Raw genomic sequence first — 57,671 nt, forward strand, 5'->3', positions numbered from 1 at the left:
GGCAGTGCCGGGTAGCTATGTCCGGTTGGGATAATCGCTGAAGGCATCTAAGCGAGAAGCCTGCCTCAAGATGAGATCTCCCGGGCCGCAAGGCCCCTGAAGGCCACTCGTAGACGACGAGTTTGATAGGCTGGGTGTGGACGCGCCGTAAGGTGTGAAGCTAACCAGTACTAATCGGCCGTGCGGCTTAACTTGACATTGCTTCTGACAGACATGGTCTTCTTTGAAGAAGGGTAAGGTTAAGGCTGAGGTTCAGGGCTTTAAGCTCAACCTCAACCTAAGCCTCAACCTGCTTCACCAGATTCCCGGTGGCCATACCGGAGGGGTCACACCCGTTCCCATCCCGAACACGGAAGTTAAGCCCTCCAAGGCCGATGATACTGCTGCCGCGAGGCAGTGGGAAAGTAGGACGCTGCCGGGGTACTAAAGGCCCGCTGGAGAAATCCAGCGGGCTTTTTTATTTGTACCCCGGCAGCGTTGCCTACTTTCCGAAGATTACTGGTGGTATTGAATATCCGCCGCGATTGCTCAACGCGGCGGTACACGCCAAGCGAGGGATGGACCTCTGCCGAGATATTTACGGTTGACCTTAGAAAGCCCGCTCGGTCTGACGACCTGGCGGGCATTTTATTTTCACACCAAGAAAAAGCAAGACGCCCCGCTGACGATTGTCGAGCAGCTCCGGCTCCGCCATAATGCGTTGGCGTCTGATTGCTATTGCCGTCGTACCTGTTGGCCGCCTGCTCCTCTAAGGCGTGCAGATGCATGCCGTCGCAGCGCGGCGGCCTGTCTGGCTAGCCCACGTCTCTTTACCGCCATGGCGGCAACCTCCGTGGTCATCAATTCAATCCGAGGCGAGGGCTTCGGGAGCTAAGGAGAGAGTGTGACGCGCTGCAAATCGCTTTATGCATTGCAGCGCTTAGAGACCGTCACGGTATAAGTTTCAGGGGTATCCGTGCTAATCCCCGGCGTCTCAGGGCGGTGCATCGAATAGCGGCACTACTATTGACGCGCGTGCGTGAAGGACTGGGCCAATGGAGTTGTACTGATTCTTGGACATTAGAACGCTGGAGGTACGTATGTATGGATCCAGGGCACAGCCTCTAAGCTTAGAACTTCCACCGCTCATGGAAGCCAATCGAAAAATGTTTAAGGAAGCTGTTTTTGCAACGTTTGACGATCGATGTTTCAATCTTTTGGAAGCTCAGTACAAACTCGCCAGTCAGTTTGTAGGACTCCTAGCCGGGGTCGGCTTTCACGGTCATGGCGAAGTTGTCAGCGTCATCTTCAATGCATTCCATAGTAACCTCTTTCATTTCTGGTCTTCACTTGAACTAACACGGTGTGGTCTCTATGGGTCTGCGCGACCGCTCTTCAGACTTATTTATGAAGGACTCTGTTAATTTCAAAATGTTGTGCAATTCAGGACAGTACAGATCTGTATCGCCGATGGGACTCTGGAGATCCGAACTTGTCTGTCGGTCGAGATGTACTCAAGAAAATTGCATCGCCTAATGTCCCGGAGCTTAAAATCTTTTGGAGCGGTCTTTGTTCAGGCGCGCACTTCTCGGTATATGCGGGGCAACCAGGGCTTGAGCCTACCTTCACCGCCGAGGACATCGGTCACAACTACTCATTTCTTCTAATGCTTTTGGCAATGAATTCACATCTCCTAGCTAGCCAATTTGTCGATCGCAGCTTGGCTTATTACCTGGAATTGATTGACAAGGACTGGAGAAGACATAGAGATCACATGCGTGTTCTTACGAGGGAAGTGACCGCGACCTTTGCCAAGCCAGCCAAGCAAGTGGTCCGAGAGTATTCAAGGCGCTGGGTACTGCGCTAGGCCTTGAGCCTAAGAGTGGACCAGAGTTGGCAGATCGAAGAACCGGGGCAATTCGCGACGCTAGGTGCATCATTAAACGAGAGATCGGAGTGCTGTCGCCGCTTATCGGCCCCACCGCTCTGAGGATAGTTGTTAGATCATGGGGTACTCGTTCGACGCACGACAAGGTCAACCAGCTGTTGTCGCAGAAGAAGGAAATGAAGTTGCCTGCAGGAAGAATCTCAGGTCGCCCCGGCTTTTGATTCAGAAGACAGCGTTGAGGAGGCATAAGATACTCGTTCCATTGGAACCTGCGATTGAACGGAAACTGCGCTGCGCCAAGAACTACGTCGCTGCGGCAGCTATCGCTTCGGCACGAGAAGTCAAGGCAGAGCTAATGGGTAATATTTTTCTGACCTCAGCAACATGCTCGCGAAGTGTCTCAGTCGCTTCACCAGCCGGTAGGTTGTACGCTAGCCGATCAAGCTGATCGCTCGTCCAAGTGAACCATTCTTCCTCATTCTCAAAAGCTGCGCTGGTGAGCAATATGATTTGAAGGAGTGACATTGTCTCATTCCCAGTTGAAGCCAGAGATGCTCTTTTTAATGCGATTGCAGCGATTGAATTCGCCAAGTCCCTATTTCGGTGGGCCGCAGCAATAATTCCCATATGAAAGAGGCGAGTCGAAGATACTTCCCCTTCCACCAATTCATGGTCGAAGTTCGCTGTTGTACATGCTCGGCAAGCTTGCTCCAAGACCTTCTCTCCTAAGTTGAAGCATTGAGAAAAATATGCCAACTTCGACCAGATGGATCCAGAAGGATCTTCAGAAAGCTGTCGCAGAACCTGCTCCATGTCGGCATCTGACAGACTTCGGTTCGACCGCTCAGATGGCCGAATATGTCCATCAAGCGGACCTGGCATTGCCCAGCCAAGTGGCGATCCCTCTTTCGCAAGCTGGGCCATCGCTGCGTCGATTACATCTGAGTTTGGTACCAAGCGGCCAGCAGCCTGATGTCTAGCCCTCAGCACCACCAGTCTCCCTATGATTTCTTCCCGAAGAAATGAGCGCGAGAACTCTCCTGCTCGATACATTGGCTCGCGTCGGAGGTCAATCATTTGGGCATATGTTCCAGCCATGTGAAGGTTGTTGTGAACCCATCCTCGAAAAGCGCCGAGGTTGATCGATATATCCAAAGTGGATTGCAGCAGTAAACTGGCGTGCATCCATGCACAAAGGCGCTTCCAGAATGGAGCTCTGAGCGCACCGCCTTCCATCATGTTAATTCGGTCGAGAGTAAGTTGAGCAAATAGGGGGAGGATTTCATAACTATCCATACCATCCGGACGTAGCAACTGGTTGTTCCCAAGTTCAACCACCGTCTGGCTGGCCAAAGTCATGTACCGACTGTCGTGCTGGCGCGTAATCGCAATATCCAGCACACCAAGAGCAGCAAAGGGGTTAGCACGGGTATCAACTGCCTGAAGAGCTTGCCACATATCGTCATCGGAAACATGGCTAGTCCATGCAGCAGGCATGAGATCGTCTCGATGTGCACCAAGTAGGCAGATTTCTAGTCCCCTGAGAAGATTTCGTTGTAGCAACTGTTGCCTGTATGTGGGCAATACCACCGAAAGGTATTCTTCTGGAGGGAGCAAGCGCGGATCAGGCCCGCAATATAGCTCATAGTAACGAAGAAAATCGGGCACGATGTCATCGACCTCGACACGATCCGCCCTGTGCGCCATTTCAATTCTTACCTTGTAAGCGGCAAACCCGGTGCTGCGCTCCTCCAGCAGATCTACAACTTCTTCATCCGTAAGTTCGCGGTCTTCAGCGGCAGTCTCCAGAGCCGAAAAGTCCGGTGCTGCTGGACCAAAACTGTCGACCATGCGTTTAAGGGCTTGGACCCTCTGTTCGAGGCTTGGGGAAAGATCGCTAAGATCGGGAAGAGCTATTAGCTGTTCTTGGTCTTTCTGCCCTACCACTTTCAAAACCACGGTGCCATGGTCCAACATAACAGTGAGCTGACTGCCTGATATATCTTTTAGCTTCTGGTTGCCCTGGCCACCTAACAACCGACGAGCAGCTGCAACCAACTCGTGCTGATCTACGGAAACCCTTCCACCAATGGTCAAGGCTGTTCTAAAGAGTCGACCATACTGGGAGACGAAAGCATGGTCTCCAAGGACGCGAGCTTGGATCTGCTTAGGCAGAAGCTCGCACAAGTGTCTAGCGATCAGGAATGGGTGTATTCCCATCACTTATCCGTTTGGTGATTGCTAAATCTTGGGCCAAGGCCTCTTTTTCCTTAGGTGGAATAGCCAATCGGATACTCGAACAAGACCTTCAACAAGTGAGTCCCAAGCAACTCGAACAGATCATCCCGGCGATGATTGAACCGAAATTCCATTTCCTTCAGATAGAGCGGGAAGTGCAAGCGGCTGACGCCATGATACTTGCGCAAGCGTTCCTTGGCGTAGCTCCAGAACCCTTCAATGCCGTTGATGTGGCGAAGGTAATGACGCCCCCGCTGCACATAGGTCTGCCCATGGTCGACCGGCAGGTGTTTGCCGTAGCGCCGCAGGGATTTATAGCTGCTAAAGCGATCCGTGTAGAAGACGGCACCTTTGAGCGCTCGACGTTCGATTTCCCGCATCAGCGTCGCTTCATCGGCCTGGGGGACGACGACGGTGCTGACCCGGCCCTGCCTGTCAAGGGTCACCCAAATTTCCCCAGTTACGGTCATCGAAAATTCCCCACCCAGGTTTAGGTTGTCGGTGACGCTTCTTCGACCCGCACCAGGCCGGCTTTGAGTTTTTCCTTCAGCCGGTAGGAATGCCCGCGAATATTGATCGTGATCGCGTGGTGGAGCACCCGGTCCAGGATCGCGGTCGCCAGCACCCGGTCGCCAAACACCTCGCCCCAGGCGCCAAAACTCTGGTTGCTGGTCAGAATCATCGGCCCCTTCTCGTAGCGACGCGAGATGAGTTGGAAAAACAAGTTGGCCCCGGTCCGGTCAATCGGCAGATAGCCAATCTCATCAATGATCAGCAGCCGCGGAATCGTGTAGAGCTTCAGCTTGTCCTCCAGTCGATTCTCCGTCAGCGCCCGGGTGAGCGTGGCGATCATGGCGGCGGCCGTGGTGAACAACACCCGGTATCCTCGCTCGATGGCTTTGAGTCCGAGTCCGATCGCCAAGTGGCTCTTGCCCACGCCGGGTGGGCCCAAGATCACGAGATTCTCACCGTGTTCGATGAAGTGACAGGTCGCCGTCTGCTGGATTTGCTTCTTATCCAAGGAGGGCTGGTAGGCGAAGTCGAAGGTCTCCAGACTCTTCACGAACGGAAACCGGGCCAGGCTGGTACGCATGGTGATGTTCTTCTCGGCCTTCGCGGCGACTTCTTCGCCGAGGACCTGGTCGAGGAAGTCTGCGTACGAGAGATCCTTGGCCGCCGCTTCCTGTAAGAGGGCATCGAGGCGTTCCCGGCTTTTCAGGAGCCGCAGGCGCGTCAGCTGGTCGCGAAGACGTTCGAGCTGGGCGGGATTCATGGCTGCACCTCGACCACACTCGCGCGACCACACAGCGCCTCATAGCACGCCAGATCCCGGACTTCGACCTCGGGCAGTGGGGCCGATCGTGTGGCCGGCTCGCGGAGCGTCGAGCGGCGCTGGCGAGAGATCCGCGCAATGGCCCCGGGGCCGTGCTCGGGCAGAATGCGGAATTGGTGGCGGCCGGGGAGCACAGGATGGCTCGCGACCTCACGGTCGCGATGGAAGATGTGCACCGTGTCCCCTCGTCGCTGCACCTCGACCCGCTGGCCGATGAGGCCAAAGGGCACGGAGTAGCGGTTCGTGTCGAGGCTAACCAAATAGTCGTCGGCGACGATGCGCGACACCCGCGCCTCCTGCTGGAAGCTGCGCTGCCTGGCCAAGGGCACCAGCTGGCCCCGTTCCCGCTCGAACCGCACGATCGGCGGCTCATGCGTGGTGCCGTGCACGCGCTGGTCGGCGATCGTGGCGTTCCATTCATCGAGCTGGGCTTGGAAGTCCACGAGGTCGACAAACATCCGCCCCGGCAGGAAGTTCCGTTTCAGATACTTCACACCTGATTCGACTTTGCCCTTGGTCTGCGCCCGGTAGGGCCGACACACGCGAGGCTCAAAGCCCCAATAGTCGGCAAACGCTTTGAAGGTGGGATTCCAGAGGCGCCGCCCGGTCTCATCCGCATAGCACACGGTGCGTGGCCGGTCATAGAGATGTTCTCGGGTATGGCCGCCGAAATGCGCAAAGGCCCGTTCATGGGACTCGAGAAACTGCGCCAGCCGTTCATCGGCACAGGCGTGGTAGAACCCCCGGCGGCTGAACCCCAACGTGAGGACGAACACATGCACGACCGAGGGACCGGCGCGGAAGGGGACCAGGGCTTGGCCCCAGTCAATCTGACTTTGCTGCCCGGGCGGGGTCTCAAACCGGAAGAGCGCCCGATCCGCTTGCAGCTGGACTTCGCGGAGCGGCGCGACGAACCGCTTCACCGTCTCATAACTGCCGAGGTAGCCCCGGTTCGCTCGCAGCTCCTGATACAGAATCCGCGCCGAGTACCCGACCTGGGGCGCACGGCCCCGCACAAAGTCGGCATGGGCCGTCAGCAGCGTCTCCGCCACCGCCGCTCGGCGATAGGGCTGCCAGGTCGGCTGCCGGACACTGCGCCGGACGGTCTTGCGATCCAAGTCCAATCGCCGCCCGATCTCCGAAATGGACACCCGCTCCTCATAAAACAACCGTCGGATCTCCGCCCACCGCTCCTGATCCACCATGCACGCCTCCCCAGGTTGATCCTCCTGGGCGCGCATAATCGTCGACGCGCTCGTATCGTCAAGTCCCATCTCCCTCCTCCTCCCGCTAGAGGGTGGGGAAAATTCAATGACCACACCTGGGGATTATTGGATGACTGCTGACACCGTAGCGCTTCGCATCGACGACGACAAACTTCCCATGGCACTCGGCGCAGACCAGCAGACCGGAGAACAGATACTTGGGGCCGCGGCCAGTTCTGGCGTTCGCATGCAAAGCCTCGCGGATCGCGGCGCTGCTCTCCATGATCTCCTGCTGCTGAGCCTTGACGCGCGCCCACAACCTGTCATCGATGATCCGGAGATCGGGCACAAGCACCTTGATCCATTCACTCTCGTCCCGCATGACGCGTGTGTACCGCTTCGTGTCCGGATGCTTCTGCCACCGTGAGCGGCTCCAGACGTACTGCCCGATGTAGAGCGGGTTGTTCAGTAGCCCGGTGCCCTGCCGGACATCCCCGTGCAGAGTGCTAGCGCACCACGAGCGCGCGCGAGGCGAACGGCGCCGGAAAGCCGCGCCGGGAGACGGCACCTGCTTACGGTTCAGCTCCTCGACGATCTTCAGCGGTGACCAGCCCTCGGCGTACCGTTCGAAAATCCATCGGACCCAACGCGCTTGCTCGGGGTTGATCTCAAGCTTCGTGCCGATCCTGGCCGGTCAAGCCGCCTAGCTTCCTCTGGGTCTTCTGCCCGCGCGTCACTTCGGTGAGTTGATTCGCAGCCTTGGCCAACTCGAGGTCCAATTCGATGGCCTGCTCATAGGCGAGGGCCGCATCCGCCAGCCGTCCGAGCTCCTCGAATTTCTTTCCGACGCGGAAGTGCTCGAGCGCGCTCTGGCGACGACCGGCGTCGCGAAGCGCGGCCTGATATTCCGCCTGGCTAGGGGCCAGGCCAAGCGCCACCTTAAATTCTTCAATCGCCTCCGGATAGTGCTCACCGGCCACGAGTGTTCGTCCTGCCTGATAGTGTTCCTCTGCGGCCCTGGCCTGCACTTCGCCGAGACGGGTTTCTAGGTCTGCGTTAAACGGTGTTTGGCGCGCAGCCAGCCGATACGAGGCAACCGCCTCATCCCATCGACCTTCTGCAACAAATTGATCGGCGACCGAGGAGGTGCGTGGAGCACAGCCCAACGCCATGAGCCCGTGGAAGGCGGCCACCGCTGAGAATGACCAGAACCGACGTGTGAAGAAGGTTGGGGCGATCACGGCACCAAACCGCTTCGCGTGAAAAGGAGACGTCTCCTATCTCGCTTCACGAACGGCGAGCGGTAGTAAGCCTAGCAGAAATGACGTTGAGGCAATTGAACGTTCTCGCAGAAGCCGGGTTTGTTGGGCGTCGCTGAGGGCATCACATTCTGTCCCTTCATGGCTCAATCTCGCCACAAAATTTTGTGGCCCTAGCAATTAGGGGCGAATGGACCTACAGCAATTTGGCGTTAGGACATCACTCAGTAAAGTTTCGAGACCTTAGGCATCATGCCGCTCCGAAGTCCGCCATCGCTCGGTTCATCAACCCTAAGGGTTCCTTTCTTGACAGATGGTCGCCGGCTGCTACCGTGAAGCGGTGTTCACCTTTGGTCAGGACAGTATCGCACCCTGCGAGCCGTCAGGAGGCATCTTGCGAATCCATCTCATCAGAGCAATCCGCATCACGGGCTTCATCCTGGTCATGCTCCTCGGAATCTCTCAACGGCCAGGCCATAGCGCCGACATAAGTTACATCTACGATGCTCTGGGGCGCTTGGTAGGCGTGGTCGATCCAGCAAGCGAGACGGCGACCTATCAGTATGATGCGGTCGGCAATCTTTTGAGCATCACTCGGCACGCCTCGTCGACCGTCTCGGTCATTACATTTTCTCCTTCAAGCGGACCGACCGGGACGACAGTCACTATCTCCGGAGCCGGATTCAGTACAACCCCGAGCCAGAACAGCGTGCAGTTTAACGGTCTCGCTGCCAATGTGACGTCCGCCACTGCAACCGAACTTGTGACCCAAGTCCCGAGCGGAGCAACGACGGGGACGATTACGGTTACGACGCCGACGGGATCGGCGAGCAGCGGGAGCGCCTTTACTGTTGTCAGTGGGCAGTCTCCGGTTATCGCCACCTTTTTTCCAACGGTGGGGCCACTCGGAACAGTTGTCACAGTGACAGGCTCGAACTTCGAGACGACCGCCACGCGGAACCGGGTCATATTTGGTGGCCTCCTTGCTGTGGTCAACTCTTCGAGCAGCAGCAACATTGAAACGGTTGCGCCTGCATCAGGCAAGATCACCGTCGCGACGGTGTATGGCCAAGCCACCAGCACAGATGATTACTTTCTGACCCCTCAAGGGATCTTGCCGACGGACGTGAACTTTACCGGACGGATCACCGTGGGGGGCTCGAGTGTGACGGCAAGCATTAGCACGGCCGGTAAAGTGGCGCTCGTGCTTTTCGACGGCCTTGCAGGGCAGCGTGTCAGCCTGGCCATGACGGGCATCACCATTACCTCTTCGACAGTATCGGTCCGGAAGCCGGACGGGACAGAGTTGGCGACAAAGTACAGTGTCAATAACACGGGCGGAAGCCTAGACTCCCCGGCGCTTCCTGTCACCGGCACCTATATCATCATGATCAAGCCTGAGGGGTCCTATGCGGGCAATATGACCCTCACGCTCTCGGCCGACGTAACGGGTACGATTGCGATCAACGGAGGAGCGGTGCCGGTTGGCAAAGAACCGGCCAAAATGCCAGATACAGTTTCGCGGGCACAGCAGGTCAGCAGATCAGTCTCCTCCTGAGTGCTGCTTCAATTTCTTCCTTTGCCGTCTCGATCTCCAACCCGGACGGCACGACCTTAGCGCCGCCCACCTCGTATGGAACATCGGGCGGGCTCGTTGATTCACAAACCCTTCCAGTCACCGGTGTCTACTCGATTCTGGTAGATCCCTCCGGGACCTATACCGGCAATGTGACACTGACACTCTATGGCTTCTCCGATATTACAGGACCCATCGCCATTGATGGCACGGCGGTCTCCACCTCAATCACCACACCGGGTCAGAATGCTCGGTACACCTTCACCGGGACGGCGGGGCAGCGCGTGAACCTAGGGGTGACCGGGGTCACGGTGAACTCCACCACCATTTCCCTTCTGAAACCAGACGGGACGACGCACGCGTCTGCCTCGTTTGGCACCGGCGGCGGCTCGCTTGATCCGTCAGCACTTCCCGTGGCTGGCACGTATACGGTCTTTGTCAATCCGTCGGGCAGTGCTACCGGCAACATGAGTTTGACCCTGTCGTCGGAACTATCAGGTGCGGTGCCGGTCGATGGGACGTCCACAGCCTTTAGTACCACGCGACCTGGGCAGAATGGTCGGTTTACGTTCGACGGGACGGCCGGTCAGCGGGTGAGCATCGCCTTGACGAATTCGACGATCCCGATCGCCTATCTCTCGATCATCAAGCCCGATGGGACGACGCTCGTCGGACCGGCGACAGGGACATTGGACAGTCCGGCACTCCCAACAACCGGCACCTACGGGGTCTTTGTCGATCCGTACGGCACGTACACGGGAAGTGCGAACGTTTGGGCTTCTTCAGAGCTGTCAGGAACCATCACGGTAGATGGAGCAAGTGTCCCGGTTAGCGTCACACGAGCTGGACAGAATGCTCGGTATACGTTTACTGGGACCGCTGGGCAACAAGTGAATCTTGGAGTGACCGGTGTGACGTTCTCGACGGTCTATGTATCCGTGCTCAGACCGGATGGGACCATCCTGGCGGGCCCGGTAGCCATCGGCAGTAGCGGAGGCAGCGTTGATCCTTCGGTCTTGCCCAGCTCAGGCACCTATTCAATCCTCGTAGACCCCTATTCGACCTCGACGGGGAACCTTAATCTGACCTTGTCGAGCGAAGTGAACGGGACACTGAACATCGGAGATCCGGCCACGACCGTGACTATCTCACGTCCCGGCCAGAACGCCCGGTACACGCTCAATGGGACCGGCGGGCAGCAGGTGACGGTCCGGATCACGAGCAACACAATAGGCTGCGTGCTGGTGGCGCTGTTGAAGCCCGACAATACCACCTTGACCTCGACCAACAACTGCAGTGCAAGCTTTAACTTGACCACCCAAACCTTGCCGTCGACGGGGACCTATAGCATCACCGTGAACCCAAGCGGGACCAACACGGGTACGTTGGGGCTCGCCGTGACGAATCCGTGAAGAGGGAGCAACGAGATGCACACTCGAATGGGTGCGGTTGTCAGTGCGGTCATTGTGGCCCTATTCGTGCCACTTGGCGCAAGCGCGCAAAGTAGTGGGCAAGTTGGTGTCTTGAACGGCCTTGCCGTTCAAAAGAACTACGCTGTGCCCCCAGGGGATTCGACGTCCTACAGTATCGGTGGACGGTCAGGTCTCAACAATTTGACTCTTGCTCCGGATTATGGCTATGACGCGGTTGCCTTCTTTATGCGGACCCGTGATGGGGCCAGTACGATTCCCTTGGGATGGCAGGGCTTAGGCCTTGTGTACTACGCGTGTGCGAACGGCGATATTTGGTGGCAAGGGGGAGCGTACTATATCGTTCAGAGCGGCGGCACTTGGTACTGGAGCAACAATCCGCCACCGGGTACTGGTGGTGGCTCCACCTGTATCACACCCGCCGGCACCTACACCTGGTACCCAGCCTGGGATCAAGCAGCTCATCCGGTAGGAGGACAGAACCCACTCACCTGGCAGGATCCGGTTCCATCCGTCGCTCCGTCTAACGGGAACCCCAATCCATCAGACGGTGATCCGGTTGACTTGGCGACAGGCCTCTTTGTGCTGGACAAGACTGACCTCGTGGTCCCCGATATCCTTCCTATCACGCTCACGCGGACTTATCGCCCTGGCGACACTTTTCCTCGGCCCTTCGGGCTAGGCTCGACGCACCCCTATCACCTTTGGCTCTTAGAAGATGGCGTGTGCCAAACGATCTCTTTGATCTTACCCAACGGGGCTCGTATTCCGTATGTCCGGACCTCGGGTACGAACTGCAATGATGCTGTCCTCGAGCACACATCTTCTCCCACGCACTACTACAAATCGCGTCTGATTTATAACAACGTGACCCGTGGCTGGCAGATCATGTTCAAGGATGGGATGATCTATCGCTTTCAGCAATATGGGTTGACGGCGGGAGCCGCCGGCGCGCTGCTCATTGAGATTGAGGACCGCAATGGAAACAGGATGCTCTTGAGCCGGGACCAGAATGGGCGGTTGACAAAAGTCACATCACCCAACGGGCGCTACATCAATTTCACCTACGATACCTCGAACCGGGTCAGCCAGGTCACGGATATCGCCGGGCGGGTGGTGAGCTATACCTATGACGCCAGCGGCCGTCTGTGGAAAGTGACGGATCCGGAGAATGGAATCACGGAGTACGGCTATGACGGCGCGCACCGGATGACGACCATCAAGGATGCTAGGGGTATAACCTTCCTGACGAATATTTATGACACCAATGACCGGGTGATCACGCAAACGCAGGCGGATAACACGACCTATCAGTTTACGTATACCCTCGACGGTAATGGCAAAGTCACACAGACGGATGTCACCGACCCGCGGGGCTACGTTCGCCGAGTGACGTTCAACGCTGCCGGGTATACGGTTACCGACACGCGCGCGCTTGGCCAGCCGGAGCAACAGGGGACGACCTATGCTTGGCAGACAGGCACGAACCTGCTTCTCAGCGTGACCGATGCACTGAATCGCCAGACCGCGTACACCTACGATGCCGCGGGGAACGTTACGAGTGTGACGCGAATGGCGGGCACCTCTGAAGCGGCTACGGCGACCTATACCTACGAGCCTCTGTTCAACCAGCTCGGTAGCGTGACGGACCCACTGAGCCATACGACCGCGTTCACCTATGATCTCAAGGGAAATCTGATTACGATCACGGATCCTCTGAACAAACAGACGACGATCACTGTGAATACCGCTGGACAGCCGACGGCGATCACCAATCCTCTCAACCAGACGAGCACCTTGGCCTATGCCAGCGGGGACCTAGCCGGGGTTACTGACCCACTGAGTCGGAGCACCACAAGGCTGACGGACGCAGTCGGGCGCCTGTTAAGTCTGAAAACGGCTATGGGTAACTTGACCAGGTACAGTGTCGATAGCCTCAATCGCGTGACTCAGATCACCGACGCAATCAACGGGGCGACGAGCTTTACCTATGACGCCAACGGGAATCTACTTACTGTCACCGATGCTAAGAACCAAACAACCACGTACACGTATAACAACATGGATCGCCTGGCGACGCGGGAAGATCCGCTCACCAAGATCGAAAGCTATGGATACGACAACAACGGGAACCTCACGACGGTGACTGATCGCAAGAGCCAGGTGACGGCGTACACCTATGACGCGTTGAACCGGCGTAAGACGGCGACCTATCAGGACGGGTCGACCACAACGTACGCCTATGATGCTGGGAATCGGCTCACGCAGGTCGTGGACTCGCTCAGCGGCACGATCACGCGGACCTATGATAATTTCGATCGCTTGACGCAAGAGGTGACCCCGGAAGGCACGGTGAGCTATGCCTATGATGCCGCCGGCCGCCGAACGAGCATGACAGTAGCCGGGCAGACGGCGGTCAACTATACCTACGATAATGCCAACCGCCTGACGCAGGTGACGCAAGGGACTTCCACGGTGACGATCGCTTATGATGATGCGGGGCGCCGGACGAGTCTCACGCTACCGACCGGGACGAGCATTACGTACACGTATGACGTCGCTTCGCAGCTCACCGGCTTGACCTATCAACAGGGGCAAACGACCCTCGGCACGTTGACGTACACCTACGACAGTGATGGGAACCGGAAAATCGAGAGCGGCACGTGGGCGGCGACGGATATTCCCCAGGCGAGTGGCACGACGAGTTACAACGCCAACAACCAGATGCTGACGTTCGGGCCAAGCACGCTCACCTATGACTTGAACGGGAACATGACGACGGCCACGGATTCATTTGGTACGGCAACGTATACCTGGAACGCCCACAATCAGCTTGCGGCGGTCAGCGCACCCGGAGTGATTGCGAGCTTCGGGTATGACGGGCTCGGGCGTCGCCGAAACAAGACAATCAACAGCACCGTCACGCGTTTTCTGTACGACGGCTTGAATCCAGTGCAAGAACTCTCCGGAAGCGCTGTCACCGCGAACCTTCTCACTGGTTTGGGCATTGACGAGTTCTTCACTCGGACCGATAGCGCGGGGACCCGTGGCCTGGTAGGTGATGCCCTCGGCTCGACAAGGGCGCTGGTGGACAATGTGGGCACGGTGCAGACCAACTACGCCTACGAACCGTTTGGCAACACGACCACGGGCGGCACCGCCAGCACCAATTCGTTTCAATACACCGGACGAGAGAATGATGAGACGGGGTTATATTACTATCGAACTCGATATTACAGCCCGCGGTTGCAGCGCTTTGCCGGAGAAGATCCAATCGAATTTGAGGGTGGAAGCATAAACCTCTATGCATATGTTCTGAACAGCCCCACTAACTACAATGATCCCGAAGGCTTGATTGTTCCCCAGTTGCTTGGCTGCAGTCTTGGGGTTGGCGTCACATACGGCCTTGAAAAGTTATCCGGTCGAAAGCCAACTTTGCTTGATTTGGGACTTGGGTGCCTGGGAGGAGTTCTCGGTGGGTTCCCAATTGGGAAAGGCTTTAAGATCGAGATACACGACCCACATCATTATTTCCCTCTCTTTGGCAAGAACCTCCCACACATACAGATTACTTGGTGGCAAAAGGGAGTACCCGGAAGCGGCAGAAATATTCGCATTCCGATTCCTCAAATATTCATCAAAAGATAGAGGAAACATGAGAATACTTATAGACCGATGGAATCTCCTTGATCTTATTCACGATAGATGGTTTGACCTAAACCAAATAAAATACGCAAAGGAGACGAGGGAGTTCAACCTTGCTCTAGGTGAGAAGAGGAAGGGGCCATACAACGAGAAGCTACTCAAAATAACAGGTGTGTTGAATTGTGAAATTAAGGATCGAGCAGAAATTAAGATCTATGACTTATGCGATATTAAGATGGATGATGTAGCGTCCGTGATTCTTATAACATCTGCTTTCCCATTAGAGATAAAATTGACCGTGTCACAAGAGTGTGAGATTGCTCTGTTGAAGACTTGACTCGTGCCACCGCACCAGCGTCACGCTGCCAACCGGAACGAGGATTACGTACACGTACAACGCCGCCTCACAGCTCACCGGCTTGACCTATCAGCAGGGTCAAACTGTGCTAGGCACGTTGACCTATACCTACGACAACGAGGGGAACCGAAAAGTGCAAGGCGGGTCATGGGCCTCGACCGGGATTCCCAAGTCGAGTGGGTCGACGAATTACAATGCCAACAACCAGCTGCTTACCTTCGGCAGCACCACCGTGATCTATGAGTTTAATGGCAACATGACATCGGCGACGGACTCGTCGGGAACAGCGACGTATCTTTGGAATGCCAGGAAACCAGCTAGTAAAGCATCTCTGCGTCCGCCCTGAGCGCAAGCTTCGCCTACGATGCCCTCGGTCGTCGTCGCAGCAAGACCATCACCAGCACTGTCACTCGGTTTTTGTATGATGGGTTGAATCGAGTGCAGGAACTTTCAGCGAGCGCCGTGATGGCGACTCTCCTGACGGGTGTAGGGCTCGATGAATTCTTCACGCGCACCGACGGCAGCGGGACACGTGGTTTTCTCAGTGACGTGTTAGGCTCGACGCGCGGACTAGTCGATAACGCAGGGACAGCGTTGACTACTTACACCTATGAGCCATGTGGGAATACAACAACCCGGCGGTACAGCGAGCACCAGTGCGTTTCAGTATGCCGGGCGTGAGAACGATGGGACTGGGCTGTATTATTATCGGGCCCGATATTACAGCCCGCGGCTACAGCGGTTTATCAGTGAAGATCCGTTAGATTGTGGTAGCGGCAATGTAAACCTATACTCGTATATTCGGAATAGCCCAATGAGCCTCGTCCAAGGCCCGACTCCTCATGATTGTGAGCCGCCGCTTGACAAGCGAGAAAAGAGTTTTCAGCGATTGGGCCGTCAGTTGGTATGTGCGCTTAACTTATTGCCCGGAATGGGAGGCGTGAACATCGGGTTCAAAGGCGTGCCCGAGAGTATAAGAATCGCCGAAGAGGCTTTAAAGCATATCGCGGAACGACATTTCCTAGGTGGCATTAGAGCAGCCGGTAAGAGTCTATTCAATAACGGGGAAAGGTGATTACTAATTTCTGGGCCAGGCCTAAAATGGAGGCCTTGGCCCATGACACAGACGGCGCTGTCGGTTCGGCTCGTCGACGAACGATTGAGACGACATCAGTGTGTGCGGTGCGGGACACCGCATCGGCAGTATCGTCCGGGGGCGCGCACCCGCTGCCTCGCCTGCCGGTGGCGGTATCGACCCGATCGGGTCGCCCGTGAGCTGCAGATCTTGCAGCTCTTCTGCTTGGAGATCTCGGCGCTGCGGACGGCGCGAGAACTGCGCATGAGTCCCTTGCCGATCTGGCAGCGCTTTATGGCCTACCGCCGCTGGATGGCCACGATGGCCGAGACGGAAGCCCGGCCGCTGACCGGGGAACTGGAATGCGATGAGAGCTATTTCGGCGGCCGTCGCCGCGGAGGGCGGCGGGGGCGCGCCCGTGGCCCAAAAGTCATTGTCTTCGGCATCTTGGAACGGCAGGGCCGGGTCAGCACCGTCGTCGTCCCCCAGGCCGATGAAGCGACGCTGATGCGGGAAATCGAACGTCGAGCGCTCAAAGGTGCCGTCTTCTACACGGATCGCTTTAGCAGCTATAAATCCCTGCGGCGCTACGGCAAACACCTGCCGGTCGACCATGGGCAGACCTATGTGCAGCGGGGGCGTCATTACCTTCGCCACATCAACGGCATTGAAGGGTTCTGGAGCTACGCCAAGGAACGCTTGCGCAAGTATCATGGCGTCAGCCGCTTGCACTTCCCGCTCTATCTGAAGGAAATGGAATTTCGGTTCAATCATCGCCGGGATGATCTGTTCGAGTTGCTTGGGACTCACTTGTTGAAGGTCTTGTTCGAGTATCCGATTGGCTATTCCACCTAAGGAAAAAGAGGCCTTGGCCCAAGATTTAGCAATCACCCGGGGAAAATATAATAGACCTAAGGTGGATTCTGTTACACCGGTTCAACAAGCAAATGGAAACCTTGAAAGAATTGTGGATGCTGGTCGGATCATTGGAACTGATATTGTATTCAACCGACTTCTACCTACAAGGTAATACCTTCATGCAGAGGCGGCATCCCCGAGCCGACCGTTACAGAACTCCATAGTGAAAATGTAGGAGCTTGCTATGGGTTTCACGGTTAGATTACAGAAAGAGGGAGGTGAATTAGTCGATGCACTGCACGATCCTAAAGGTTTCATTGGCCGCTATCTGCCTCCTGTCCATGATACATCGTATTTGTGTTTGAGATTCATGGACAGATACGGTGATACATATTTTAACCAGCTACAAATGGATCCATTTCTAAAGGAATGGGAGAACATTTCAAGCTGTGTCAATGATGAGGAAGGAAGAAAGCCTTTTCTTACGTCTCGAAACCTTGGCTCATCAATGCCAGCAAGCTATCCATTTATATCTAAAGTTTGAAGGTTGAATCTGCCTGTCAACGAATTCAAATGGCTCTACAACGAGCATGAGGCCGGTAGCGGCCTCGCTCTGGCAGACTAAATATGGAATGGATTCGTCTTCTGTCATCAAAACGACTTGGCGTCCCTGAACCGAATCCTCCGGAGTTGGGACGATCAGTCTTTCAGCGTGATTACGATGCAATTGTCTTTGCATCCGCCTTCCGGCGGCTACAAGACAAAACCCAGGTCTTTCCTGTTGCTAAGAGTGACTATGTCCGTACGCGGTTGACTCATAGTCTGGAAGCGTCGTGCGTTGGAAGGTCGCTCGGGAAGTTGGTTGCAGATGCTCTCGAGAGTGACGGAGAACTTCCTGAGAATATGACTACAGTGGACGTCGGGACGATAGTCGCTTCCGCTTGCTTGGCTCATGACCTGGGAAATCCACCGTTCGGGCATACCGGGGAGAAAGCAATCCAAGAATGGTTTGCAAGCCGAAATGGACGTAAAGCAGTTAGTAGGCTTCGCAGGGAGCACAAGGCGGATTGTCTGCAGTTTGAGGGAAATGCACAAGGATTTCGGATTCTAACCAAGCTTCAGAACCCCGATAACCCAGGAGGCCTTCAGCTGACATATGCAACTCTAGCAGCTTTCACAAAATATCCGCGTCCTTCGTATGTGTCCTGCCGCGCCTCCGACGCCCACAGTGCTGGATTCAAGAAACATGGATACTTCTATGACGGACAGGAGTACTTTGACCAGGTAGCCCGAGAGGTGGGTTTGGCTAAGAGTCACAGCAAATGCGGAGGATGGAGCAGGCATCCTCTGTCATTTCTCGTCGAAGGAGCAGACGACATTTGCTATGGGATTAACGATGTTGAGGATGGTTACAGGTTAAACCATGTTAGCTTTGATGATGCCGTTGGACTTCTTCGTTCCATCCCGCGCAAGAAGGAATCAAGTCAGTTTGATAGCATACGCGAGAAGGAGGACAAGATTGCTTATTTGCGAGCAAAAGCCATTAGGGAGCTTATCTTTCAAGTTTCGGATTGTTTTAACAGGTACAGGCACAAAATCATGAGCGGAGCCTTTAAGGAGTCCTTGATAGACCGTATATCCTCCTCTGAGGATATGAAGCGCATTCAAAGTTTTTCTCGCGAAAACATTTATACCGTAAGAGACGTGCTCGAAGTGGAAGTCCCGGGTTTTGACGTGTTGGCCAGGTGAAGTCTTAAACTTGCTGGAAAAGTGAGAGGGATGCATCCTTACCGGTTTGAACGTCTGGCGGCGTTCGAATCACAACCAACAAGGAGCATCCCATGGCAAGAGTACCGAGTAGCGTCGACACGCGCAAGAGGCTCAGGGATATGTTGGCGGGCGACACCGGCGAGATTGAGACGAGTGCGTTGGTGCGCCAGGCGGTGCGCCTCATGATCGAAGAAGCGTTAGAAGCCGAAGTCAGTGAACGTCTCGGCCGTGGCTATTATGCACGGGGGAGCCAGACGGCGGAAGACGAGGCCCCCCGCGGGTATCGCAACGGAGTGCGGGTCGGCCGCTTGAAGAGCGCCGAAGGCGTCATTGAGTATGGCGTGCCGCAAGTGCGCGGCGTCGAGGGCTGGCAATCGGAGATCCGGGCGGCGCTGGGCGGCAAGAGCGAAGAACTGGAGCGCCTGGCCGTGGAGATGTACGCCCGTGGGCTCTCGATGCGCGACATTGAAGCCGCGTTCACGGCGACTGATGGCCGCTGCCTGTTGAGTCGCTCCGCCGCCAGCCGCGTGTGCGAGGCCTTGTGGGCGGACTACCAAGAGTTTGCCCGACGGGATCTCTCCGAGATCGACGTCGCTTACCTCTTCATCGATGGCGTCGCCGAGCGGCTCCACCTCGGGCAACCCCGTGAGGCGGTGCTCGCGGCGTGGGCGATTACCATCACCGGAACCAAAGTGCTCCTGGGACTGCAACCGGGGACCAAGGAAGACACGGCATGCTGCAGCGACTTCTTGCGAGACCTCAAAGCCCGCGGCCTCGCGGATCCCGTGCTCGTCGTCACGGATGGCGCGCCCGGGCCTCCCCCGTGCCCTGCGCCAACGCTGCCTGGCGCACAAGCCCAGAAACCTTGAAACGAAGGTGCCTGCCGAACGGTGGCGCGAGGTGAAGTCCATGGCGCTGGCCGCCTATCACGCCTCGAGCCCGAAGACCGCCGAGTTGGCCGCCGAAGAATTTCGCCACACTTACGCCAACGAGCTGCCCAGCGGCGTGACATGTTTCGATGATGATTTTGCCGAGTGCATCACCTATTTGCGCCTGCCCGTGGCGCACCGGCGGGCCACGCGGACCACCAATCTACTTGAACGGCTGTTTCTGGAAGAACGCCGCCGGAGCAACACGATCCCGCATGCGTTTGGCGAACGCGCCGTCTTGAAATTGATGTATGCGGCGCTTCAGCGAGCCAGCTGCACCTGGCAGCGGGTGGCGATCACCGACTTCGAGCGGAAACAATTACTCACGCTCTGTGAAGAACTGGACCGCGAGTTCGATGGTAAACATCGAGTGACTCAACCCGCATCCCGCTCACCAATTTCCAGCAAGCGGGGGACTTGACCTATTTTTGTATAGTATATTGCCAAAGCGCATTGGACCGGATTCTCATATTTGCTTTCCGCCAGCTTTCCGTGTTCTATCCACTACCATCGTCTCGAACCCGGTTTTCGGGCCACCATTGCAAGGCCATAACCCACCGAATTGAAACGGTAGACACCTATCGGGACTCATAGTCTCCACCCCATAGCGGAGCTTAAAATCCCTCGCGTTGGCAATAGTGCTTGGGAACGGCCAGTTAAGTGCATGGATCGGATTGAGTTTGTAGGGTGGATCTTGCCCCTATCTCCGTTCTAGGCGGCCAACGCGACCCCTTGGATTGTAAAGGAAAGAGCCTTTACCAACGATGGGCGTAACGGGTGCCCTCCACCAACCCTCGCTAGGCGTGAGCCGCCGTGCTCTTAATTTGGGCGGCGGATAAGCCCCTCAAGTAAGTTCCCCTCTCCACGACAGTCCGAATCTCTCCCCGGCATCGCTCCGTAGGTCTGTACAGCGGCTGACATCCCGTAAGCAACTGTCTGCGTAACCGTTCGATTTCTCTTCCGAGTTGCAGAGAAAAGCCTCCCAAGTATTGGGCACGCTCAGACATTGGAATCGAGATGATGGCATCGAGATGGCCTAGGTGGCCGGGTGAGGCCGAGCCCTTTCATCTTCAACAGAAGTATCGTGCTCTTCATTCCTAGCCCAGCTGCGGCACCCCTTGGTCCGCCGTTCCTGCTTGTGCAGAGAGTCCCATCTCGATCCGCGCCTGCCCATGCAGGCCAGCAGTTTTGTAGGAGCCCTGTCGGAAGATGGTGGAGCATTGAAGGCAAAACCCTGCGTCGCTCTCACGTGTCAATCTCGTTTGGACGACGGTGGGTACCAGGATCGACTACAGGAAGGGGCGATCCGACAGCACCGACCGAAAACGGGAGACGACGGGAGATGAATGAGGGCCCAGCGGAGGGAACCATGGCGTGATCTTGCTCTACAGGCTTGACAAGAGCCGGAGAGGGGGCGTAGAAAAAACGAGGCTTCGCTGGGACCGAAACAACGACGTTTCCGACTCCCGGCAAAATACAACAGCGGACGAAGCCGTCCGGAAGACTACGACGTCCTTTTGGTCACGAGTGGTGTGACTAGAAGGGCGTTTTTTTTTGGACCGCTCGACTCACCGCCGGGTGCGAGCCATAGGGGAGGGGTTAGACCATGGGGATGGAGAAAAAGGAAATTGTAGCCAAGCTGCTCGAAGCGAAGGAGAAGTCGGGAAAAACGTATGATGAGCTGGCCCATGCCCTCGGTGTGACGAACGTCTATGTGGCCCAGCTACTCCGTCGTCAGACCCAGCTCAAACCCGCAACGGCTGCGAAGCTCGCCCAGGTCTTGCCGGCCATCACTCCAGACCTCCTGAAAGAGATGCAGAAGCCGCCGGTGCGGTCCTACGACCCGGCCATCCTCCAGGAGCCGCACGTCTACCGGATGACCGAGGTCTGTGCCCATTACGGCGACGGGATCCTGGCCGTGCTCCACGAGCTGTTCGGCGACGGCATCATGTCGGCCATCGACTTCAAGCTGGACGTCAAGAAGGTCAAGGGCAGCCAGGGAGAGGACCGCGTGTTGATGGTCTGGAACGGCAAATTCCTTCCGCACATCGAGCAAACGGTTTGACCGCTTGCCCTTCGCCTGGTGTGCTGCGTGTGAGGGGCGACGACGCGATGGATTTGGCCCTGACCGGACAGGCGGCAGAGGAGACGGACCACCTTCGAGCGGACATGGAGAGGGGAGCATGGCAACCAGGCTGACACGCGAGGAGCACTTCGAGCGAACCGTCGAGCAGTCCGTGGTGGCGGCCGTGCTGAAGGCGGCCGCCCCGACCCGGCGACAACTCTTGGCCGGGCTGGGGGGCGCGGTCTTGGCCGCCGTCATCCGAGAGGTGTTTCCTCTCGCGGCGTGCACGATCTTCGCGGCCGAGCCTCCCGGCAAGCCTGAGAAGAAAGACGTGACGATCGGCTTTATTCCCATTACCTGTGGCACCCCGATCATCATGGCGGAGCCGCTCGGCTTCTACACGAAACACGGATTGAATGCCTCGGTCAAACGCGCCGCCGGATGGGCGATGATTCGCGATTGGGCGATCAACAAAGAAACCGATGCGGCGCACATGCTCACCCCGATGCCACTGGCGATCACACTGGGAGCCGGGTCGGTCCCGGTCCCGATGTACATGCCGGCCGTCGAGAACATCAATGGCCAAGCGATCACGCTGCACAACAAGCACAGAGGTGTGAAGACCGCTGCGGACATGAAAGGGTTTCGCTTCTGCGTGCCGTTTGACTTCTCGATGCACAACTACCTGCTGCGCTATTTCCTTGCTGAGGGCGGCGTGCATCCGGACAAGGAGGTCCAGATTCGAGTCGTGCCGCCGCCCGAGATGGTGGCCAATCTGAAGGCCGGCAACGTGGACGGCTATCTGGGGCCCGATCCCTTCAATCAGCGGGCGGTCTATGAGAACGCGGGCTTCATCTTCAAACTTTCGAAGACGATTTGGGATCGTCATCCCTGCTGCGCGTTTACGGTACCGAAAGAGTTTGCCGACCGCTATCCCAATACCTTTGCGGCCCTGTGGCGCGCCATCGTCGATGCCACGCACTATGCCTCAGACCCCGCACATCGGAAGGAGATTGCGGCCGCCATTGCCCCGCCCAACTACCTGAATCAACCGGTCACCGTGTTGGAGCAGGTGTTGACGGGCACGTATGCCGATGGGTTGGGAGGGATCCAGAAGGCCCCGGATCGGATCGACTTCGATCCCTATCCGTGGCACTCGATGGCGATCTGGATTCTTACCCAGATGAAACGGTGGGGGCATCTCAAGGGCGAGGTGAATTATAAGGCGGTGGCCGAGCAGGTCTATCTGGCTGCCGGCTGCGATCGCATCGCCAAAGAGCTGGGGTATCCCACCCACGGGGCGACCTCGATGAAGCACACGATTATGGGGAAGGTCTTCGACCCGGAGCAGCCAGCCGCCTACGTCAAGAGCTTCAAGATTCACAGCATGAGCTGATCGGCTGCTACGTCAACGCCGGCTGTGGGGAGAGACGGACATGGTGCAGAGAACAGGAAACCCATTGCTGATCTCGCTGTTCCTCCTCGTCGTGTTCTTGTTGACGTGGCATCTGTCAACCGTGCGCGGAGCCTTCGACCCAACCGGCCTGTCGGCCGATGAGCTTCAGCTCATGGAGTTCAACGGCGACATCATCAGAACGCCCGACGGAGGCTACGCGTGGAACCCGGACAAGGAGAAGGTCCGAGGTGTGCCGGGACCGCTGGCGGTGGTGGAAAAGGCCTGGGCTGAGTTGAGCGAAGCGTTCGTGAAAAAAGGTACCAACGATCATGGCATCGGCTACCTGGTCCTCTATACGGTCTCACGCTTCGCGGCCGGATTTGTGACGGCCTCCGTCGTGGCCATCTTGGTTGGCGTGCTGCTGGGGCTCAACCGGGTCCTGTTCCGGGCCGTGAATCCGTTTATCCAGGTCCTCAAGCCGATCTCCCCCTTGGCCTGGATGCCGCTCCTCCTCTATACCGTAAAGGATCCGAAATGGACCGCCGTGCTGGTCGTCTTTATGGCCGCCATCTGGCCGACGCTGGCCACGACGGCATTCGGCGTCGCCTCGCTTCGAAAAGACTATCTCCACGTCGCGGCGATCTTACAGCTGTCCTGGCCCAAGAAGCTGCTGAAGGTCATCCTACCCGGGGCCGCACCGACCATCGTGAACGGGCTTCGGATCTCGTTCGGGAGCGCGCTGGTCGCCGTCGTTCCCGCCGAGATGCTGCTCGGAGAATTGGGGGTCGGCTACCTGAGCTGGATCGAGTGGAACAACCTGGACATTAGCGGGGTCATCTTCGCCATTCTCGTGGTCGGGTTCGTTGGAGTCGTCCTGGATTCCGGATTCAACAAGCTGGCGGGGCTCGTCACGTACCAGGAGTGACGGGTGGTACGCGCAGGAAGAAGTTCCCAACCGCCGGTTCAGAGCAACCGCACGATCACCCAGAGGGCAGGGCACCATGGCATTTCTTGTCATTGATCATGTTTCGAAATATTTTCCCAGTTCGACCGGCCCTGGACGCGTGTGCATCTTCAAAGACGTGACGATCAAGATCGAGAAGGGGGAGTTCGTCACCGTGATCGGGCATTCGGGCTGTGGCAAGAGCACGTTGCTCAATATCGTGGCGGGCCTCGAGACGGCCTCGGAAGGGGGCATTCTGTTGAATGGCCGGGAGGTCGCAGGCCCCGGACTCGACCGCATGGTGGTGTTTCAGAATTTCTCACTCATGCCCTGGATGACGGTCTTCGAAAACATCCGGCTCGCGGTTCGCGCCGCGTACCCGGATTGGGATCGCGAGAAGATTGCTGCGCACGTGAAGAAATACATCGCGCTTGTGGGGTTGAAGGGAGCGGAAGAGAAACGCCCGGCCGCCCTCTCCGGAGGGATGAAGCAGCGGGTAGGGCTCGCACGTGCGTTTTCCATTGAACCCAAGGTTCTGCTTCTGGACGAGCCGTTCGCCCAGATCGACGCCCTCACGCGCGGTGTCATACAGGAAGAGCTGATCCAGATGTGGAACGCGACGAGGAATACGGTCTTCATGGTCACGCATGACGTGGACGAGGCGATTCTGCTTTCGGACCGCATCTTGTTGATGACGAACGGGCCCTGCGCCCGAATCGCCGAACTCGTGGACGTGGCCATTCCACGCCCACGGTCACGAGAGACGATTATCGAGCATCCGCATTATTACAAGATCCGGAATCACGTGATTCATTTTCTCGTGCGCCATGCCTCTCACGTCGTTCCGGACGCTGATGCCGACGCCGTGCACCAAACGCCACTCGTCGTTCAATTCTGACTTACGGGGCGAGCGGTCCCGAAGCAGACGGTATTTCTCCGACAGGAAACGTCGCAATCGTCCGATACCACTCGGCTCGGACATTTCCAAGACTATCATCTCGATCTCCTTTCTCTGTGAGTGACAGGGCATCGTTCTGCTTTCAGAACCCCGTCCGGCTTCGCGCTGCAACAAGGCCGCAACCTTTACTCAACTACTCAACGATCCGGCTCTCCGGTTCATCCTTAAGCCCCGACATCGGGATGCAAGGAGGCATTGATATGCTCAACACCTTGTGCATCGAGCGGCTTCCCCTGTGGGTCACCGACCACCACCTCCGTACCTTGTGCGAACAGTGGGGCGCGGTTGTTCATGTCCGGGTCGCCAAGGACGCCAATAGCATCTCGCTTGGCTATGCCTTTGTTGAGATGGCGAGTAGGCAGGACGCCGAGAACGTGCTCACCGGTCTCACGCATAACGGCGGATTCGAATGCCCTCTCTATGTGGCACGCACCTATCCGATTCGCTACAACGAATCCCGCGGTTCAATCCAGCCTCAGCAGTAAAGTCTGAAGTAGCTTCCTCCTCACCCCCCACCCTGACGCCTGCCGACCTGCAACATGGCTCGTCACAGCGAAATGCCAGGCGCTGTGCCGAACTCCGCACTCTAGCAGGGGCCGCACTAGAGCGGCATGAACAAAAACGTGACGGAAAGGTCGGCGAGTGACACGATGAACGACGATTTTCACGTCGGCCTTCTATGCCTGCCATCGATGTCGAGCTGGCAAGAAAGACGTGTGGGGCCAGGCAACAGAGGCCGAGATAGCGGTTTCAGAAGCGCTCGCTGCTCTCTATCGAGCAGGGGGCGGCTTCCATTGGGCGGCCGGCGCCAATCCCGTCTAAGCTAAGGCCCGTTGGTCGAAGGATCAGCGGGCCTTTTGCTTTTTTCCACCTCCCGCATCTCGACCGCACTCACAACAGAGTCCCTGGTTATCCGATGGGAATGTGGAGAGCAACGCTTTCGCCTTCTGACGACACAGATGTGGAATCGTTCACGCGAAAATCCTCGGTGGCTCGTGGCGTACGCCCGTGTCTTTCCAGATGAGCAGGGTCGGCCATTCCGGATGGTCGGCATCAACATGGATATCACAGAGCGTAAAGAGGTCGAACGTCTGACCGCATTACTCGCCGCAATCGTGACTTCTTCCAACGACGCGATCATCAGCACCGATTTGCAGGCATCATGACAAGCTGGAACAAGGAGGCCGAGCGACTCTATGGGTGTACCCCGGACGAAGCGCTGGGTAAGCCGGTCACCCTCCTGATCCCCGAGCCCATCCTGGAGAAGGAGCTGAAGATCTTGGACCGTGTCAAACATGGGGAGCGCATCGATCATTATGAAACGGTCCGCGTGGGGAAAGCCGGCCGAACGCTCCATGTCTCCCTGACGAGAGTTCACTCGCATGCTGAGTGTCGACAGTGGCGAGCACCCGAACATTTCTAAGAGCGCGCCGGAGGGCAAGCAGCTGCCGTTCAGGTCTTTGCGAACGGGCAAGAGTTGGCACCGGAGGATTTGCCGATGCAGCGCGCGTGCCGGGAACGGCGCGAGGTGGTTGACCAGCAGCCGAGACGTGACTAGCCTTGTCCACTGTCGCGAACCTCTGCTCGTGAAGGCTGTCGCGTGCCGCCATTGTGAGTTGCGGCTCGGAGCTAGCGCTCTTTCAGGGTACGATCGAGATTGAACACGGCGCTGATCAGGGCCACGTGCGTGAAGGCCTGGGGGAAGTTGCCGAGGGCTTCGCCGCTGGGTCCGATCTGTTCGGCGTACAGCCCGAGGTGGTTGGCGTACCCCAACATCCGCTCGACCAGCAGGCGTGCTTCGCGCAGGCGAGTGCGATCAAGACGGCCGGCTCGGGTCAGGGCTTCCACGAGCCAAAACGTGCACATGTTGAAAGTGCCCTCCCGTCCGTGCAAGCCGTCTTCACCCGTCTCGCTGTCGTACCGGTAGACCAGACCATCGGACACCAATCCCCCGTGCTTGGGCGACCGGCCGATGGCGTCGAGGGTGCGGAGCATCCGCGGATCGTTCGGCGCGAGGAAGAACACCAGCGGCATGATCAAGTTCGAGGCGTCCAACGATTCGCTGTCGTAGTGCTGCACGAACGCCTGTCGCTTCGCGCTCCATCCCTTCGCCATGATCTCCTCGTAGATCTGATCCCGAACGCGCAGCCAGCGAGCACGATCCGCGGGAAACGATCGTTTCTCGGCCAGCCGCACGCCACGATCGAGCGCGACCCAACACATCAGCCGGGAATAGACGAAGTGGCGGCGGCCGCCTCGTGTCTCCCAGATGCCTTCATCCGGCTGCTGCCAGTTGTCACAGAGCCAGTCGAGTCGGCGCCGGATCACCGCCCAGGCGTCGTAGCCGATCGGCGAGACGTACTTGTTGTACAGGTACAAGGAGTCGATCAGCTCACCATAGATATCCAGTTGTAATTGCCGGTATGCGCCGTTGCCGATCCGCACCGGCCTGGCTCCGCGATAGCCCTCTAGGTGATCGAGCGTCGATTCTTTCAGATCGGCCCGGCCATCGATGCCGTAGACGATCTGCAACGGCTCGCCGGCCGCGGCGTCCCGGACACGGGCCTCGAGCCACTCCATGAACTGATCCGCTTCCTCCCTGAACCCGATCCTGAGCAGCCCATAGAGCGTAAAGGATGCGTCCCGGATCCAGGTGTAGCGATAGTCCCAATTCCGGACCCCGCCCGGGCTCTCCGGTAGACTGCAGGTGGGCGCCGCGACAATGGCGCCGGTCGGCTCGAACGTCATCAGCTTCAAGCTGAGGGCGGACCGGTACACCATCTCCCGCCAGCGGCCGATGTAGGTGCAGGCGGACAGCCAGCGGTGCCAGTAGTTCACCGTGCGCTCGAAGAGCTCCTGCGCCTCGTCCCCTGAGGGGCAGCGACCGCACGTCTCACCGGATTCCAGCCGCCGCAGCACGAAGACCACGGATTGGTCTTCCTGCAGGACGAACTGCGCATGGACGCCCCGATCGTCCGCCGAGAGCGGGACGGTGCTCGCCAGTCCTAAGTTCAGCGCCGCCGAATAGAAGGCGGCTCCGTGCTCCGTGAGCACCGTACGGTGCGCGGCGCGGGCATAATCGAAGGCGGGGTGGCAGCGCATCTGGAAGGGCATTGAGCCCCGCGTCACCCTGACGCGACGCACCAGTTGATCGTGCCAAGGCGAGTGGCGCGGCAGGCCGACCGGCATGAAGTCTTCGATCTCCCCGACGCCGTCAGGGGAGAGGTAGCGGGTCACCAGCACATTGGTTTCCGGCCAGTAGAACTGCTTGGTTCTGATCCCCTCGTCCTGGGCGACGATGTCGAACCGTCCGCCCTTCGCGTCGTCGAGGATGGCGGCGAACACGCTCGGTGAGTCGAAGTGCGGAAAGCAGAACCAGTCGATCGATCCATTGATGCCCACGAGCGCCGCCGTGCGCATGTTCCCGATGATCCCGTAGTTCTCAATGGGCTGGTAGGCCATCTCGCGTCGTCTCCCGACGAACACCCTTCATCACGGTCCGTCGCCTGCCGTGTATCGGATTGTAAGCTCATTTTCAATGGGATGCTGAACTGAGTGGCATTCATTCGGCATTCAAAGGGGCCGGGAGGGACCTGCACAGGCATGCCAGACTTCAAGGCACCCTTGAGCCACTCTTGAGGGTGGATGGGACCGGAGGATCAAAAAGGCGACGAAAGACGCGGGTGCTTACAGGCGACTCGCGTACCCGGGCGTAGAGGAATACCCGAAAGCAGAAGGAGACGTGACGAGGAGCAAGGATCGACGGTCGGGACCACTGGCCTGCCCGACAGCAGTCTCCTTCTGGAAGGTGTACAAGCGGGCTGTGACGGTTCCTGAAAAGGCAGTACGATGGACCCCGACGAGCGCAAGGGTGCGTGGTGTGCCATCCCGACCACATCGCGATGTGAAAAACTGGCTGGGACGATCCTCACCAGTATCGGCGTCACCTACCTGCTGCCGTTGGGCAAGCGGGTGAGCCGCTGGAAGGATCGCGACAAACTGATCCAATGGCCGCTCTTTCCGGGCTATTGCTTCCTGCAACGCGAGCAGATGGAGCAGATCCGAACGTTGCCGAATCCGGATCTCATGGAGATCCTCATCTTCGCCGATGCGGCTCTCAAGGTACTCGACCAAGAAGAGGGGGCATTGTTAGAGCGTATCTCGCTCGCGCCGGATTACTGCACCCCGCACTGTTATAGCGAGGAGGGGACGCCGGTCGAAGTGGTCTCCGGACATTTTGCCGGGACGCGCGGACTGCTCATCGATCCCCAAAACTCGCTCCTCGTCCTTTCACTTCCGAGTATTCGGAGGAGCGTACTGCTCCGTGTTCGGGACGAGCTGCGGGAAAGACCGATCACCCGTTAAGCCAGCCAACCATTGGACAGAGCCGCTTCAGCTCTCGCCTGTTTGATTCCGTCACCTTCCCCGTCTTCCTCGAGAGCTGCCACGGTTGAATTGTTCTGCCATGCAGCACGTGGATCCTCGTTGCGGCACGGCTCAATCTCGTCTCATGGTCCTTCGCCTGTTTGGCGCTTCGGCCGCCTGCCACAGGCGATCTTGCTCATACGTCTTTCGGGTCAGGACCGCCACCATCACCGACCACATCACGACAATCGCCAGCGTTCGATTGCTAAAGGCCATCTGGGCGCACTCCGCGACGGGGGCGACGTAATACGCCCCGACGGTAAGGGCGGTCGCAGCGATCGCGGTGACCAAGGGTGACCACAGGTCGTGAGGTGGTGACCATACAGAGAGCCATGACACCGGGATCAGGTAAAGGATCGGGGTGCTCCGGCCGAGTGGTGTGACGGCATCTACAGCCGCAACGACCAAGCAGCCCACGAGGCCGAGAAGACCACGGGTCAATCCACACATCTGGGACGTCTCGTTGGTTCTTCTTGCGATTGTTCAAAATGCATAAGCATGCGGTGATCATATCGGCTGGCTTCCAGTGGATCAATTCGCTGTTCGACGTAACAGCACCTTCTACATGGCTGCATGCCTCCCTTGTTGAATCTGCCAACGGTGTTGGTAGGTGGCCTTAGGCCGCTAGGCCCGGGCTTCATTCAAACTGTCACTTGACTTAGTGTGAAGAACTTAGTAGCTTCGCCCTGTGACGCCTGCGCAGTTCAGACAGCGGCTGCATCAGTTATCGCTGACTTACGAAGGCTTTGCCCGTCTCATTGATGTCAGCCTGAGCACCGTGGCTCGGTGGGCGAGTGGGCAGTCGCGAATTCCCGGCGCTGTGGAGCTGTTGCTCAATTTCATGACCAAGGAAGAGACGTCTTCAGCTCAACGGCGGCCATCCAAACGCCGAACGAAGGTCCCCCGGAAACCCCGTTAACTGGTGCGGTCGTCAGTCCTTCCTCAGGGCTCCTACTAAGGCCAAATAACATGGCTTCCTCACTTGTGCTTCTGATTGCAAAATGCTATGTCACGATGGAGTCAGTCACAGAGTGGCACGGCCGTGAGCCGACCCCCCGGGGGTGAAACAAGCCCCGACGGCTCTCGGTGCTCTGGCTGCCGTTCGTATGATCAAAATCCTTCTTGCCGTTCGGCATCCGGAGCTCCGCTTGGCGCTGCGAGAATTTCTCGCAGAAGCCCCTGACCTCCATTGCATCACCGTCGCCTCCTCCCAGCACCTACGCCTCCTCCTGGATACAGCGAAATGGGAGGTCCTCGTCCTTGATCTGCAAGATCCCGACCTCACGAAACTGCAGACGGTCAAGGCGCTGCACAACCGCTATCCCGATCTGCCCATCCCGGTCTTGTCACTTCAAGCGGCCGATCTTCCCCTCGTTTGGATCGAAGCCGGAGCGAGAGGATACGTGTCGAAAGGGTCACTGTACGGGCAACTGCACGCCGCTATCCATACGCTCTCGCGAGGTCGCTACTATTTCAGCGGGATCGGGGAATTCGAGGGGACCTGTGCCGCCACATAGCGGTCAAAGGGAAGAGGCCCGTGCGTCGAGGGTGCTCATCATCGATGATGATTCTGCCTTGCTGGTTGCTCTTCCCCAGCTCTTGATGAACCATCTGCCGGACGTGATCGTCGACACCTGCGAGAGCCCTTCAGGAGTCCTTGAACGCTTACGACAACACGACTATCACTTGGTACTGTGTGATATCGCAATGCCCGGGGTCGATGGCTTTGCGGTACTCGATCGCATCAGAGGATCTTCACCCGACGTCCCCGTTCTGCTGCTCACGGGGCATGTGGATGATAGTTTGGAGGACAGGGCTCGGGTTCATGGCGCGAGCGGCTTGCTTCGCAAGCCCATGGACCGGGTTGTGCTCTTAGATGCGATCGCCGGCTTGCTTTCAAAGAAGGTCAGGTAAACGGGGCCCTTTTCTATCGAGAGCGCCAGCCGTCTTCCTGTCGCGGACGTCTACGCGCCATCGGTTACCTCGAGACGTTGGCCATCCCTTCAACATCACTCCTGGAACCCCTGCTTCTGCGCTCTCTAGCCACCCAGTATCAGACGTTGAAAAGGCGATTTCTGCAAGAAGAACTATCCACCCGTTGAAGCCACGCGCTGCATCACGGCCCTTCAAGCGGAAAGAAGAAGAAAGCGTCTCGTAAGGCCCGGCAAACGGCGGCTTCAGGCATACGTTCGGATCTCTGACCTACGTAAGCCTTCCAACGACAGCAAAGAAGGCCTTTACCTGGTTGCGAGCCTCGTTTAGTGGCATTAGGATACCTTACGGACCAAATGTGAGGCAGAGGCCGGTGATTGTTTCCGAAGAACCCCATGGATCCTGAGCCGTGCACGAGGCTGATCCCATGGATCGACCAAGTAGAAGCAGGGATGAAATTCGATGGGAAGAACGACGACGGATTGGTCGTGAGCTCCACGACGGCGTGGCTCAAGTTATTGCCCTTGCTAAGCTTCAAATTCTGCGCATACGGCAGGTCCATAACAAACCCGATCCAACGTCTCACGGGTGGATAGATGAGAAGTTGTCCTCTCTGGTCTTCGAATTGGAAACAGCACTGGGAGCGCTTCAGCGGATGATTCTTGATCTCGAGATGCCCGGGCAGGTGGATGTACCTCTCAGCGAGGTCTTAGAAGCGGAAAGCGAGCGGTTCCGGAAACTAACCGGCCTTGAGGTCGAGATGCACGTTCAATCGGTTCGGCTGAACGAGGCACACACGGAGAGCGTTCTCCGCATCTGGCGTGAAGCCTTCTGTAACGTCGCGCGTCACGCCCAGGCGACGAAGGTGCGCGCCAGCTTGGCGGAGAGCGAGGGAGGGGTCACGTTGACAATTTGGGACAACGGAATCGGTATTGACCCCGGTCGCATCACTGCGGCGGACTCCATTGGCATCAGAAGCATGCGAGAGCAAGCCCATGCATTGGGTGGCACGCTAGAGATCAGGGGGAGTCCGAGCGAATGCACGACAGTCACCGTCTCATTTCCCCTTGGCCCGCCTGCGCAAAGTACAGTCGACCCTGCCTGATCGTTTCGATCGCCGTGAGCAGTTCTTCATGCAGCCGCGCTTTTGAAATCCCTCTTCTTGCTCCAGCCCGAGCCCAGGTCTTTGAGCTCGTATCCATAGCGAGGGACACCACAAGGATCGGGACATCTTGAAATGCACGGTGAATTCGTTCCAGTGTCTCGATACGGACACGCCGGCATGGGATGCCGGATTCTTCCAAGTACTCGTGCAGCGCGGCTCCTAATGTTGGATGCTGAACGCAAGAAGAAGTGTGTGCACGGGTCGTCAGAGTGTGGAGACAGTTGGCTGTCGTTGCGATTAGGATATTCATGAAGTGTTGGTAAGGCTACACTGATGATCGGCGAAGTATTTTCAGCCCTCGCTCTCGTCGTACAGCCGGACCGGCTCTTGAGGAAAATCCGCTGGATGAGAAGGGCGATTCTTCCGTGTCTGCTCCTGATCTTTCTCGTGGACCTCGCGACTCCTCTTGGGGTTGTGGTCCCAATGGGGTACGTCATCCCCGTCTTCATTGCCGGATTAGTACTCCGGCTAGAATGGTCCGCCGGTCTTGCGGCTCTTGCCACGGTCCTGACCGTTGCCGGGTATCTCTATTCGGCGCCCGGTCCGGAGCCTACTTTTGCCGGGACGAATCGGACCATTGCGTGCCTTCTCATTTGGTTGGCGCTACTCCTCGCATGGGTGTTTGCCTATCTGCGGGATGAAATCCTTCGATTCGAAGGGAAGCAGAAGGGCCAAGGACCTGAGGAGTGACGTTCGGGTTGCTTCAGAGCCGCGGCGTCACGCCTGCTTCGAGCCTGCAATCGGTCCAGGAAGAGCGAGATAGAAGCGGCTGCCTTGACCGGCTCTGCTCTCCACCCAGATCCGTCCGTGATGAAGCTCCACGATCGTTTTGGCGATGGCTAGGCCCAAGCCGGTACCTGGTCTATCCGCCGGTGCTTTCAACCCACGATAGAAGCGCTCAAAAATCCGCGGCTGTTCCTCATCGGGAATGCCCGGTCCGTATCGCTCACGCAAATGACGACACCGTCAGGTCGTGTCTCGCCTACGATCGAGATTTCCCCTCGTTCAGGAGTGAACTTGATGGCGTTGTGAATCAGATTGGTCAGGACTTGGTGCAACTTATCCTTATCGCCCGGTACCGATCCCCTCAGCGCCGTGGTGTTGACCCGAAATGAAATGGCCTTTTCGAAGGCGAGTGGTTTCAGATCCGCGGAGTGCTGGACGTCGTCGTCGAGGAGAACACGGTCCACGAGAGGTTCCCGAGCACTGCGGGCAAGCGGCCAAAACACTACACCCGGTCCACGACGTCTCCGACAGACCATGCGAACGGGTTGTCCTATGGTTACCCCCGTGTCCGAGAGGAAGCCGCTCCTACTTCTGAACACGCGCCGCTTCTTAAGGAGGCTGTCATGTTGAAACCACGTCATTTCCCCACGCTCTCTGTCGTCCTGCTCAGCACTGTGCTCGTCGTGCCGGTGACGGTCTGGGCCGGAGGCGAGAAGGAAGGTCAGGCACCGGGCCATCGTCAGGTATCCGGCCAGGTCATCAGCGAACGCTCGGGGCTTCTGATGGTCAAAACGCCGGATGGAAGCACGTTTACGCTGAACCCAAACGCCGCGAAGCGGCATGGGCATGAGGTTCCAAAGGTAGGCGACGAGCTCGTGCTCCTCGTGGACGAGAACAACACGGTGATCGAGGCTCATCCGAAGGGCGAGGGAAGTGCGCACCAGTTCGTGACCGGTAAATTGATGTATGTCGGCAAGACGAAAAAGGAAATCAGGCTTGCCACACCTGAAGGCGAGAAGGTGTTTCCAATTGAGCGATTGGAAATCAAGACCGGGGGCATCGAAGAAGGGGCGATAGTGACCGCGGAGGTGAACGAGGCCGGGACCATCATCGATCTCCACCGAGCCGGCTCTTCCAGCGATCGCCCGTAGAGATGGAGTTGGGTGACGGCCTTCCCTGAGAGAGGTGAGACGTCGTTGAAGAGTCCTCGGGTGATTCTCGTGCCGCCGTTGGGGCGACCCGGATGTCCTGTTCCTGTCGCTGACGGAGATTGCATAGTTGATTTACGTGACCGTCACGGCTAGGATGATCCCGCCTGGACTACCGGAGCGAATATCCGTAGGCCCTTCCATGCTCCACCTGAACGAGATTCTCATCGGATCCGATCCTTCCTCGACTCGCCACATCGTGGATCTTCTCCCCATTGCCGTCTATGTCTGCGAGGCACCATCCGGCGTCATCAAGTTTTACAATCGCCGGGCCGTCGAGCTGTGGGGACGGGAGCCTCGATGCAACGACACCGATGACCGTTTCTGCGGCGCCTTCCGGTTGTTCTCTCCCGATATGACGCCGCTGCCCCATGATCGGACGCCGATGGCGAAAGCTCTCGCAGAAGGGCAAACCGTTTACGGTGATGAGGTCGTCATCGAGCGTCCTGATGGGTCTTTGATCACCGTCCAGGTGAACATCGGGCCAATCCGAAACGAACATGGCGACATCATTGGAGCCGTGAACATTTTTCAGGACATCACGGTTCGGAAACGAGCGGAAGAGGCCCTCCGCGCCAGCGAAGAGCGGTATCGTTCGTTGGCGCACGAACGCGAGCAACTGGTGCGGGACCTTCGATTCCAGCAACGCCAGCTCGAACGGGCTCAACGCGTCCACGAGCTCGAGGAATTCGAGCGAGCCGTTGTAGGCCGCGAGTTGAGGATGATCCAGCTCGAAAAGGAAATTGCGGAGCTTCGAGCCAAGTGTCGGTGTGGCGTTACGACCCCCTCAGGCGGACAGGCCAATCCCTCCTGATTGGAGATGCTTCTCGTCCCCGCCTTCGTCGGGATCTTCTCAAGGGCAGCCGCACACGTAATCTTAGTTTTCCTCGCCTGGCGGACAGATCGTTGGGTGAACGACCTGTCCGCGAATGCCGACTCCAATTAGGGGGGCGCCCTGTTGCCGGCGGTGCGCCGTCAGTGATGCGGCAGGCCTTGGATCGACTTCCGTGCCTCTTCGTCCCGCTCGCAGCCTTGTTGAGCGATCAGTTGCAGTCCGGCGCTGGCATCCTTGGGAATCCTGCCAAGACAGGCCACCAATGTGTCCTCAGCTGCGCCAGAGGCCATGATATGAAGGCGCTCCACTGAAGCAAGACCGCTCGTGCCTGCCGAAGATTGATCCGCTGCCTGGGTTGGCCCCCCCGACAGGTACGCGATCACCGTCAACGATCCGACCATGACGATATGCCGAACAAATCGGTTGACTTCCATAATTCTCCTCTCTCGTTAAGCGGTCGCACTGTCCCGTGGTTCAGCCTGTCGTATGTGAAGGATGCTACTTGGGCATCCGTGTTGCTTCGGTTACGGGCGGCTCAATTTTGATGTCCGGTCCCTGGACGGTCGGTAGCCGTCCCGCTCCCTGGGACTTGAGCACTCTGTCATTGTTCTCCTCCCGTAGGCTTTGCATACTGTGAGAATCTTCCGCGATGGCTGCTTTTGCGAGTGATTGCTCCGCGGTGAAGTTGCGCTGGCCGGTATCATTCGCAAAGTCTCCTTGAGACGGGTAGCCAGGATGCTTGGGCAGCATGGCCGGGTTTGCAATGGCGAGCGTGGGAACCGCTAGGGAGAGAAACACGAGGGCTACAAGGGTGTGTGGTTTCATGGCGCCTACTCCTTAATCTACCGGAACGGTGAAATGTGGTGAGAGAAGCCGGCGTTGGAGCAGCGGGGACTGAGAAATCGATCGCCCTAGGAAATAGAAGGCGGAAGGCGCGAGGGACAGGACAGCCAGCGTAGCTCAGAACGTCGGATGCATCGTACGCCTCACTTGGAGCCTGGTCAAGACGAGGTTGAGAAAAGGACTGGATGGCATGAGGACTCGGAACTCACCACGCCGTTCCCAGGTGGCGGGATGAGCGATTTCGGGTGGTTCGGAGATGGCGAGACGGCCACAACGGCTCTGGTCTCTGGACGAACATCGAGACCGATGGCTACACCCCGAAAATCAAGGATCGCGGTACGCTGCGATACTCCTTGACCCTGTGTTCTAGAGGGCGTAGAGTGCGGTCATGACGCGCTAAGCCCCGCTGACTGTCCTATCCCTCACGCCCGTTGACTCCTTCAGGGCGGGATCGATTCCTCAGTCTCCGCAGCTTCTCCGCCATTATCTACATCATCTACCCCGATCGTCGGGCACATCGACCGCCGTCTCTTGCCCCGGTCAACCGCTGCTCTGCCGGAACGACTTCTCGGTGACGTCTCGGCATCGGCTCTGACCGGGAAAGTAGTGGTCCGTTCTCAACGAAGGGCGTCTACGGCGCTATGAAAGCCTACACAACCGTGACGATCGGGCTCGCGTTCGTCGCCCTCACGCGTCACGTCCGCGAGGAGGAGAGAAGACCATGGGACAAACCGGCGCTATGACACGCGAAGAGCAAATCACGAAGATGACGAACGCGATCAATCATGCCATCAAGATCATGGGAGATCGGTTCGGATCGACGGAAGAGGCCGTCGCGAGGGCTATTCAGCAACTGAAGGAGTCGATGCAGACCGCATCGCCACCGGCCTCTCCCGTGGAGGCATCGGAAACATCGTCAGGCCAGGGCGGTCACTCAGCCAAGATGAACGAGGCTGCGACCGCCGGCCCGGAGGTATGCCACTGACGCTGTCTTTCGAGCAGCTTGACCGGGACCAAGGGGATGCCACACCCGCGGCCCGTCCAAGCCTCGGTTCACTGCGCTCGCAGAAAGGAGGGACATCATGAAGCACACACCACGGACCTATGTGCTGACGCTCAATTCACCATCCCGAAAGGCTCTTCGGTTGTGGACGGGGAAGAGCATCCATACCCTGCGCCACTGCTCGGTCACACAGATCGACCATGCGCTCAGACAGATGCAGCAGCACGTGGATGATCTACAAGCATCCTTGATAAGGAGACCATCATGATGAACAGACTCAGAAACACAATGATCCTTGTGTGGGCCTTGGCGTGTCTCATGCCGGTCATGGCGACCCAAGTAGGAGCCGACGATCGGGACATGACCACAAAAGTGAGCGGGACCATCTCCAAAATTGATTCCGGGCGCATCTCGGTCGCCACAGCATGGGGCCACATGAGCATTCAGTCGGATGCACTGGCCGATGCGAAGGTCGGCGACGAGATCACCGTGTGGGTCAATGAAAACAATGTCGTCATTGACGCCTATCCCAAGGGAGCGGCAAGGCCGGAGCACCGTTGGATTCGCGGCAACTTGGCCTATACGTCCTCGGATCAGGACGCGATCAAGCTCTGGACGCCCGAAGGCACAAAAGACTTCACCGTGAAACGAAATCGATCGAAGTTCAGCAGTCTTGCGGAAGGCGCCCCGATCACCGTGCAGTTGAACGACAAGGGTGAGGTCATCGATGTGCACCGCCAGTTGGACCTGGTGCTCGCCTTGACCGCCGTCCCTCATACGAAGCCCGGTTTCCGCATCACGCTGCAGGGAGTGGTGGCGGAGATCAAGTCGGGGCAGGTCTTCGTCAAGACGCCCGGGGCACGATATAGCCTGAATGCCAAGACCGCGCCGCCGGACATCAAGGTTGGCGACGAATTGACACTGTGGGTGAGCGACAACAATGTTGCAATCGATCACCATGTCAAAGGGGAGGAGGGCATTCATCGGCTCATCACGGGCAAGCTGACCTATGCTTCGGGGGATATGAAAGAGATCAAGCTCATGCTGCCGGAAGGGGAACGGACATTTGCCGTTCAACACGGGGAAAGCAAGCTCTCCGGGATGAAAGAGGGGACGGCGATTACCGTGGAACTGAATGAAGCCGGCCATGTGATCGAAATTCGCAAGGCCGGATAAGCGATTACCTGTAATGAGCCTCGACGCGGCATGGTCTGACGACCATGCCGCCGGGGCCTCCATGGACTCCGCGTGCCAAGCTGCCGTCCTGCTCGACACGATGACACGATTTCCGATCTCAGCTGGCACTTACCAGCCCATGTCAAAGGCGAGTATCCTTTGGCTCGAATTATCAAGATGAAGACCAAGCCGAAGAGGGGCTCAGTACGACGACTAGCTCCCCCTATTGGCGCAGCGAGTCGGCGAGCCTCTCTGCACGCGAGCGCACCAGAGTTCAGGCGACGAGACGACTTCAATGGTGAACCCGTCCTGTCGCCCCTTGGTCAATGATCGATCCAGAAGGTGGGCAAGAGCATGGCCACATCATCTTGGCGTACGAAAGCTACGCAGAAGTGGGGGGAACATGCTCGATGGCTCAGCGGTGAGGGGCCATTTGCCGTGATCGCCCCCTGTCGGGAGTTTTCCTTCTCTCTCTGGGCTACGAAAGAGGCAGCGGACAAAGCGAAGGCCCATCTCGATCGGATGGGATGTGGGGGAGGCTGTAATCCGCTGCTTCATAAAATCGTTGATCTGGGTGAATGACTTCACCTTGCTCTCGAACAATGGGTCACCAATGAACTGGCCTTGTTGGCCGACCATTCGGCGTGAAATCGGAGTCGAGCTTACAGTGATGCTGATCCTGCTCATCATGGTAGGTACTATCCTGTTGACATTCTTCCTTTCAAAATAAGCGGAACGGTAAAGTGGCTCGCTCCTCCATGCTTGGTTGGTCCTAGCCCTGGATAGACGCCGAAGGATTCTGAGCGGCCTTTCGTTCCTCTGAACTGATCGAAGGTCACCCAATCGTCATCAATTGTTGCTCAGCAGGGAGGAAGATCCGAGAATGCCTTTTTCGTCCAGTCTCTCACCTGACCAGGAGAAGCCCCGGCATGGAGTTGATCGTTAGTCCCATCATTCTGCTGGTCTTGCTGGCTGTTCTTGTGGCGATAGGCTTCAAGGTGCTGCGCGAATATGAGCGTGCCGTGATTTTTCGGTTTGGAAGAGTGGCGCGCGGCCTTGTCGGCGGGACGGGTCCTGGTATCGTGGTGATCATTCCACTTGTCGACAAGCTGGTGCGTGTGAGCCTCCGGACCGTCGCCTTGGACGTCCCGCCCCAAGACGTCATTACGAGGGATAACGTGTCCGTGAAGGTCAACGCGGTCATTTATTTCCGTGTGGTCGATCCGCAGCGAGCGATTGTCCAGATTGAGGACTACCTGTATGCCACCTCGATGATGGCTCAGACCACGCTCCGCAGCGTCCTCGGCCAGAGTCAGCTCGATGATCTCCTGGCCAAGCGGGAAGAGATCAACAGCCAGCTCCAGCTCATCCTTGACCAGCAGTCAGAGCCCTGGGGTGTGAAAGTCTCGGCGGTCGAGGTGAAAAATGTGGACCTCCCCCAGGAAATGCAACGCGTGATCGCTAAACAGGCCGAAGCGGAACGTGGGCGGCGATCCAAGATCATTCACGCCGAAGGTGAATTCCAGGCCGCAGAACGTCTGGCGGACGCCGCCATCGTCATGAGCCGGCAGCCGATGGCCCTCCAACTGCGGTATCTCCAGACCTTGGTGGAGATCGCCGCTGAAAAGAACTCGACCACGAGTTTCCCCATCCCGATCGACATGCTCACCCCCTTCATTCAAAGCCTAGAAAAGTGCGAAGCAGGAGAGTAACCATCGAGGACCTCCAGGCTGATCTCGAGACGTGGCTCCACGAGTACAACGAGAGAAGCCGGCAGGCCATCCTTTCCCACGTGGTTGGGAAAGCAGTCGTCGTGCCGCCCGGAAACGTGCTCACTACTGGGGGCCGCCCCGCCGATTCGCGTTGATTGGGACGGGGCTGCGGCACACTGTGTTTGCCCGATGGAGCGGTGTCTTCCTTAGTTCTCGATGAGAGAGAACGTACAGGCATCTGACGCGGAACCACAGCGAGCATCAGACCCCGGCCGGCTGCACGGTCTTGCGTGCAAGATAGACCGCGACGACGAGTGCGACAATGACCAACACATTGGCACCCAGGTCCAGAAGGTACCGATAGAACACCTGATCGGTCAGATCCTCCATATAGGCAATCTGCGCTCCGGTGGTGAGGATGCGCCGGGTCGATGCGATAATGCAAATGTAGAGGAACGGCTCCAGCGTAATGACTTTGGTCTTCAAAAAATTAATGATCGTGCGAAAGAGCTCCAACAGAATGATGACCAACAACAAATCATGAACGAGAGCCAGGACCGCAGGGAGCACCATCGTGCCGACCGTCGTCGCGAAGAGATACCAGGCATGGACGAAGACGACCATCCCCAGTGCCAGAAAGCTGACTCCAGCGGTGATGTAGCCCCAACCGTCGAGTGTTTCCATGAGCCCGATCGTGGTCCCGCTCACGGGGCGATCGAAGAGCGATCGGTGGGTCAGGGGGTCTCGTTCCGATGGTTCGCGTGTTCTGTCCATGTGGGTCACGACCTGCGCATAGGCTCGTAGAGATTCTATGCCCATGGATGTGTCAAGGGTGTGCATAATTGCTCAGCTTTGAAGCGTGTTGTTGGCCGCGCATCCGTATCAATCAGTTCCCATGCACCACTTGAAATAAACCAGGGCCGGCCGACTAGAAGAACACGGAATTCAATTGGAACGAAGCATGGCGATCGAGAGAGTCATGAAGTTGCTCTCGGCGACGGCCACGAAGTGGTGGCTCGATAATCCGTGGCGGTTGAGCGCCGCCTTGTCCTACTACACGCTCTTCTCCCTCGCCCCCCTGTTGACGATTGCCGTCGCCGTTGCGGCTGTGGTCGTGGATGCGGAAACCGTGCAAGTGGAGCTGCTTCGTCAGTTCGAAGGCCTGATCGGGAAACCCGGGTCCGAAGCCATGGCCAACATGCTGCACAGTGCCGGTCACCCGGTGCACGGGACGGTCGCGACGCTCGTCAGCCTCGTGACTCTCATCGTCGTCTCGATGGGCATGTTTAGTGAACTTCAGGATGCGTTGAACGTGATTTGGAGGATCCCTGGGAAGGGACGTTCCGTGCTCTGGGGAGTGGTCAGGAGACGATTGTTGTCCTTCATTCTCGTGATCGGCACGGGGTTTCTTCTCGTAATGTCCCTCATCATGAACGCCGTTCTGGCGGCGGTTGGGAAATTCGTCCACCGGGAAATGCCATGGCCTCAGTTCATCATGACCATCGTAGACGCGACGGGGTCGCCGATCGTGATCACCGTGCTCTTCGCACTCATGTTCAAGTCACTTCCAGAGGGGTCTATCGCATGGGGCGACGTGTGGTGGGGGGCAGCGGTCACGGCTGCGCTCTTCACCTTCGGCACATGGGCGATCGGGGTCTATCTTGGCGGCCCTGCGATGACCTCCATGTACGGCGCCGCCTCTTCACTGATGGCCATCTTGATATGGGTCTACTACTCGGCCTTGATTTTCTTTTTAGGCGCGGAGTTCACCTATGTCTATGCCCATGAATACGGCTCGCGCCGGCCTCACCCGTGAGGCTGCACATTCTCCGCTGCGCTCGAGCAGGGCAACGCCGAATTGAGCACTTTTGACCAGCGCCGTCCCCTGCCCGGCAGGCACAATAAACTTGATCATCTTGCGCATCGTCCTAGATGCCGCCGCTTTCCGCACCTGAGGAGGCGACCATGACCTGTCGAGTCGCCTGGTCGTCACAGAGCCATCCCCGCATGGACCGGTCTCGTGCTGCCAATGCGGCTCCGTGGATTCGGACGCGTGCTTCACCACGCTAGGGCCGCATCTCTGCCCGCGCTGCGCACAGTCCAAAACTGAGGGCGGAACGACACCGGACTGTCTGCCGCCGTCGGTGCGTCAGGAGACGCTGGCAGTCTTGCTCATGGCTGCGAGACCGCCAACGGACTCTCGAGACCCCGTGCCAATCGAGCATGAATCCATTCGGGGTCGATAGGCGGTCGGACTATTTTCAAGACCTCGGCGAGGAGGACAGACCCGTGCAGCTCACTCAAGGGAGGCGGCCATCTCGGGGCGCCGGACGTTCGCAGTCACGACGGCTCCTATTGGTGGATCCCTATCCCAGACACAATCCTTATCATCTGACCGCATCCGAACGGCGCGCGGTCTGGTTCCCGAAACTCAGTTTGCCGGTGATCGCAGCCTACACCCCTGAACGGTGGCACGTGGATCTCGTAGATGAGGCGGTGGACGATATCGACTTCGACCATCCCTGCGATCTCGTCGGGCTGTCGATCATGACCTGCTATGCCCCCCGCGCCTATGAGATTGCGGCGGAATTCAGGAAGCGGGGCAAGGCGGTCGTGTTGGGCGGCGTCCATCCGACCTATTGCCCGGAAGAGGCGCTGCAGCATGGCGATGCGATCGTCTGCGGCGAGGCGGAGGATCTCTGGCCCGAGCTCATCGCCGATTTCGAAGCGGGCGCGATGAAGCGCCTGTACAAGATGGAATCGTTTCCGTCCTTGGAACACTATAAGAGTCCGCGAGTGGACCTGCTCAGCCCTGATGCCTATATGACCAGACAGTGCAGTTTCACCACGCGCGGGTGCCATTTTGATTGCGAGTTCTGCAGTGTCTCCCCCTTTAACGGCAAGACGACCAGGCGCCGGCCGGTTCAAGAAGTGATCAAGGAACTGACCCAGATCAAACAGTGGATTCGCGGCGAATTGGTCGAGCGCATGGCCAACGATTCCCTGTGGCGAGCGTTGGTGACCGGGCTTCGCATCCGTCTTGGGGTCGAAGACGGCACCATCTTCGCGTTTGTCGACGACCTGCACAACAGCAACCGGGCCTACTGCAAGGAACTGTGGACCGCCCTGAAGCCCCTGAACATCAAGTGGGGGTGCCAGTCCACGATGTTCCTGGGTGATGACCCCGACATGGTCAAGCTGGCGGCGGAGAGCGGGTGCGTCTCCGTCTTCGTCGGGATGGAGTCGCTCGATGAAGACTGCCTGGAAGAAACCAACAAACCCTTCAATCGGGTCCAGAAGTTTTCGGACGAGATCAAGATGTTTCACGATCATGGGATCATGGTCAACCCGGGCATTGTCTTTGGCTTCGATCACGACGATGAATCGGTGTTCGAGCGGGCGGTGGAATTCCTGGTGACGAATCAGGTGGAGCTCGCGTATTTCAATGTGCTTACCCCGCTCCCCGGCACCGCCTTGTATGAGCGCTACAAGCGCACAGATCGCATTTTCGACCGGGATTGGGCGCACTATGACGGAAAACACGTCGTCTTCTATCCAAGCCGGATGACACCGGAGCAACTCCAAGACGGCTTTTTCTGGGCCAACCATCAGTTCTATTCGCTGCCGTCGATCTGGCGGCGGCTGACCGCCACGAAACAACGATTGATCCCCCGGCTGGAAATGAATCGGGAATTTCGCAAGCTGCTGAAGCGAGCGTGCCCGACCGCCACCCTCTCCCCGGTGGCCCAGGTCCTGAAGGGGTTGCACGCCAAGCTGCTGACCAGCGAGCGGGAGCACCTGATCCCCAATGCGTTGCACGGGGTCAACCAGGAGCTCGATTCCACGACCATTCCTGTGAAGGAGCTGTCGCTGAACATCAAAGCCAAGCGGCATGATCGGTATGCGGCTTTGTTTGTCGATCTGGAAGGCACGTTGGATCGGCTGAGCACGCAAGAGCTGCTGAAACGAATCGGCGAGGCGGCCGAGAAAACTCGGCTCGACATCATCGTGAATTTCGAACACCTGAAGCACGCGACGCCCGGGGCGCTCACCGCCTTATTGGACGGCGAGACGTTGAAGGCCATCCTGCCTCATGCGAGGGTCCGGTACCGCAAGCTCAAGGCGGCGTTTGACCAGGCGCTCGATACGCTGACCGCCGGCGAGCTGGAGTTGCTGAGCGAGGATTAAAGCCCACATCGTAAGGCGCAGGCGCCCGCGGCATCACGCTGCCAACCAAGGGAACACGCCGCCGACAGCTCGATTGCTTTAAGTTGACGGAGAAAGCAGTGCTTGAACATAATAACCCCGTTCAGGTTATCAGCCTCTTTCTAGAGCGTGTCGGCTCGCCTTCCCGACACATGACGAGAGTACTGACCGACAGAGGAGTGTATGCCCCGCAAATCTCCCGCACCGTTCAATCCTAAGACCTTTCTGGCAAAAGTCGGCAGCGGCAAAACGATTCTGAAGGCCAGAAAGAACCAGGTGCTCTTTTCGCAAGGGGATGCGGCTGATGCCATCTTCTACATCCAAGAAGGAAAGGTGAAGCTCACTGTCGTGTCCCAACAAGGCAAAGAAGCGGTCATTGCGATCTTGGAGCGAGCGAGCTTCTTTGGGGAGGCCTGCCTGGCCGGGCAGCTTTTGCGAGTGGCGACAGCGACTGCACTGGAAGAGTCTACGCTCGTTCGCATTGAAAAGACGGCCATGATCGCGGTGCTCCACCAAGAACCCAGCTTCGCCGAGCTGTTCCTGGCGTATCTGCTGTCGCGCAACATTCGCATCGAAGAGGACTTGGTGGATCAACTCTTCAATTCGAGCGAGAAGCGACTGGCGCGGGTGCTGTTGTTGCTGGCGCACTTCGGGAAAGAAGGCAAGCCGGAATCGGTCATTCCGAAGATCAGCCAGGAAACGCTGGCCGAAATGGTCGGCACCACCCGGTCACGCGTCAGTTTCTTTCTGAATAAGTTTCGCAAACTGGGCTTCATTGACTACAACGGCGAATTGCGCGTGCACACCTCCCTCCTCAGTGTTATCCTTCACGACTGACTGCCCCTTCGAGGAGCGCTCGCTCTCGGCAGCCCCTCGCAGCAGTTCTTGAACTTGGGCGATTCGAACAGACCGGGATCGGTCGCACGTGGTCTCCATGTCAGCTCGAAATCAGGGATCGAGTGTCTAGACGTCAAAAAGGCGGCCCCAGATAGGCTGCCGCGGGCGACAGAGCAAAGGGCGCTCACCGCAGGACGTCGAGAGTGTCCTTACGCGGTGCCTGGGACGGGGCTCAGGTACACTGCTTCCCCAGCTACTTGAACGGCTCCTTCACCACAACCTTGACGCCACTGGTGGTCCCGGTCACTACGTCTCGGACCTGGTTCATTGCCGTCGTGCTGATCTCCCCGGCGCCCTTGAGCGCCCCGGCCGTTGCCGCCTCTTCGGCGCTGAGGCCCATCCCCTCGGCGCCTGCAATCGCGCCCTCCACGGCGTTCCGCGCAGCCGTTGCAAGGTCGCCTCCTACCTCCGCCGTCGCTTTGACGACCGCGCTCGCGCTGAGCGCTTCGCTGGTTCCGACGCCGACCTCCTTCGTGCCGCGCAGGATCCCCTGAATGGCCGCCTTGGTCGCGGCTCCCATGTCGCCACCGACCTCGGCCGTCCCCTTGATGGCGCCCCTTTGAAATGGCCATGCCGCCGCCATCTGTCAGACTCCCCCCTTCGAGTGTGGTTGCCATAGTCCCTATCGACGATGGCATATCTGCCCTGTAGCTACAGCGATACCGTTTGTCGTAGAACGGGTCCGGCAGGATGCCGTTGCCTCAACAAGGGAACTGCTCCAAAATGGGAAAAGCGGGGGAATAATCTCAACCCACCTTGGAACTCACGGAATATCTGACTGACGAGGAGGCCCAATCTCCTGCCCTTCTCGATAGGTGAAGGCTTTGTGTTTGGAGGGCCAATTGGAATACATCCTGAGGAGTGGATGGATCATTGGCTAGATGGAGTGACGCATGAAAGGTCCAAGAATTCTTGATACTCTCGAAGATGACAAGTGCCATCGAGCTGCAAGGACCCCGGCGAGCGTCAGGAGCATTGAACAGGGGACAACCATAGACGACCGTTCTGGTTGGAACCCCATGGGAGTTCGGTGCATCGCATTGTTTGCGGTGCTGGTATTTGCAGATCTTCCCGCCGTCGCCTTTGTCCAATCCCCATGCCCCGGCATTCACGTGCAGATTCTGAACATTAGAAACAGCACTGGAACCGTAGCGTGCGCGCTCTTCGAATCGTCAGTTGGTTTTCCTGTTGAATTTCTGAGCTCGGCAACGAATGTGATGGTGATAAAAATTCGGAAGACGCAAGCACGTTGCGACTTCGAAGACATTCCGCCGGGAACGTATGCGATGGCCGTCATTCATGATGAGAATATGAACGGCAAGCTCGAGACCAACTGGATGGGCATCCCCACGGAAGGCTACGGTTTTTCGAACGACGCAAAAGGCATGGTCGGTGCGCCTTCCTTTTCTGCTGCCAGCTTCCTGTACGACGGGCGGAACCTAGATTTGACCATGACCTTGCATTACTAGATGAGCAGCGCCCCGCCGGGTGTATGCGTCCCTACGTCTTATCAGCCGGTGAGTTTGCCGTTCTGGAACACGCAAGAGACATCGTGGAGTTTGGCGTCCGATTCGAGCGGGATAGCCGGGGGGCTCGGTGCTCACCTTCGGCGAAGGCTCTCACAACTATGATCATCGGGACCCGAGCGACTACCGAAATGGACCCCGCAGGGTACCACTTCGATTCTGCGTGGCTGATCGATAGGCTGTCTGTCATCGGTCTCACGATCTCCTTACGCACCGCATTGCAACGCCTGTTGCAACGCCTGGGACACTGAGTCACCCACAGAACCCCAAGGGTGACGAAGGTGATGGCCGGACTTCGCGGCTCCTTATTTCGCCGACGGCGTACTCACCTGGCTAATGTTGACGATTCTCACGGCTTTTCCACATAATGTCTGCATCCCTCCATCCCGTTGCCGCTTGTGAAGGCCACACGGAAGCGTTTCTCCGCACTCACGGCTCCGACCGGCGAATTGCGCGTGCACACCTCCCTCCTCAGTGTTGTCCTTCACGACTGACTGCCCAGGCAAGCAAGTGGCGCCCGGCTGCTGACCCTCTCAATTCTTCAAACCGAGCGATTGGAACCAGGCCGGGATCTCCCTTAGGAGGCCACATGCTGACCACTCGCCCTCGCCCAGCCATATTCAAGATGACCGGGTGCAACTCGTGGACCGACCACTGAGTGCTCGGACCGGCCTAGAGAGTCGAGAGAGGGCGGAGAACCAGTTGGATGCTTGGCTGTCTGGATTACGAACAGTTACGGTGAGCAATTGTGGACAGAGTGGAAGGTCGTCGTAGGCGTAAGCTGCACGCAGCATTGCGAAAGAAGAATACGCACACGCAACGTGCGAAGTGATGACAGGATTGCACATCGCCGCCGTTACTCTTTCTTCGAAGGCACGAGGACGCGGCGGTGCCTACAGACGGGCTTCGATGCCTGCCCCCACCTGTGTCACGCAAAGGAGTAGCCCTCATGAGACCCCCCCGTGTCCTGCTGGTCGATGACGACCCCGGCCTCTTACAGGCCCTTCCCGAGACGCTCTCGCTCCGAATCCCGAATATCGTGGTCGAACCTGTCCTTTCTGCGCAGACCGCCCTGGAGCGCCTATACGCTCGAGCCTACGATACGCTCGTGACCGATCTCCGGATGCCGGACATGGATGGCTTCACGCTGCTGCAGGCAGCCAGACTTGCGCAACCCCATTTGCCGGTTGTGATGATGACGGGAGAGGCGAATCCGGCCGTTGTGACGCAAGCCTTCCAGGCGGGAGCCCATGATGTTCTTGGGAAGCCGTTCGATCGTCACGAGTTTGCCAAAGTAGTGAGGCTGGCGCTCCAGACGCGGCGGCTGAGACGGGATGTGAAGGCGCAGCGGTTCGTCCTCGCTCGGTTTACCGCGCGGCTGCGGGAGCTTGACCGGGTCCCTTCGGGCTCCACGCCCGCCGGGGCGGGAGGGGCCACGCTGCGGATCTCCGATCCCACGACTCCGGACGCCTGGGCGCGCGCCCACAAACTCAACCAGCAGGCCATTCTGTCCTCACGAACCTCGCCTGAGATTCTGAAACAACGCGCTCGGCTCATCGAAGCCATCCTCGCACAGACGGATGCCCGCCTCGCCGCCGCGCAAGAGGAGGCTCGCCGCCACGCGCTGCTCAGATTGTACGACAGCGGAGAATGGAGCACGTTCACGTGACGGTGGTCCCTTCCGCCTGATCGATGGCGCGTGGGATCACAAGTCGGCTGTGGGCAGAATGGGAACCATTCGGGACCCCGATGCCTCAGCGATCCGCCGTTCTTCACCTCGCTAGGACGGCCGTAACCTGTCCTTCGACAGCTCTCCGTTGGGTCTCGAGCTCATGGGCTCTACCGAGGTGATCCGGAAGGCCGGCGCCGTATAGGTCTGGGGCAGGTAGGCGTCCGGGATGGTGGTCTTGTTGCCGTCCCGGATTTGCGTGTAATGCGGCGACATGATCTCGACGCCGGCTTCATTGAATGTGTCCTGGATGTGCTGGTGGAGCAGGGAATAGGTCTCCGCCATCTGGTTGGGCTCTGCGGTGTAGGCGTTCAGCTCATAGGTCACGTAAAAATCGTTCAAGCTCGTCTGCAGGACATAGGGTTGGGGCGTCTCGAGGATGCGCGGCGTCGCTTTCGCCGCCGCGATCAATAGGTCATGCACTGTTTTCCAGGGGGCATCGTAGCCGATGGTCACGGCCGTGTGCAAAATCAGCCCGCGTTCATTCGCGGACGAGCTGTAGTTGATGATATGGCTGCCCAGCACCATCGCGTTCGGAATGGTGATGTCCACGTTCTTGATGGTCCGAATTCGGGTCACGAGCAGCTCCCGTTCGGTCACATCCCCGATCGTTTCGGCGATCTTGACGCGATCGCCGATCTGGAACGGCCGCATATAGGTCAAGACAATGCCAGACACGACGTTGCTCACGGCGCCCGTCGAGCCCAGAGAAAAGAGGACACCAAGGAAGACGGAGATACCTTGAAATGCCGGCGAGTGCGAACCTGGTACATAGGGAAAAATTGCGATGGCGGCGAGGGCAAAGATCAGAAAGCGAACGATCTTGTAGGTGGGTTGGGCCCAATCCCGATGAAATCCGGGAAACGTGACGGCGCCCCGTTCGATGCCCGAAAACAGAACGTGAACCAGCTTGGTGATGTACCGGGTCACGAAGACGATCACGACAATGGCGATGAGGTCCGGGATATGGGTGGTGAACGCCTGGACGATCGCCGCAACCGGCGAAAGCAGGTAGCCCAAGAGCTGCTCCGAGAGCTTCCGCGTCCAGGGGAAAAACCCAAGTACGGAGGTCAGGTATGAGTAAAGGAGAAAGGCCATGGCGGTGATTCGAAGGGCCTTGATGAGCCATAGCGCCGCCGCCAGGATCTGGTCGGCCGAGAGCAGCTCGACCCGTTGGATCTTGATCGAGTGGATGTACGTCCCTTTCCACCCCTCGAGCTTGAGCAACGCCTTCCGAAAGAGAACCTTGAGGAGCCAGAGGGCCAAAAGCAGGACCACGGTGGCGAGAACGGCCCACAGCGCATCGACCGCGAGCGCGCGCAGCGACAGCTCTCCGTGCACCCGCTCGAGCGCGCGCTTGATCGTCCGCGCATAGTCCCGTGCGACTTCCTGCGGGGCCTTGCCCAAGGCCGCTGCATCGCGATCGGTGACGGCCAGGATGACCGTCTCACCGCACACGATCTCGACCGCCCGCTCTCCTTCCACCACGGTAATGTCGTCGATCTTCGCCGAAGGATCTTTCGCGAGCCGTGCGAGCCGTCCTTCGGCCGCTCGTGCCCGGTCTTCGGGAGAAAACGGCCCGAGCTTCGAATAGACGAAGAAGAGCGGCTCGTTGTTGAAGACGACCGCCGCAGGCGCGGGCTCAGCGACATCCGTGCTCTTGGGCTCTGCAAAGGCCGTGGATTGCCAGACGAGTAGGAGCGCCATCAGGATCAGATGACCGGCGAACGTGATGGATGCGCGCATCGGTAGTCCTCCATACGGGTGGGATCGACGCAGCGGGCAAGAGGTACCATACTGGTGAAGCCGCGGCAAGGAAGGAGGGCGAGGCTGACGCGCCCGGCGTCAAGGTGCGGACGGGGAAAAGGCCTCTCGCACGAGCAAGGATGGGAGAGGCAATCGTCGGCAGGCGGCCATGACATCACAAGATGGTCGTGATTGCCGGACGCTCTCGCCCCGAGAGGAATGCGGCCGGCACCCGCCATTCTTGACGCACCGCGCCGCGGCGATACACTTTACCAGACGGACCGATCATGACCGGCCGGCTTCAACCGAAGGATAGACCAATGACCCCGCGACCGACATGCCCCTCTTGCACCACGATCTATGTCAAGCGAGTGTCTCGGCGCTGGCCGATCGACCACGTCTTGTCCTGGGCCTTCATCTATCCGTTTCATTGCCAGCTCTGCGGCAAGCGGTTTCGGCAATTCCAATGGGGAGTCCATTACGTCTCGAAGCCGATCGACCGGCGCCTCTACCATCGCCTTCCCTTCAAATGCCGGGTTCTTCTCCGAGATCAGGGGAGTGAAATCGAGGGGTGGAGTACCGACATCTCGCTGGGCGGCTGTACGATCGAAACGGAAGCACGGTTACAGAGCGGCACGATCATCGGCCTGGCGTTGGACCTTCCCGAGCTGGGTCCAATCGAGATCCGCGCCGCGGCTGTGCGGAGCTGCCGACCGCCCAGCGCAGGCCTCGAGTTCCTCGAGATCGCTCCGGAAGGTCGGACACGGCTGAAGGCGCTGATGCTGCAACACTGGACGAACAAGAGCTGAATCCCCGCCGACTGCTCCCATCACCTCGGTGGCCGCCGTCGGCCCCCGGGCCCTCCCTGTTCGGTCTGTCTCTCTTCACCTCATCGGGTGCCTGGCGTCAGTGCCAGGGTCTGGGATGCGGTCGTTGCGTCGCGGATTGGGTCTCAGTCCACACTGCGCCCGTCCGGACGAGACCGGATCCACTTCTCGATGTCGTCGCGCACGAACCTCCAATGCTTGCCGACTTTTTGACCGGGAAGGAGGCCGCGCTTCGCCAGCTTGTAGACCGTCGAACGAGGGACACGGAGAAATTGAGCGACCTCGGTCACCGTCCAAATCGCTGGTTCGACATCGACCGACGAGTTCATGCGACCCTCACGGAGATTCGACGGCGGCGTACCGCACAAGAATAGCAGAGACACCCAGAGGCGCGAAGGGCAGGAAATAGGTACATTTGGCCCTGGTCGAAAAAAGATCAGTGCCCGATAATCACCAGCCGCCGTCCACATCGGAATGATGAGTGAACATGGCGGTCGCGTGTTGCGCTGGGGGAACGTAGGTCATGCGGGAGTGACCGGTGTCGCTTCGAGCGTGAATCTCAGTCTTGTCGTTGCTGCTTCCGCTGCTGTTTTTGTCGTCGACCTCGTGACGCCGCTCGGCTGGGGAATTGCCTCCCTTTACATCTTTCCCATTCTTCTGACCGTCAAGACGCCGTCTCGGCGCGCGTCGCTCGGCGTGACCGGGCTGTGCACCGCGTTTACGCTCGGCGGTTGGTACCGGCCTCCAGCAGCGGTCGTGCCCGAAGTCGTGGCGTTCAACCGGTTCATCGGGCTCACGACTCTGTGGACCGCGGCCTACGTGGTCTGCCGCCAAAAGGCGAGCAGGGACCTGATCGCGGCAAGCCGGAGTTCGGCGACGGGGAGAGGCTGATGTCGGCAACGCTCGCCCTCCTCCTCGTGGAGGATTCCGAGGACGATGCCCGCTTGACGGTTCGGGAGCTCGAACGCCGCGGATACCAAGTGCAATGGCTTCGGGTCGACTCTGCGGCCGCCATGCGGGAGGCGCTGGATCGCGAGTCGTGGGACGCCGTTCTGGCGGACTACAGCATGGCGCAATTCACCGCCTTGGATGCGTTGGCGGTGCTTCGTGCCAGCGGGAAGGACCTCCCGTTCATCGTCGTGTCGGAGGCCATCGGGGAGGATCTGGCGGCGGAGGCGATGCGGGCCGGGGCGCACGATTACGTGATGAAGGGGCGGCTGTCCCGGCTGGGGCCGGCCCTCGAGAGGGAGATTCGAGAGGCACGAGGCCGACAAGAGCGACGCCGCACCGAGGCTGCATGGCATGACAGCGAAACGCGCCTGCGTGCGATGATCGAAACCGCGCATGACGCGGTGGTGGGTATGGACGAGTGCGGGCGGATCACGGTTTGGAATCGACAAGCGGAGCGGATGTTCGGCTGGGCCCGGGACGAGGTGGTGGGGAAATTGGTGGCTGAAACGATTATCCCTCGGCAGTATCGGCATCTGCACACGGCCGGGCTCGATTGGTTTCTCGCGACCGGAACAGGGCCCATCTTCGACCGGCGTCTTCAACTCACCGCGTTGCGCCGAGACGGATCGGAGTTTCCGATCGAGCTGTCCTGCCATCCATTTACCGTCGCCGACACGCACGAATTCTGCGCCTTCGTCACCGACATCACCCACCGAAAGCTGGTCGAGGAGGAGTTGCGGGCGACCGACCTCGCGATGCGCGAGCTGCTCGAAGAACGGCAGCAGTTGAGCGAGAACCTGCACGATGGGATCGTCCAATCGTTGTATGCGGTCGGGCTCCTGCTGCATCAGTCACGACGCGTCCTCGCCAGCAGGCCTGACCAAACCGAGACGCTCATCAGCGAGACGATCGTCCACGTCAACGGCATGATCGAGGAGCTGCGGCGCTACATTCAAGGAGACCCCGGCCGGATCCGTGGCGTCGATTTCGTCGATAAAGTGAAACGGATGGGAGCGGCGCTGACGGCGGCCCAACCCGTGTCCTTGTTCTTCGATCTCGATGCGGATGCGGCCAGGCTCCTGACCGAACAGGAGGCGTACCATCTCTACTATCTGCTGCAGGAAGCGATCAGCAACAGCATTCGTCACTCCAAGGGACGGCACTGCCGCGTGCGGTTCCAGCGGGTGGGGCAGGAGGTATGGTTGGACGTGTCCGATGATGGGATCGGGTTCGAGCCGGACAGGATCGTCCGCGGTAAGGGCCTCTCGAATTTGGAGAGCCGAGCCAGACAGATCCACGCCGTGTTGACGGTCGAGGCGAAGCCCGGCGAAGGCACACGGATCTTGGTGAAGATCGTGAACAAGGGGTCCGCATGACTCCCCGCAAAGAGGTGACCGTGCTCTTGGTCGACGATCACCGCGTCGTTCGAGCCGGGCTGGCCATGCTGATCGGCGGTCGCCCGGGCTTTCGCGTGATCGGGGAAGCCAGTGATGTGCAGAGCGGGGTCGCCGAAGCGCTTCGACTCAAACCGGACGTGGTGCTGATGGATCTGCGCTTGCCGGACGGGACCGGGGTCGACGCCTGCCGTGCGATCAAGGCATGCGAACCCGGCATCCAGGTGCTCTTCCTCACCTCGACCGCCGACGAGGACTCCATGCTGGCGGCCGTTCTCGCCGGCGCCGCCGGGTTCGTCCTCAAGCAGGTGGATGAGGAGTTGCTCCTGGGCAGCATCGATCTGGTGGCGCGCGGGCAATCGATCATGGATTCCGCCATGATTCACGCCATCCAGGTCCGGCTCCATCGGGAGGCCCAGGCGCCCGTGCAGCCTGCTGGGGCCAAGGCGCTGTCGCTTCAGGAGCAGCGCGTCCTGCGGCTCGTCGCCGAGGGGAAAACGAACAAGGAGATCGCGTCGGAGTTGCAGCTCAGCGACCATACGGTTCGCAACTACCTGAGCCACATCTTTCAGAAGTTGAAGATATCCCGCCGCTCCCAGGCGGCGGTTCTGGCGAGCGATCTGATCGGACGATCCGAGCCCCCGCCCCGCGATCCTCGACGCTAGGAGGAGCGCCTGCCTATTGAGTCAGATGGCCGGCGCCTTCCGTGAGACGGGCGCGCCCAGGCCATCGTCTCCCGGGCCTCGATTCCGCAAAGGCTTCGCTATCTGGTCCCCAGGGCATGCCGGTCCTGGCTCCCCGCACCCGTAGCCGCCGCTCATGGCCTCGCGAATGCTCCTCCCACGATAGAAACATTCATCTCTAGCCCATAGAGTCAAAAAACAAGACGGGGCCAGTATGTGTGTCCTCTATTGAAATCAGAATCTTGTGACACGCTTATTGCAGCAAAGGACAGCAACGATCAGCAATGGAACAGCCGTAGGAGTCACCATGGCGCTGAGCCACGACGCCCCCGTCCCGCCGCCCTGTCTGCCACCCCCGGCGACCGGCGCGCGGTTCTCTTCTCATACGGTCCACCTCGACGCTGTGATTCGCCCGATCGGCTCGGACGGCGCCGAGCCTGGATGGGGAGTGGTTGCCATGCTGTCGCCTCGTGACTGTACCATCCGCGGCCACATTGCGCTTCCGCCGGGGACGCTAATCCACCTGTCGATTCCCGATGCGTGCGGAGGAGGTCCGATTGAGATCCAGAAGGCGGTGATCCGTTGGCGCTCACGCTCCGATGTCGGCGTCGGCTTCCTGATGATGAAAGCGGAGGATCAGGAGCGGCTGAGCGCCTTGATGCGACGGCTGGTCACGGCCGTTCTCGATGGGCGCGTCACGACCGGGTGCCCCACCTAGGCCCACCAAGCACTTCCATGCCTCTCCCGCAGGTGTACAGAAGGCTGCCGCTTCTCATCGGGACGATGGCTGCGGTGACCCTCGGTATGGCCCTCGGCATCCTTCACTATTTGGAAACTCGACTGATCGCCCAGAGCGGCCAGCGTCTGGCGCAAAGCGCGTCCGATCTTGCACGGACCATCGAGTGGGTGCTGGATCAACGCTATGGTGACATGGCGCTGCTGCAGCAGGAGCCCATCTTCCAATCTCAGGACACCGCGGCCGCCACCCGCCGGTTGAAGGCCGTCCAACAGGTCTATCCGATGTACGTGTGGTTGGGCCTGACCGACCGCACCGGCCGGGTGGTGGCGGCCACCGATCCCGCGACCGTCGGCAACCGTGTGACGCCCGCCCTCCTGGAAGCCGGCCGGCGAGAGGAGAGCATTCGCGTCGGAGACGTGGCGGTCTTCGGCGAAGCCGGCGGCCTCGAAGCCCTGCCCTACACGGCGCCGTTGTTCGACCGGGCGCAGCGGTTCAACGGGGTCATCCTTGCGCTTGTCGGGGCCGACCTCATCGAGGAATTTGCGGGTCGAAGTCTTCAGACGCTTTCGGGAGAGCGGAGCGACGAACCGGGTGTCGAGTATCAGGTGCTGAATGAAGCCGGCTATGCCTTCATCGACAGCGACCTCCGCCACAAGGGCCTGGTCAATTTGAAGGACCTCCAGCTTCCATCGGCCTTGGCGAGTGAAGCCGGCCTTCCGGGGTTCGTCATGGAGCAGCATCTGCGGAGACACGTGCCGGTGGTCACCGGCTACGCCACGACGTCCCACGTCGGCGGTTCCCCACAGCCCCGGTGGACGGTCCTGGTGCGGATGGACAGGATGCAGGTGCTTGCCCCCATCCATGGCGTGCTCGAACGCGTCGTTCTCGGTGGGCTGGTCGTCTACGGTCCACTGCTGATCCTGCTCGTGTGGACGGCCTCTCGTGTGCGGCGTGAGTGGAACAAGGTCCAAATGGATCGGACCCGTGCGCTGAGGGCCGAGGAGGAAAAACGGTTCTTGGCCCAGGACCGTTTGATGATCCTCGACTCGGCCAGCGAGGGGATCTACGGCGTCAATCTGAAGGGCGAATGCACGTTCATCAATAGATCGGGGGCGCGCCTCTTGGGGTACGAGCCGGAGGAGCTCGTAGGGCGGGCCATTCATCCGCTGATTCATCACACGCGCACCGACGGACGCCCGTATCCGTTCGACGAGTGCCCCATCTTCCGCACCTTGCAGACACGGAACGGATGTCGGAACGAGGACGACCTCCTCTGGCGGAAGGACGGGTCCTCGTTTCCGGTCGCGTATCATGCCCAACCGATCGTCGACAAGGGAGCGCTTCGCGGCGTGGTGGTCAGCTTCACGAGCACCGTCGAGCGCAAGCAGTACGAGGCGCAGCTGAAGCAGGCCAAGGAGAAGGCGGAAGCGGCGAGCCGTGCCAAATCACAGTTCCTCGCCAACATGAGCCACGAGATCCGGACGCCGCTCAACGCGATCCTCGGGATGACGGATCTCCTGGCGGACAGCGAACTGACGGACGAGCAGCAGCAGTACCTGCGGACGTGCAAGCGGGCAGGGGAGGCTTTGCTGAAACTCATCAGCGAGATCCTTGATCTATCCAAGGTCGAAGCCGGGCAGATGACGTTGGAGTCGATTGCGTTCGACCTGCCGGCCCTCGTGCGCGGCACGGCTCAGATGTTGTCCCCACGGGCTCGGGAAAAAGGGCTCGAGCTCACCTGTACCGTGTCGCCGGAGCTGCCCCCGATCGTGATCGGGGATCCGCATCGTTTGCGCCAAGTGCTGATGAACTTGATCGGGAACGCGATCAAATTCACCGAGGCCGGCTCGGTCGGCGTGAGTGTGGAACGGAGTCGGGGGCATCGGGAGCTCATCGAGTTCGCCGTGGCGGATACGGGGATCGGCATTCCCGAAGAGAAGCACGCCGAAATTTTCGAAAGCTTCAAGCAGGCCGACTCCTCCACGACGCGCCAGTATGGGGGAACCGGCTTGGGGTTGGCGATCGTCAAGCGCCTCATCGATCTCATGGGCGGCGAGATCCGGCTCCACAGCACGCCGGGGCAGGGCAGCGAGTTTCGCTTCACGGCCAAGTTCGAAGTTCCGAAGACCCGCGCGCAGGACGCGATGAGCCATCCTGACGGTCTCCGGGGTCTCAGAATTCTTTTGGTCACCGGCACCACCTCGCTGCGCGTGACGCTTCGGGAGATGCTGATGGCCTGGGGGGCCGTGGTGATCGAGGTGTTGAACGCCGAGCAAGCCATTTCCGCGGTGATGTACGGCGAGGCTCCCTATCACGTCATCCTGGTCGACGTCGTCCTGCCCGGAGGAGGCGGCTTCCAGTTGGCGCAGACGATGGCGCAGGAGTTGGGACTTGGCCGGCGCCTCGTCATGATGCTCAATGCGATGGGGCGAAGTGAGGATATCGAGCGGTGCGCGAAGCTGCAGATCGGCGGGTTCGTGACGAAGCCGCCCAAGCAGGCCGATCTCGAGGACGTGTTGAACGCGGTGGGGCGACGCCAGGAGGCGGCCGCTGAGCCCGAAGGACGGCATGAGCTGCGGATCCTCTTGGCCGAGGATTCGGAGGACAACCGCGCGCTCGTCACCGCGTATCTGAAAGGAACGCCCTACCGGTTGATCATCGCGGAAAACGGCGCCCATGCGGTGGAGAAGGCCTGCAGCGGCCAGTGCGACCTGGTCCTGATGGACCTTCAAATGCCCGTCATGGACGGCTACACGGCCATCAGGAAGATCCGGCATTGGGAGGCGCAAGCAGGCCGTCGCCCGATGCCGATCCTTGCGCTGACCGCTCATGCCATGCCGGCGGATGCCGACAAGAGTCTGGCCGCCGGAGCGACGGCCCATTTGACCAAGCCGGTGCGGAAAGGCGTGCTGCTCGCCGCCGTCGAGGAGTATGGGCGGTCGGCCGGCGGCCAGACCGTGCCGGCCCCGACCGGCGATCGCGTGTCCACGAGCTGAAGGGCACGGTGAGCCCGAGCCACACAGGGAGACTGGAGATGGAATCC

48 protein-coding genes, 2 rRNA genes and 3 pseudogenes (2 of these 53 only partly in view) are annotated in these 57,671 nt (G+C 58.8%); 38 read left to right on the forward strand and 15 right to left on the reverse strand.

What is annotated here, in order from left to right:
- Nucleotides 1–195 (forward strand): 23S ribosomal RNA (locus tag ACWHYV_RS08640) (it extends 2,815 nt beyond the left edge of the window).
- 109 nt (nucleotides 196–304) lie between these two features.
- Nucleotides 305–421, forward strand: a 5S ribosomal RNA gene (gene rrf, locus ACWHYV_RS08645).
- A gap of 1,749 nt (nucleotides 422–2,170) precedes the next feature.
- On the opposite strand, the gene ACWHYV_RS08650 is transcribed toward rrf, so the two are convergent.
- The 6 genes and pseudogenes from ACWHYV_RS08650 to ACWHYV_RS08675 form a co-directional block, all read right to left on the reverse strand.
- Nucleotides 2,171–4,087, reverse strand: coding sequence for a hypothetical protein (locus ACWHYV_RS08650; RefSeq protein ID WP_447980240.1), 1,917 nt, complete (start codon nucleotides 4,085–4,087; stop codon nucleotides 2,171–2,173).
- Between the two features lie 50 nt (nucleotides 4,088–4,137).
- Nucleotides 4,138–4,545 (reverse strand): annotated as a pseudogene (locus ACWHYV_RS08655) (IS1595 family transposase); the annotation flags it as partial.
- A 50-nt stretch (nucleotides 4,546–4,595) separates the two neighbouring features.
- Entirely contained in the window at nucleotides 4,596–5,378 is a 783-nt protein-coding gene (gene istB / locus ACWHYV_RS08660; RefSeq protein WP_447977391.1) for an IS21-like element helper ATPase IstB, read from the reverse strand.
- Nucleotides 5,375–6,712 (reverse strand): IS21 family transposase, encoded by a 1,338-nt coding sequence (istA, locus tag ACWHYV_RS08665; RefSeq protein WP_447977390.1) that lies wholly within the window; start codon nucleotides 6,710–6,712, stop codon nucleotides 5,375–5,377. Before istA ends, istB begins: the two co-directional genes overlap by 4 nt.
- A gap of 34 nt (nucleotides 6,713–6,746) precedes the next feature.
- Complete coding sequence (locus ACWHYV_RS08670) at nucleotides 6,747–7,328, reverse strand: recombinase family protein (protein ID WP_447980706.1); 582 nt, start codon at nucleotides 7,326–7,328, stop codon at nucleotides 6,747–6,749.
- A complete protein-coding gene (locus ACWHYV_RS08675; RefSeq protein ID WP_447980241.1) occupies nucleotides 7,312–7,623 on the reverse strand; it encodes a hypothetical protein in 312 nt (103 codons plus the stop codon). The genes ACWHYV_RS08670 and ACWHYV_RS08675 overlap by 17 nt, the downstream gene beginning before the upstream one ends.
- A gap of 673 nt (nucleotides 7,624–8,296) precedes the next feature.
- Between ACWHYV_RS08675 and ACWHYV_RS08680 the strand changes: the two genes are divergently transcribed.
- From ACWHYV_RS08680 to ACWHYV_RS08750, 15 genes and pseudogenes are all read left to right on the forward strand, one after another.
- Entirely contained in the window at nucleotides 8,297–9,460 is a 1,164-nt protein-coding gene (locus tag ACWHYV_RS08680) for an IPT/TIG domain-containing protein (RefSeq protein WP_447980242.1), read from the forward strand.
- Nucleotides 9,461–9,630: 170 nt separating this feature from the next.
- Nucleotides 9,631–10,890: a hypothetical protein gene (locus ACWHYV_RS08685; protein WP_447980243.1), complete on the forward strand. Its 1,260-nt coding sequence runs from the start codon at nucleotides 9,631–9,633 to the stop codon at nucleotides 10,888–10,890.
- Between the two features lie 15 nt (nucleotides 10,891–10,905).
- The gene (locus ACWHYV_RS08690) at nucleotides 10,906–14,556 is read left to right on the forward strand and encodes an RHS repeat-associated core domain-containing protein (RefSeq protein WP_447980244.1); all 3,651 of its coding nucleotides are present in this window, start codon (nucleotides 10,906–10,908) and stop codon (nucleotides 14,554–14,556) included.
- Between the two features lie 965 nt (nucleotides 14,557–15,521).
- Entirely contained in the window at nucleotides 15,522–15,986 is a 465-nt protein-coding gene (locus ACWHYV_RS08695) for an RHS repeat-associated core domain-containing protein (protein WP_447980245.1), read from the forward strand.
- Between the two features lie 42 nt (nucleotides 15,987–16,028).
- Nucleotides 16,029–16,841, forward strand: coding sequence for an IS1595 family transposase (locus ACWHYV_RS08700; RefSeq protein ID WP_447977407.1), 813 nt, complete (start codon nucleotides 16,029–16,031; stop codon nucleotides 16,839–16,841).
- A gap of 247 nt (nucleotides 16,842–17,088) precedes the next feature.
- On the forward strand, nucleotides 17,089–17,388 hold the full coding sequence (locus ACWHYV_RS08705; RefSeq protein ID WP_447980246.1) for a hypothetical protein: 300 nt from the start codon (nucleotides 17,089–17,091) through the stop codon (nucleotides 17,386–17,388).
- Nucleotides 17,389–17,471: 83 nt separating this feature from the next.
- A complete protein-coding gene (gene dgt / locus ACWHYV_RS08710; RefSeq protein ID WP_447980247.1) occupies nucleotides 17,472–18,593 on the forward strand; it encodes a dGTP triphosphohydrolase in 1,122 nt (373 codons plus the stop codon).
- Between the two features lie 92 nt (nucleotides 18,594–18,685).
- A pseudogene (locus tag ACWHYV_RS08715) lies at nucleotides 18,686–19,964 on the forward strand (IS256 family transposase).
- 1,185 nt (nucleotides 19,965–21,149) lie between these two features.
- Nucleotides 21,150–21,608 (forward strand): cyanase, encoded by a 459-nt coding sequence (cynS, locus tag ACWHYV_RS08720; RefSeq protein ID WP_447980248.1) that lies wholly within the window; start codon nucleotides 21,150–21,152, stop codon nucleotides 21,606–21,608.
- 118 nt (nucleotides 21,609–21,726) lie between these two features.
- A complete protein-coding gene (locus ACWHYV_RS08725) occupies nucleotides 21,727–23,004 on the forward strand; it encodes a CmpA/NrtA family ABC transporter substrate-binding protein (RefSeq protein WP_447980249.1) in 1,278 nt (425 codons plus the stop codon).
- Nucleotides 23,005–23,044: 40 nt separating this feature from the next.
- Nucleotides 23,045–23,929 carry an ABC transporter permease gene (locus ACWHYV_RS08730; protein WP_447980250.1) on the forward strand — a complete coding sequence of 295 codons (885 nt, stop codon included), beginning with the start codon at nucleotides 23,045–23,047 and terminating at the stop codon, nucleotides 23,927–23,929.
- 139 nt (nucleotides 23,930–24,068) lie between these two features.
- Nucleotides 24,069–24,845, forward strand: a complete 777-nt coding sequence (locus tag ACWHYV_RS08735) for an ABC transporter ATP-binding protein (RefSeq protein WP_447980251.1) — start codon at nucleotides 24,069–24,071, stop codon at nucleotides 24,843–24,845.
- Nucleotides 24,846–25,105: 260 nt separating this feature from the next.
- A complete protein-coding gene (locus tag ACWHYV_RS08740; RefSeq protein ID WP_447980252.1) occupies nucleotides 25,106–25,390 on the forward strand; it encodes an RNA recognition motif domain-containing protein in 285 nt (94 codons plus the stop codon).
- A gap of 510 nt (nucleotides 25,391–25,900) precedes the next feature.
- Nucleotides 25,901–26,071, forward strand: coding sequence for a hypothetical protein (locus ACWHYV_RS08745; protein ID WP_447980253.1), 171 nt, complete (start codon nucleotides 25,901–25,903; stop codon nucleotides 26,069–26,071).
- Nucleotides 26,068–26,328: a PAS domain S-box protein gene (locus tag ACWHYV_RS08750; RefSeq protein WP_447980254.1), complete on the forward strand. Its 261-nt coding sequence runs from the start codon at nucleotides 26,068–26,070 to the stop codon at nucleotides 26,326–26,328. The genes ACWHYV_RS08745 and ACWHYV_RS08750 overlap by 4 nt, the downstream gene beginning before the upstream one ends.
- Before the next feature lie 206 nt (nucleotides 26,329–26,534).
- On the opposite strand, the gene ACWHYV_RS08755 is transcribed toward ACWHYV_RS08750, so the two are convergent.
- On the reverse strand, nucleotides 26,535–28,367 hold the full coding sequence (locus tag ACWHYV_RS08755) for a glycoside hydrolase family 15 protein (RefSeq protein ID WP_447980255.1): 1,833 nt from the start codon (nucleotides 28,365–28,367) through the stop codon (nucleotides 26,535–26,537).
- Between the two features lie 387 nt (nucleotides 28,368–28,754).
- Between ACWHYV_RS08755 and ACWHYV_RS08760 the strand changes: the two genes are divergently transcribed.
- A complete protein-coding gene (locus ACWHYV_RS08760) occupies nucleotides 28,755–29,270 on the forward strand; it encodes a transcription termination/antitermination NusG family protein (protein WP_447980256.1) in 516 nt (171 codons plus the stop codon).
- A gap of 132 nt (nucleotides 29,271–29,402) precedes the next feature.
- Here ACWHYV_RS08760 and ACWHYV_RS08765 read toward each other — a convergent pair whose 3' ends face one another.
- Nucleotides 29,403–29,621 (reverse strand): hypothetical protein, encoded by a 219-nt coding sequence (locus ACWHYV_RS08765; RefSeq protein ID WP_447980257.1) that lies wholly within the window; start codon nucleotides 29,619–29,621, stop codon nucleotides 29,403–29,405.
- Nucleotides 29,622–30,436: 815 nt separating this feature from the next.
- Here ACWHYV_RS08765 and ACWHYV_RS08770 point away from each other — a divergent pair.
- The 4 genes from ACWHYV_RS08770 to ACWHYV_RS08785 all read left to right on the forward strand — a co-directional run bounded on the left by ACWHYV_RS08770 (nucleotide 30,437) and on the right by ACWHYV_RS08785 (nucleotide 33,117).
- On the forward strand, nucleotides 30,437–30,847 hold the full coding sequence (locus ACWHYV_RS08770) for a response regulator (protein ID WP_447980258.1): 411 nt from the start codon (nucleotides 30,437–30,439) through the stop codon (nucleotides 30,845–30,847).
- Nucleotides 30,848–30,878: 31 nt separating this feature from the next.
- Nucleotides 30,879–31,244, forward strand: a complete 366-nt coding sequence (locus tag ACWHYV_RS08775) for a response regulator (RefSeq protein ID WP_447980259.1) — start codon at nucleotides 30,879–30,881, stop codon at nucleotides 31,242–31,244.
- A gap of 445 nt (nucleotides 31,245–31,689) precedes the next feature.
- Entirely contained in the window at nucleotides 31,690–32,367 is a 678-nt protein-coding gene (locus ACWHYV_RS08780) for a sensor histidine kinase (protein ID WP_447980260.1), read from the forward strand.
- 405 nt (nucleotides 32,368–32,772) lie between these two features.
- The gene (locus ACWHYV_RS08785; protein ID WP_447980261.1) at nucleotides 32,773–33,117 is read left to right on the forward strand and encodes a hypothetical protein; all 345 of its coding nucleotides are present in this window, start codon (nucleotides 32,773–32,775) and stop codon (nucleotides 33,115–33,117) included.
- A gap of 27 nt (nucleotides 33,118–33,144) precedes the next feature.
- Here the strand turns inward: ACWHYV_RS08785 and ACWHYV_RS08790 are convergent.
- Nucleotides 33,145–33,890: pseudogene (locus ACWHYV_RS08790) on the reverse strand (sensor histidine kinase).
- Between ACWHYV_RS08790 and ACWHYV_RS08795 the strand changes: the two are divergent.
- The gene (locus tag ACWHYV_RS08795) at nucleotides 33,777–34,304 is read left to right on the forward strand and encodes a hypothetical protein (protein WP_447980766.1); all 528 of its coding nucleotides are present in this window, start codon (nucleotides 33,777–33,779) and stop codon (nucleotides 34,302–34,304) included. The pseudogene ACWHYV_RS08790 and the gene ACWHYV_RS08795 sit on opposite strands and share 114 nt — an antisense overlap.
- Nucleotides 34,305–34,503: 199 nt before the next feature.
- Complete coding sequence (locus tag ACWHYV_RS08800; protein WP_447980262.1) at nucleotides 34,504–35,175, forward strand: PAS domain S-box protein; 672 nt, start codon at nucleotides 34,504–34,506, stop codon at nucleotides 35,173–35,175.
- A 161-nt stretch (nucleotides 35,176–35,336) separates the two neighbouring features.
- On the opposite strand, the gene ACWHYV_RS08805 is transcribed toward ACWHYV_RS08800, so the two are convergent.
- Both ACWHYV_RS08805 and ACWHYV_RS08810 read right to left on the reverse strand, forming a co-directional pair.
- Nucleotides 35,337–35,630, reverse strand: coding sequence for a hypothetical protein (locus tag ACWHYV_RS08805; protein WP_447980263.1), 294 nt, complete (start codon nucleotides 35,628–35,630; stop codon nucleotides 35,337–35,339).
- Between the two features lie 64 nt (nucleotides 35,631–35,694).
- The gene (locus ACWHYV_RS08810) at nucleotides 35,695–36,021 is read right to left on the reverse strand and encodes a hypothetical protein (protein WP_447980264.1); all 327 of its coding nucleotides are present in this window, start codon (nucleotides 36,019–36,021) and stop codon (nucleotides 35,695–35,697) included.
- 1,285 nt (nucleotides 36,022–37,306) lie between these two features.
- On the opposite strand from ACWHYV_RS08810, the gene ACWHYV_RS08815 reads away from it, so the two are divergent.
- Entirely contained in the window at nucleotides 37,307–38,218 is a 912-nt protein-coding gene (locus ACWHYV_RS08815; protein ID WP_447980265.1) for a hypothetical protein, read from the forward strand.
- A gap of 929 nt (nucleotides 38,219–39,147) precedes the next feature.
- Nucleotides 39,148–39,930 carry a slipin family protein gene (locus ACWHYV_RS08820; RefSeq protein WP_447980266.1) on the forward strand — a complete coding sequence of 261 codons (783 nt, stop codon included), beginning with the start codon at nucleotides 39,148–39,150 and terminating at the stop codon, nucleotides 39,928–39,930.
- A gap of 261 nt (nucleotides 39,931–40,191) precedes the next feature.
- On the opposite strand, the gene ACWHYV_RS08825 is transcribed toward ACWHYV_RS08820, so the two are convergent.
- Nucleotides 40,192–40,704 (reverse strand): phosphate-starvation-inducible PsiE family protein, encoded by a 513-nt coding sequence (locus tag ACWHYV_RS08825; protein ID WP_447980267.1) that lies wholly within the window; start codon nucleotides 40,702–40,704, stop codon nucleotides 40,192–40,194.
- Between the two features lie 187 nt (nucleotides 40,705–40,891).
- On the opposite strand from ACWHYV_RS08825, the gene ACWHYV_RS08830 reads away from it, so the two are divergent.
- The 3 genes from ACWHYV_RS08830 to ACWHYV_RS08840 all read left to right on the forward strand — a co-directional run bounded on the left by ACWHYV_RS08830 (nucleotide 40,892) and on the right by ACWHYV_RS08840 (nucleotide 44,973).
- A complete protein-coding gene (locus ACWHYV_RS08830) occupies nucleotides 40,892–41,746 on the forward strand; it encodes a YihY/virulence factor BrkB family protein (protein ID WP_447980268.1) in 855 nt (284 codons plus the stop codon).
- Nucleotides 41,747–42,405: 659 nt separating this feature from the next.
- Nucleotides 42,406–44,118 (forward strand): B12-binding domain-containing radical SAM protein, encoded by a 1,713-nt coding sequence (locus ACWHYV_RS08835; protein ID WP_447980269.1) that lies wholly within the window; start codon nucleotides 42,406–42,408, stop codon nucleotides 44,116–44,118.
- A 201-nt stretch (nucleotides 44,119–44,319) separates the two neighbouring features.
- A complete protein-coding gene (locus ACWHYV_RS08840; protein ID WP_447980270.1) occupies nucleotides 44,320–44,973 on the forward strand; it encodes a Crp/Fnr family transcriptional regulator in 654 nt (217 codons plus the stop codon).
- A 253-nt stretch (nucleotides 44,974–45,226) separates the two neighbouring features.
- On the opposite strand, the gene ACWHYV_RS08845 is transcribed toward ACWHYV_RS08840, so the two are convergent.
- A complete protein-coding gene (locus ACWHYV_RS08845) occupies nucleotides 45,227–45,616 on the reverse strand; it encodes a hypothetical protein (protein ID WP_447980271.1) in 390 nt (129 codons plus the stop codon).
- Between the two features lie 310 nt (nucleotides 45,617–45,926).
- Between ACWHYV_RS08845 and ACWHYV_RS08850 the strand changes: the two genes are divergently transcribed.
- Together ACWHYV_RS08850 and ACWHYV_RS08855 are read left to right on the forward strand one after the other, a co-directional pair.
- Nucleotides 45,927–46,502, forward strand: coding sequence for a DUF2141 domain-containing protein (locus ACWHYV_RS08850; protein WP_447980272.1), 576 nt, complete (start codon nucleotides 45,927–45,929; stop codon nucleotides 46,500–46,502).
- 1,006 nt (nucleotides 46,503–47,508) lie between these two features.
- Nucleotides 47,509–48,228 (forward strand): response regulator, encoded by a 720-nt coding sequence (locus ACWHYV_RS08855; RefSeq protein ID WP_447980273.1) that lies wholly within the window; start codon nucleotides 47,509–47,511, stop codon nucleotides 48,226–48,228.
- A gap of 111 nt (nucleotides 48,229–48,339) precedes the next feature.
- On the opposite strand, the gene ACWHYV_RS08860 is transcribed toward ACWHYV_RS08855, so the two are convergent.
- Nucleotides 48,340–50,034, reverse strand: a complete 1,695-nt coding sequence (locus ACWHYV_RS08860; RefSeq protein ID WP_447980274.1) for a mechanosensitive ion channel family protein — start codon at nucleotides 50,032–50,034, stop codon at nucleotides 48,340–48,342.
- A gap of 320 nt (nucleotides 50,035–50,354) precedes the next feature.
- On the opposite strand from ACWHYV_RS08860, the gene ACWHYV_RS08865 reads away from it, so the two are divergent.
- Nucleotides 50,355–50,843 carry a PilZ domain-containing protein gene (locus tag ACWHYV_RS08865; protein WP_447980275.1) on the forward strand — a complete coding sequence of 163 codons (489 nt, stop codon included), beginning with the start codon at nucleotides 50,355–50,357 and terminating at the stop codon, nucleotides 50,841–50,843.
- Nucleotides 50,844–50,986: 143 nt separating this feature from the next.
- Here ACWHYV_RS08865 and ACWHYV_RS08870 read toward each other — a convergent pair whose 3' ends face one another.
- Nucleotides 50,987–51,190, reverse strand: coding sequence for a helix-turn-helix domain-containing protein (locus ACWHYV_RS08870; RefSeq protein WP_447980276.1), 204 nt, complete (start codon nucleotides 51,188–51,190; stop codon nucleotides 50,987–50,989).
- Nucleotides 51,191–51,413: 223 nt separating this feature from the next.
- Here ACWHYV_RS08870 and ACWHYV_RS08875 point away from each other — a divergent pair, with 223 nt between their 5' ends.
- The 6 genes from ACWHYV_RS08875 to ACWHYV_RS08900 form a co-directional block, all read left to right on the forward strand.
- Entirely contained in the window at nucleotides 51,414–51,752 is a 339-nt protein-coding gene (locus ACWHYV_RS08875; RefSeq protein ID WP_447980277.1) for a hypothetical protein, read from the forward strand.
- Nucleotides 51,752–53,188 carry a PAS domain S-box protein gene (locus ACWHYV_RS08880; RefSeq protein WP_447980278.1) on the forward strand — a complete coding sequence of 479 codons (1,437 nt, stop codon included), beginning with the start codon at nucleotides 51,752–51,754 and terminating at the stop codon, nucleotides 53,186–53,188. The genes ACWHYV_RS08875 and ACWHYV_RS08880 overlap by 1 nt, the downstream gene beginning before the upstream one ends.
- A complete protein-coding gene (locus ACWHYV_RS08885; RefSeq protein WP_447980279.1) occupies nucleotides 53,185–53,871 on the forward strand; it encodes a response regulator in 687 nt (228 codons plus the stop codon). The genes ACWHYV_RS08880 and ACWHYV_RS08885 overlap by 4 nt, the downstream gene beginning before the upstream one ends.
- A gap of 325 nt (nucleotides 53,872–54,196) precedes the next feature.
- Nucleotides 54,197–54,607, forward strand: a complete 411-nt coding sequence (locus ACWHYV_RS08890) for a hypothetical protein (RefSeq protein ID WP_447980280.1) — start codon at nucleotides 54,197–54,199, stop codon at nucleotides 54,605–54,607.
- Between the two features lie 65 nt (nucleotides 54,608–54,672).
- The gene (locus tag ACWHYV_RS08895) at nucleotides 54,673–57,624 is read left to right on the forward strand and encodes a response regulator (protein WP_447980281.1); all 2,952 of its coding nucleotides are present in this window, start codon (nucleotides 54,673–54,675) and stop codon (nucleotides 57,622–57,624) included.
- A 38-nt stretch (nucleotides 57,625–57,662) separates the two neighbouring features.
- Nucleotides 57,663–57,671: the start of a PilZ domain-containing protein gene (locus tag ACWHYV_RS08900; protein WP_447980282.1), read on the forward strand. Its footprint extends 357 nt past the window's final position; the window shows 9 of its 366 coding nt (coding positions 1–9); it begins with the start codon at nucleotides 57,663–57,665; its stop codon lies beyond the right edge, outside the window.

Source organism: Candidatus Nitrospira bockiana (genome assembly GCF_965152565.1).

Coding starts and splice junctions, on each gene's coding strand:
- ACWHYV_RS08865 (WP_447980275.1), top strand. CDS start 50,355: ATGACCCCGCGACCGACATGCCCCTCTTGCACCACGATCTATGTCAAG.
- ACWHYV_RS08690 (WP_447980244.1), top strand. CDS start 10,906: ATGCACACTCGAATGGGTGCGGTTGTCAGTGCGGTCATTGTGGCCCTA.
- ACWHYV_RS08830 (WP_447980268.1), top strand. CDS start 40,892: ATGGCGATCGAGAGAGTCATGAAGTTGCTCTCGGCGACGGCCACGAAG.
- ACWHYV_RS08750 (WP_447980254.1), top strand. CDS start 26,068: ATGACAAGCTGGAACAAGGAGGCCGAGCGACTCTATGGGTGTACCCCG.
- ACWHYV_RS08730 (WP_447980250.1), top strand. CDS start 23,045: ATGGTGCAGAGAACAGGAAACCCATTGCTGATCTCGCTGTTCCTCCTC.
- ACWHYV_RS08880 (WP_447980278.1), top strand. CDS start 51,752: ATGTCGGCAACGCTCGCCCTCCTCCTCGTGGAGGATTCCGAGGACGAT.
- ACWHYV_RS08825 (WP_447980267.1), bottom strand. CDS start 40,704: ATGGACAGAACACGCGAACCATCGGAACGAGACCCCCTGACCCACCGA.
- ACWHYV_RS08650 (WP_447980240.1), bottom strand. CDS start 4,087: ATGGGAATACACCCATTCCTGATCGCTAGACACTTGTGCGAGCTTCTG.
- ACWHYV_RS08770 (WP_447980258.1), top strand. CDS start 30,437: ATGATCAAAATCCTTCTTGCCGTTCGGCATCCGGAGCTCCGCTTGGCG.
- ACWHYV_RS08895 (WP_447980281.1), top strand. CDS start 54,673: ATGGCTGCGGTGACCCTCGGTATGGCCCTCGGCATCCTTCACTATTTG.
- ACWHYV_RS08845 (WP_447980271.1), bottom strand. CDS start 45,616: ATGGCGGCGGCATGGCCATTTCAAAGGGGCGCCATCAAGGGGACGGCC.
- ACWHYV_RS08855 (WP_447980273.1), top strand. CDS start 47,509: ATGAGACCCCCCCGTGTCCTGCTGGTCGATGACGACCCCGGCCTCTTA.
- ACWHYV_RS08810 (WP_447980264.1), bottom strand. CDS start 36,021: ATGAAACCACACACCCTTGTAGCCCTCGTGTTTCTCTCCCTAGCGGTT.
- ACWHYV_RS08795 (WP_447980766.1), top strand. CDS start 33,777: ATGTTGAAACCACGTCATTTCCCCACGCTCTCTGTCGTCCTGCTCAGC.
- cynS (WP_447980248.1), top strand. CDS start 21,150: ATGGGGATGGAGAAAAAGGAAATTGTAGCCAAGCTGCTCGAAGCGAAG.
- ACWHYV_RS08800 (WP_447980262.1), top strand. CDS start 34,504: ATGCTCCACCTGAACGAGATTCTCATCGGATCCGATCCTTCCTCGACT.
- ACWHYV_RS08785 (WP_447980261.1), top strand. CDS start 32,773: ATGAGAAGGGCGATTCTTCCGTGTCTGCTCCTGATCTTTCTCGTGGAC.
- ACWHYV_RS08815 (WP_447980265.1), top strand. CDS start 37,307: ATGATGAACAGACTCAGAAACACAATGATCCTTGTGTGGGCCTTGGCG.
- istB (WP_447977391.1), bottom strand. CDS start 5,378: ATGAATCCCGCCCAGCTCGAACGTCTTCGCGACCAGCTGACGCGCCTG.
- ACWHYV_RS08805 (WP_447980263.1), bottom strand. CDS start 35,630: ATGGAAGTCAACCGATTTGTTCGGCATATCGTCATGGTCGGATCGTTG.
- ACWHYV_RS08885 (WP_447980279.1), top strand. CDS start 53,185: ATGACTCCCCGCAAAGAGGTGACCGTGCTCTTGGTCGACGATCACCGC.
- ACWHYV_RS08870 (WP_447980276.1), bottom strand. CDS start 51,190: ATGAACTCGTCGGTCGATGTCGAACCAGCGATTTGGACGGTGACCGAG.
- ACWHYV_RS08755 (WP_447980255.1), bottom strand. CDS start 28,367: ATGGCCTACCAGCCCATTGAGAACTACGGGATCATCGGGAACATGCGC.
- dgt (WP_447980247.1), top strand. CDS start 17,472: ATGGAATGGATTCGTCTTCTGTCATCAAAACGACTTGGCGTCCCTGAA.
- ACWHYV_RS08760 (WP_447980256.1), top strand. CDS start 28,755: ATGGACCCCGACGAGCGCAAGGGTGCGTGGTGTGCCATCCCGACCACA.
- istA (WP_447977390.1), bottom strand. CDS start 6,712: ATGGGACTTGACGATACGAGCGCGTCGACGATTATGCGCGCCCAGGAG.
- ACWHYV_RS08780 (WP_447980260.1), top strand. CDS start 31,690: ATGGATCGACCAAGTAGAAGCAGGGATGAAATTCGATGGGAAGAACGA.
- ACWHYV_RS08705 (WP_447980246.1), top strand. CDS start 17,089: ATGGGTTTCACGGTTAGATTACAGAAAGAGGGAGGTGAATTAGTCGAT.
- ACWHYV_RS08860 (WP_447980274.1), bottom strand. CDS start 50,034: ATGCGCGCATCCATCACGTTCGCCGGTCATCTGATCCTGATGGCGCTC.
- ACWHYV_RS08700 (WP_447977407.1), top strand. CDS start 16,029: ATGACACAGACGGCGCTGTCGGTTCGGCTCGTCGACGAACGATTGAGA.
- ACWHYV_RS08740 (WP_447980252.1), top strand. CDS start 25,106: ATGCTCAACACCTTGTGCATCGAGCGGCTTCCCCTGTGGGTCACCGAC.
- ACWHYV_RS08820 (WP_447980266.1), top strand. CDS start 39,148: ATGGAGTTGATCGTTAGTCCCATCATTCTGCTGGTCTTGCTGGCTGTT.
- ACWHYV_RS08840 (WP_447980270.1), top strand. CDS start 44,320: ATGCCCCGCAAATCTCCCGCACCGTTCAATCCTAAGACCTTTCTGGCA.
- ACWHYV_RS08725 (WP_447980249.1), top strand. CDS start 21,727: ATGGCAACCAGGCTGACACGCGAGGAGCACTTCGAGCGAACCGTCGAG.
- ACWHYV_RS08850 (WP_447980272.1), top strand. CDS start 45,927: ATGAAAGGTCCAAGAATTCTTGATACTCTCGAAGATGACAAGTGCCAT.
- ACWHYV_RS08695 (WP_447980245.1), top strand. CDS start 15,522: ATGAGCCATGTGGGAATACAACAACCCGGCGGTACAGCGAGCACCAGT.
- ACWHYV_RS08890 (WP_447980280.1), top strand. CDS start 54,197: ATGGCGCTGAGCCACGACGCCCCCGTCCCGCCGCCCTGTCTGCCACCC.